Origin of the sequence: Trichocoleus sp. DQ-A1 (assembly GCF_039961955.1) — a bacterium.
In the GTDB taxonomy this organism is placed as follows: Bacteria; Cyanobacteriota; Cyanobacteriia; order Cyanobacteriales; family FACHB-T130; genus FACHB-T130.
The window spans coordinates 1-41,297 of the sequence record NZ_JAMPKE010000043.1 but is presented as its reverse complement, the minus strand read 5'-3'; the positions used below and the strand labels follow the sequence as shown (position 1 = coordinate 41,297).

The 41,297-nt window shown below is 46.1% G+C and carries 32 protein-coding genes and 1 pseudogene; 16 read left to right on the top strand and 17 right to left on the bottom strand.

The annotated features are described in order from the left end of the window. Positions 1 to 183: 183 nt before the first annotated feature. Entirely contained in the window at positions 184 to 828 is a 645-nt protein-coding gene (gene hisB / locus NDI33_RS24915; protein ID WP_190532581.1) for an imidazoleglycerol-phosphate dehydratase HisB, read from the bottom strand. 153 nt (positions 829 to 981) lie between these two features. Next, the gene (gene fabI / locus NDI33_RS24910) at positions 982 to 1,758 is read right to left on the bottom strand and encodes an enoyl-ACP reductase FabI (RefSeq protein ID WP_190675719.1); all 777 of its coding nucleotides are present in this window, start codon (positions 1,756 to 1,758) and stop codon (positions 982 to 984) included. Between the two features lie 379 nt (positions 1,759 to 2,137). Between fabI and ntcA the strand changes: the two genes are divergently transcribed. From ntcA to NDI33_RS24895, 3 genes are all read left to right on the top strand, one after another. Further along, a complete protein-coding gene (ntcA, locus tag NDI33_RS24905; protein WP_190409995.1) occupies positions 2,138 to 2,809 on the top strand; it encodes a global nitrogen regulator NtcA in 672 nt (223 codons plus the stop codon). Positions 2,810 to 3,054: 245 nt separating this feature from the next. Then, positions 3,055 to 4,656: a DUF3084 domain-containing protein gene (locus NDI33_RS24900; RefSeq protein ID WP_190430359.1), complete on the top strand. Its 1,602-nt coding sequence runs from the start codon at positions 3,055 to 3,057 to the stop codon at positions 4,654 to 4,656. Positions 4,657 to 4,730: 74 nt separating this feature from the next. Next, positions 4,731 to 5,135, top strand: a complete 405-nt coding sequence (locus NDI33_RS24895; protein WP_190532573.1) for a pre-16S rRNA-processing nuclease YqgF — start codon at positions 4,731 to 4,733, stop codon at positions 5,133 to 5,135. A 56-nt stretch (positions 5,136 to 5,191) separates the two neighbouring features. On the opposite strand, the gene NDI33_RS24890 is transcribed toward NDI33_RS24895, so the two are convergent. Further along, positions 5,192 to 5,455 (bottom strand): DUF3146 family protein, encoded by a 264-nt coding sequence (locus NDI33_RS24890; RefSeq protein WP_190409998.1) that lies wholly within the window; start codon positions 5,453 to 5,455, stop codon positions 5,192 to 5,194. Between the two features lie 275 nt (positions 5,456 to 5,730). On the opposite strand from NDI33_RS24890, the gene NDI33_RS24885 reads away from it, so the two are divergent. Next, the gene (locus NDI33_RS24885; RefSeq protein WP_242030416.1) at positions 5,731 to 7,137 is read left to right on the top strand and encodes a GTP-binding protein; all 1,407 of its coding nucleotides are present in this window, start codon (positions 5,731 to 5,733) and stop codon (positions 7,135 to 7,137) included. Between the two features lie 326 nt (positions 7,138 to 7,463). Beyond that, positions 7,464 to 8,096 carry an ankyrin repeat domain-containing protein gene (locus NDI33_RS24880; RefSeq protein ID WP_190410000.1) on the top strand — a complete coding sequence of 211 codons (633 nt, stop codon included), beginning with the start codon at positions 7,464 to 7,466 and terminating at the stop codon, positions 8,094 to 8,096. Between the two features lie 75 nt (positions 8,097 to 8,171). Here the strand turns inward: NDI33_RS24880 and NDI33_RS24875 are convergent, their stop codons facing one another. Beyond that, a complete protein-coding gene (locus tag NDI33_RS24875) occupies positions 8,172 to 9,932 on the bottom strand; it encodes a mechanosensitive ion channel (RefSeq protein ID WP_190675717.1) in 1,761 nt (586 codons plus the stop codon). Positions 9,933 to 10,207: 275 nt separating this feature from the next. Between NDI33_RS24875 and NDI33_RS24870 the strand changes: the two genes are divergently transcribed. Further along, on the top strand, positions 10,208 to 10,666 hold the full coding sequence (locus NDI33_RS24870) for an SRPBCC family protein (RefSeq protein ID WP_190429347.1): 459 nt from the start codon (positions 10,208 to 10,210) through the stop codon (positions 10,664 to 10,666). A gap of 11 nt (positions 10,667 to 10,677) precedes the next feature. Here the strand turns inward: NDI33_RS24870 and NDI33_RS24865 are convergent, their stop codons facing one another. Together NDI33_RS24865 and NDI33_RS24860 are read right to left on the bottom strand one after the other, a co-directional pair. After that, positions 10,678 to 11,505 (bottom strand): SirB1 family protein, encoded by an 828-nt coding sequence (locus tag NDI33_RS24865; protein WP_190410003.1) that lies wholly within the window; start codon positions 11,503 to 11,505, stop codon positions 10,678 to 10,680. Positions 11,506 to 11,612: 107 nt separating this feature from the next. Next, on the bottom strand, positions 11,613 to 12,923 hold the full coding sequence (locus NDI33_RS24860) for an HlyD family efflux transporter periplasmic adaptor subunit (RefSeq protein ID WP_190675715.1): 1,311 nt from the start codon (positions 12,921 to 12,923) through the stop codon (positions 11,613 to 11,615). Between the two features lie 308 nt (positions 12,924 to 13,231). Here NDI33_RS24860 and NDI33_RS24855 point away from each other — a divergent pair, with 308 nt between their 5' ends. Next, positions 13,232 to 13,504 (top strand): hypothetical protein, encoded by a 273-nt coding sequence (locus tag NDI33_RS24855; RefSeq protein ID WP_190429349.1) that lies wholly within the window; start codon positions 13,232 to 13,234, stop codon positions 13,502 to 13,504. Positions 13,505 to 13,982: 478 nt separating this feature from the next. Here the strand turns inward: NDI33_RS24855 and NDI33_RS24850 are convergent, their stop codons facing one another. After that, the gene (locus tag NDI33_RS24850; RefSeq protein WP_190410007.1) at positions 13,983 to 14,276 is read right to left on the bottom strand and encodes a hypothetical protein; all 294 of its coding nucleotides are present in this window, start codon (positions 14,274 to 14,276) and stop codon (positions 13,983 to 13,985) included. Between the two features lie 178 nt (positions 14,277 to 14,454). Further along, complete coding sequence (locus tag NDI33_RS24845) at positions 14,455 to 15,714, bottom strand: damage-control phosphatase ARMT1 family protein (protein WP_348245680.1); 1,260 nt, start codon at positions 15,712 to 15,714, stop codon at positions 14,455 to 14,457. Between the two features lie 145 nt (positions 15,715 to 15,859). On the opposite strand from NDI33_RS24845, the gene NDI33_RS24840 reads away from it, so the two are divergent. The 4 genes from NDI33_RS24840 (at position 15,860) to NDI33_RS24825 (ending at position 21,949) form a co-directional block, all read left to right on the top strand. Further along, positions 15,860 to 17,419 carry an FAD-binding oxidoreductase gene (locus NDI33_RS24840; RefSeq protein WP_190675723.1) on the top strand — a complete coding sequence of 520 codons (1,560 nt, stop codon included), beginning with the start codon at positions 15,860 to 15,862 and terminating at the stop codon, positions 17,417 to 17,419. Between the two features lie 39 nt (positions 17,420 to 17,458). Then, on the top strand, positions 17,459 to 19,171 hold the full coding sequence (locus NDI33_RS24835; RefSeq protein WP_242033133.1) for an adenylate/guanylate cyclase domain-containing protein: 1,713 nt from the start codon (positions 17,459 to 17,461) through the stop codon (positions 19,169 to 19,171). Positions 19,172 to 19,500: 329 nt separating this feature from the next. Continuing rightward, the gene (locus NDI33_RS24830) at positions 19,501 to 20,205 is read left to right on the top strand and encodes an actin-binding WH2 domain-containing protein (RefSeq protein WP_190675711.1); all 705 of its coding nucleotides are present in this window, start codon (positions 19,501 to 19,503) and stop codon (positions 20,203 to 20,205) included. A gap of 1,012 nt (positions 20,206 to 21,217) precedes the next feature. Further along, positions 21,218 to 21,949, top strand: coding sequence for a hypothetical protein (locus NDI33_RS24825; RefSeq protein WP_190410011.1), 732 nt, complete (start codon positions 21,218 to 21,220; stop codon positions 21,947 to 21,949). 10 nt (positions 21,950 to 21,959) lie between these two features. Here NDI33_RS24825 and NDI33_RS24820 read toward each other — a convergent pair whose 3' ends face one another. Then, positions 21,960 to 24,104, bottom strand: a complete 2,145-nt coding sequence (locus NDI33_RS24820; RefSeq protein WP_190410012.1) for a peptidase domain-containing ABC transporter — start codon at positions 24,102 to 24,104, stop codon at positions 21,960 to 21,962. Between the two features lie 1,021 nt (positions 24,105 to 25,125). On the opposite strand from NDI33_RS24820, the gene NDI33_RS24815 reads away from it, so the two are divergent. From NDI33_RS24815 to NDI33_RS24805, 3 genes are all read left to right on the top strand, one after another. Then, positions 25,126 to 26,103, top strand: a complete 978-nt coding sequence (locus tag NDI33_RS24815) for a substrate-binding domain-containing protein (protein ID WP_190440527.1) — start codon at positions 25,126 to 25,128, stop codon at positions 26,101 to 26,103. A gap of 88 nt (positions 26,104 to 26,191) precedes the next feature. After that, complete coding sequence (locus NDI33_RS24810) at positions 26,192 to 27,736, top strand: sugar ABC transporter ATP-binding protein (RefSeq protein ID WP_190527183.1); 1,545 nt, start codon at positions 26,192 to 26,194, stop codon at positions 27,734 to 27,736. Beyond that, positions 27,733 to 28,737 carry a ribose ABC transporter permease gene (locus tag NDI33_RS24805; RefSeq protein ID WP_190440522.1) on the top strand — a complete coding sequence of 335 codons (1,005 nt, stop codon included), beginning with the start codon at positions 27,733 to 27,735 and terminating at the stop codon, positions 28,735 to 28,737. The genes NDI33_RS24810 and NDI33_RS24805 overlap by 4 nt, the downstream gene beginning before the upstream one ends. A 118-nt stretch (positions 28,738 to 28,855) precedes the next feature. On the opposite strand, the gene NDI33_RS24800 is transcribed toward NDI33_RS24805, so the two are convergent. From NDI33_RS24800 to cysS, 3 genes are all read right to left on the bottom strand, one after another. Further along, positions 28,856 to 29,950 (bottom strand): tetratricopeptide repeat protein, encoded by a 1,095-nt coding sequence (locus tag NDI33_RS24800; RefSeq protein WP_190675709.1) that lies wholly within the window; start codon positions 29,948 to 29,950, stop codon positions 28,856 to 28,858. A 552-nt stretch (positions 29,951 to 30,502) separates the two neighbouring features. After that, complete coding sequence (locus NDI33_RS24795; RefSeq protein WP_348245679.1) at positions 30,503 to 32,041, bottom strand: ATP-binding protein; 1,539 nt, start codon at positions 32,039 to 32,041, stop codon at positions 30,503 to 30,505. Positions 32,042 to 32,486: 445 nt separating this feature from the next. Then, positions 32,487 to 34,004, bottom strand: coding sequence for a cysteine--tRNA ligase (gene cysS / locus NDI33_RS24790; protein ID WP_190675707.1), 1,518 nt, complete (start codon positions 34,002 to 34,004; stop codon positions 32,487 to 32,489). 547 nt (positions 34,005 to 34,551) lie between these two features. Between cysS and NDI33_RS24785 the strand changes: the two genes are divergently transcribed. Together NDI33_RS24785 and dtd are read left to right on the top strand one after the other, a co-directional pair. Beyond that, positions 34,552 to 35,691 (top strand): GTP-binding protein, encoded by a 1,140-nt coding sequence (locus tag NDI33_RS24785; protein ID WP_190675705.1) that lies wholly within the window; start codon positions 34,552 to 34,554, stop codon positions 35,689 to 35,691. 126 nt (positions 35,692 to 35,817) lie between these two features. Next, positions 35,818 to 36,273, top strand: coding sequence for a D-aminoacyl-tRNA deacylase (gene dtd, locus NDI33_RS24780; RefSeq protein WP_190675703.1), 456 nt, complete (start codon positions 35,818 to 35,820; stop codon positions 36,271 to 36,273). Positions 36,274 to 36,349: 76 nt separating this feature from the next. Here the strand turns inward: dtd and NDI33_RS24775 are convergent, their stop codons facing one another. The 5 genes and pseudogenes from NDI33_RS24775 to NDI33_RS24755 form a co-directional block, all read right to left on the bottom strand. Beyond that, a complete protein-coding gene (locus NDI33_RS24775; RefSeq protein ID WP_190675701.1) occupies positions 36,350 to 37,708 on the bottom strand; it encodes a DUF2330 domain-containing protein in 1,359 nt (452 codons plus the stop codon). Positions 37,709 to 37,737: 29 nt separating this feature from the next. Then, positions 37,738 to 38,664: an RnfABCDGE type electron transport complex subunit D gene (locus tag NDI33_RS24770; RefSeq protein ID WP_190410021.1), complete on the bottom strand. Its 927-nt coding sequence runs from the start codon at positions 38,662 to 38,664 to the stop codon at positions 37,738 to 37,740. 486 nt (positions 38,665 to 39,150) lie between these two features. Continuing rightward, on the bottom strand, positions 39,151 to 39,882 hold the full coding sequence (gene radC / locus NDI33_RS24765; RefSeq protein ID WP_190410022.1) for a DNA repair protein RadC: 732 nt from the start codon (positions 39,880 to 39,882) through the stop codon (positions 39,151 to 39,153). Positions 39,883 to 40,010: 128 nt separating this feature from the next. Then, positions 40,011 to 40,961, bottom strand: a complete 951-nt coding sequence (locus tag NDI33_RS24760; protein ID WP_190533911.1) for a phosphoribulokinase — start codon at positions 40,959 to 40,961, stop codon at positions 40,011 to 40,013. 236 nt (positions 40,962 to 41,197) lie between these two features. Next, positions 41,198 to 41,297: pseudogene (locus tag NDI33_RS24755) on the bottom strand (IS982 family transposase); the annotation flags it as partial.

Below are 41,297 nucleotides of genomic sequence, written 5' to 3'. Positions count from 1 at the left end.
TAGCTCCGTATACGGCATACCAACTCCCAGTGTCTTGATGCTGATCTACTCCCTTATTGTGCAATCTCGATTATGAACTGGCACACTACTTGACCATTCATGCAGGAGGTCTAATGAAACGAGAGCTGGGTGAAGATTTCCCCAACTCTCATTGCCTTGATCGGGGTGTATCTGCAAAGAAACCTATAACACACCTTTAGAACTGGGGATCGTACCGCCACGACGGGGATCGACTTCGATTGCCATGCGGAGCGATCGCGCAAACGCTTTGAACGTCGCTTCAATAATGTGGTGCGAATTAATTCCATCGAGTTGGCGAATGTGCAGCGTCATCTGGCTGTGATTGACCAACGCCACAAAAAATTCCCGCACTAGCTGAGTGTCATAAGTCCCGACTCGCTGAGTCGGAATCTCCAAGCCATAGCTGAGGTGGGGGCGTCCGGAAAAATCTAACGCTACCTGAACCAACGCTTCATCGAGAGGGGCGAGGAAATTCCCAAATCGGACAATTCCTTTGCGATCGCCCAGTGCTTGATGCAACGCCATTCCTAGGGTAATTCCCACATCTTCATTGGTATGGTGGTCATCAATTTCCAAGTCTCCCGTCGCGGCTACATCCAAATCAATCAGGCTGTGAGAGGCGATTTGATGCAGCATATGGTCTAAAAACGGAATGCCAGTTTTTGCATTGCAAGTGCCATTCCCGTCTAATTTGACGGTGACGATAACATCCGTTTCGCCCGTCTTGCGGGGAACCCTTGCCATGCGAGGAGACAAAAGCTGTTCAATGCTTGGAGAAGGTGTAAATTGGCGATCGCGTGCCTGCATCGCAGATGCTCACTCAAGAAAATAAAGTTAAGTTTATTATCCTACGTTACTGAGCATTTGGGAGACGCGAAAGCCTTAAAAATGCAAAATTAAAAATTAAAAATTAGCAGAATCTTTGCTTTTTAATTTTTAATTTTTAATGTTTGATTCTTTTTACATCCCCATAATCTCGTATCCCGCATCGACATACAGCACCTGACCTGTAATGCCACTTGCCAAATCGCTACACAAGAAAGCAGCCGCATTTCCCACTTCTTTCTGAGTTACAGTGCGTCGCAGCGGTGCCACTTCCTCAACGTGATGGATCATATCCAGAATGCCACCTACCGCCGACGATGCCAAAGTACGGATGGGACCCGCCGAAATTGCATTCACGCGAATATTCTGCGGTCCTAATTCAGATGCCAGGTAACGGACACTCATTTCCAGTCCAGACTTGGCAATTCCCATCACGTTGTAGTTGGGGATCACCTTAACGCCGCCTAGATAAGTCAGCGTGACAATGCTGCCACCTTCTGTCATCAGTGGTTTTGCTGACCCAGCAAGTTGTACCAGCGAATAGGTACTAATTTCTAGAGCTTGGGTGAAGCCAGCACGAGTAGTGGTACTAAAATCACCTGATAAATCTTCCTTGTTCGCAAAAGCAAGACAATGGATCACGATGTCTAGCTTGCCCCACTTATCGCGGATGGCGTCAAATGTAGACTGAATTTGGGTCTCATTCTGGACATCGCAGGGTAAAAATAAGCTGGGGTTGAGGGGTTCTACCAACTCTGCCACTTTTTTTTCAAAGCGGCCTCGGTCGTCTGGCAGGTAAGTTACTCCTAGATTCGCACCCGCTTGGTGCAGTTGCTGAGCAATCCCCCAGGCGATCGATCGATTGTTGGCAATGCCGGTGACAAGGGCGTTTTTTCCGGTTAAATCTAGCATAAATGTCGATTTTGAAGGCAATATTAGAGGATATCCGATTTAGGGGAGTATTCAAGATCGCGATCGCCCGGAGCAAGGCTGTCTAGTACGGGTAAGGAGCGTGCCTCCTTACTCACCATGCATCCCACCCGATAGCGCAGATACTGTCAAGATATCAACATTTTCCGTCATAATCTTACTTGCCTTGAGCAGGGAGAGAACTAAAGAAGGTAGCCGGGGAAACTACTTTAAAATTTTGTATCAAATAGCACAAAAACCGCTTGGAAGTCAGTTTATCTGTGTCTAATGTCAGAAAACTCTCATAGTTGTTTTGCTATGGTTAAAGTTCCTCCGACAGAAAGTTGCAGAAGTCTGTAGGGCAGCATTTAGGAAAAAGGAAGTGGCAGTGACGCAAGATAGACCGCTAGCAGCTGTGTTCCGTCAACTGGGAGGTGGGGCGTTTCCACCCGTGGTGGAAACTTTTGAGCGGGGCAAGACGATCTTTTTCCCAGGAGACCCGGCTGAACGGGTATACTTTTTGCTCAAAGGTGCAGTAAAGCTGTCTCGCGTGTATGAAGCTGGGGAAGAAATTACCGTGGCGCTGCTGCGAGAAAACAGCGTTTTTGGAGTACTGTCCTTAATTACAGGGCATCGTTCGGATCGGTTTTATCACGCTGTAGCATTTACGCCAGTGGAGCTGCTTTCGGCACCGATCGATCAGGTAGAGCAATCGCTCAAGGATAATCCAGAGCTATCGATGTTGATGCTGCGGGGGCTTTCTTCGCGCATTTTGCAAACAGAAATGATGATTGAGACATTAGCTCACCGAGATATGGGATCGCGCTTGGTGAGTTTTCTGTTGATTCTGTGCCGTGATTTTGGCGTTCCTACCGCCAATGGAATTACGATCGATCTGAAGCTTTCTCACCAAGCGATCGCTGAAGCAATTGGCTCCACTAGGGTAACAGTCACCCGCTTACTGGGAGATTTGCGGGAGGAAAAAATGATTTCTATCCACAAGAAAAAAATTACGGTACACAACCCAGTTACACTGAGTCAGCAGTTTACTTGAAAACAGCTAGAGGCTCTGGTCAGGTTGTCGGTTAGGTTGTCGGTTAAAACGGTATGGTAGCTCAGCAGGTTATCAAGTTTTAACATTTAGTCGGGGTTGAGTTAAAAGGTCTCAGGTTTTAAGCGGATAGTTTTCAACCTTCCAACCTTTAACCTTTCCGATTTCACCTTCGATCTTTAATTCCTGTTAACCCTTTCTCTAGCCTGCAATGCGATAGGCTGTAACTGGAATGACTGTAGCAGACAATGACCGACAGTGCGCTCTTCCTAATTTTGTCTATTTTAGTGTTGGGAAGCGTCATCGCAACGGTAGGCGATCGCATTGGCACGCGCGTGGGAAAAGCACGCCTGTCGTTGTTCAATCTGCGTCCCCGCAAAACAGCTGTTTTGGTAACGATTCTGACGGGGCTAACGATTTCTGCCTCAACACTAACAATCATCTTCGCGACCAGCGAACAATTGCGGATTGGAGTTTTTAGACTTCAAGAAGTGCAGAAAAAACTCAAGACAGCAAGTAAGGATATTGCTAAAGCGAACGAGCAGAAACGGAAAACCGAAAGCGAACTTGCTAAAACCGCCGCCCAAAAAGAGCAAGTCGAAAAGGAACTCGCTCAAGCTCGCACCCAGCAATCTGTCGCTCAGCAGCGCTTAGATGCGATTAATCGATCTTTGGCAGCTGCGCTGGCTAAACAAGGCCAGACGGAGGCGCAACTAAATCAAACTCAAAGCGAACTGAGTCGGGTCGCCAGCAGCTTTCAGCAAACCCAAAAACAGCTGACCTCTGTCTCTGGGCAAGCGAAGACGCTACGTTCGGAAATCCAACAACTTCAAGCAGAACGCCAAGAATTGCTCCAGCAGCGAAATCAAGTCAGAGCTGAAATTACTGAATTCAAAGCGAAAGTGACTCAGCGCGACCAAAAAATTGCCCAGCAAGACCGAGCAATTAGCCAACGCGATGAGCAAATTCTCAAGCGGGATCAAGCCCTTGTCGAACTTGATGAGAAACTTGCTGCCTTTCGGAAGAGCCTGAGCGATCGCGATGAGCAAATTGCCCAGCGAGACAAAGCCTTATCTCTACTTGACAACAAAATTTCTCAACGAGATGAGGTGATTGCCCAGCGAGAAAATCGCCTTAAAGAACTCGAAAAACAACAAGCTTCCCTAGAGCAGGAAGTGGCAACCTTAGAACAGTATTACCAGTCTTATCAAACTTTGCGTCAGGGTAGTCTGGCACTGCTGCGCGGTCAGGTTCTGGCGGCTGGCGTTTTTCGTATTGTCGAGCCAGCCGCAGCCCGACAGGTCATTGAGCAGCTGTTACGGGAAGCGAATCGGACAGCGATTAAAGCGACCCAACCCGGTCTCAACAAGGTGGCGAACGAACGGGTCGTGCAAATTACAGAGGCACAAGTAGAGCAACTGATCAACCAGATTCAGGATGGTCGAAACTATGTAGTCCGAGTTTTTTCGGCTGGTAACTATGTCCAGGGAGAAAAGCAGGTACAAGTCTTTGCAGACGCCGCACCCAATCAAGTTGTATTCCGCACTGGTGAAGTCGTAGCAACGACATCTGCCGATCCTTCAAACATGACCGACCAACAAATTCGGCAGCGGATTGACCTGCTGCTTGGAGCATCCCAGTTCCGAGCTACTCGCGCGGGGATTTTGGGCGATACAGTTCAGGTTGGCGATAATCGAATTGTTAGCTTGATTCGGTTTATCGAGCAGTTGAAAAAGCACAATAAGCCGATTTCTCTGAAAGCGGTCGTGGCTGAGGACGCCTATATTGCCGGACCCATGAAATTAAATTTGGAGGCGGTTGAAGACGGAGAAGTTGTGGTCAGGATGTAATTTATTAGTCATTAGTGATGAGATGATGACTAATGGCAATTAACCATTTGTAAATTAGCGATTAGCCAATTCAGATGATTTTAGGGTTCGATCCAGGGCGCGATAAGTGTGGTTTAGCCGTAGTGGGGAAAGACAATTCTCTGCATTACCACCAGGTTGTACCAGCAGAAGCAGCGATCGCAACGATCCTTGACTTATGTGAAGAGTACCCAATTGATACTCTGGTGATGGGCGATCAAACCACTTCCAAAAGTTGGAAAAAGAAACTTCAGCAATTTCCAACGTCGGTGCCAATTGTCCTGGTAGATGAGCGCTACAGTACATTGGAAGCACGCGATCGCTATTGGCAAATGTACCCTCCCCAAGGTTTAGGACGCCTGATTCCCCAAGGGATGCGGAGTCTACCCCGACCAATCGATGACATTGTTGCCATCCTCCTCATCGAAAGATACATGAAGCAACGAGAGACGAGGAACTAGGAAACTCTGTCATTCTTAACTTTCTTAATTTAAACTGAACTCAAAACTCAAAACTTTTAAAGTTCCGCCCGGATCGTAAACGCATAGTCCCCTCCAGGCTCTAGCTGGTAATCTTTCTGTTCTAAAAATCGACCCAGAGGTTCCTGAATTAAAGCGCGTCCCAAAGAAGGTGTCACCGACAATTGACCCTGTCGGAAACACCACTGGAACTGCCATTCATATTCTGCCGCCGTGACTTCCCCTGCTAGAAAGCCCCGTTGCCAGGAAAGATGGGTAATTCGGACGTGGGCAGTAGTTTGAGGTAAACGCTTAGAACTCACAATCGCTGTGCCGATCAAATACCTTCATTCAGCAACAATACTAAACTTATTGCGATCGCCTTCGAGATAACATCATTCTCACAGCTGATACTGAGCTGGCACGAACCGAGTAAAAATATCCCTCTGGATATGGAAAGTGCCAGACTAGATCGGTATTGACTAGGATGAAAGAAGAGTAACATCTGAGCAAAAAAGGTGCAATTTTGAGTCGTTTATCGTCTGACCGAACCCCAAATGCCAGCCAGTTCCCTTCACAAACCCCGGACGCGACAGATTTGGATCGGGAACTAGATAACGCCATTTTGAGCTTTGATGACATCCAAGCAGAACTGAATTACAAAAAGGCGCAAAATGCTCTGCGAGACTTGGTAGATAACCTGGATCTCACTCCTCAAGAGCGGACGGGACTGGAATCCGAGATTAATGATTTGGCAACGATGCTGGAGAAGCTAGATCGCTCAGTCGTCCAGATTGCCGCCTTTGGGATGGTGGGACGGGGTAAATCTTCAGTACTGAACGCCTTATTAGGTCAGAACGTGTTTGAAACGGGACCGCTTCATGGCGTCACCCGCACCCATCAAGGTGCCAGCTGGCAACTGACTCAGGAGAATGAGACGGGAAGCGTCAGCGATATCCTACGAGTCACGCTGCCGAGTGCGGGCAATTCCCAAATCGAGCTAATTGACACCCCTGGAATTGACGAAGTAGACGGAGAAACCCGCGAAACCTTAGCCAGACAAGTTGCCAGACAAGCAGACTTGCTGCTGTTTGTCATTTCGGGCGACATGAACAAGGTGGAATACGAGGCGCTCTCGCAATTGCGGGAAGTCGGTAAACCGATGTTGCTGGTATTTAACAAAATTGACCAGTATCCGGATGCCGACCGGATGGCGATTTATCGCAAAATTCGGGATGAACGGGTGCGGGAATTGCTCTCACCGGATGAAATTGTAATGGTTGCTGCCTCTCCCCTGGTGGCGCAGGCGGTTCGCCGTCCTGACGGAACGAGGGCAGTGCAGCGACGACCGGGAACGCCCCAAGTTCTGGATTTGAAGCTGAAAATTCTGGAAATTTTGCACCGAGAAGGCAAGGCTTTGGTAGCGCTCAACACCATGCTGTATGCCGATGATGTGAACGAACAGATGATTGCTAGGAAGATGCAGATTCGCGATGAAAGTGCGAATCAGATCATCTGGAAAGGGGTGATGACGAAGGCAGTTGCGATCGCCCTCAACCCGGTCACGGTTGTCGATCTTCTCAGCGGTGCCGTCATCGACGTGGCAATGATTCTCACCTTATCTAAACTCTACGGCATCCCCATGACCCAGCCGGGAGCGGTGGGACTGCTACAAAAAATTGCCATCAGTATGGGCGGAATTAGTGCTAGCGAACTTTTGGCAACTTTGGGACTGAGTTCCCTGAAAAGTCTCTTAGGACTCTCCGCACCCGCAACGGGTGGGGTGTCTTTAGGTCCCTATCTATCAGTTGCCGTGACTCAGGCAGGTGTTTCAGGGGTTTCTTCTTACGGGATTGGACAAGTCACTAAGACTTACTTGGCGAACGGCGCTTCCTGGGGTCCCGATGGCCCAAAAGCCGTGGTAAGTCGCATTCTGACTTCACTGGATGAAGCCTCAATTTTGAATCGGATTAAGAATGAGTTGAGTGCAAAGTTAGTGAATTAAAACAAGCGATCGCTCTTTTTAAAAACAAGCGATCGCTTGTTTTTTATTACTTGAAATTCATCTAATTCGATTTATAAACACATCGATCAGTGCAACTGATCGATGTGTTTTATTTAGCTCGAATATACTTATAATAAAATGCTTGTTTTGTGCATGTTAAAGTCATAATATAGTAATTGTATTTGTCTGACTAGACGTTGTAGTTGGAGCGCGGAGGACAATGTCCTCTGCGCGAGTTCCAGAAAAGGTACTAAAAAGCAAATCAAAATATAGATATTATAAATAAATTGTAAACTCTCTTTTTTCCAACCTCTATAGCAAAAAGAATGGAAGATAAGTCTTTATTAGATGATATTAACCAAGCTTTCTCAGCCTTCAAAAAGCCTTTGATCATCCCTATTCTTCCAAAAAAGGGAGTTATTGAGGGTGAATATTTAGCGATTCAGCGAGATTTTGGTGAAGTTTTAAAAGATGAAATGAGCGACGAGCAATGCTCAATGATGATCTGTGATTACTCGCTCATTTCGGATGAAGCTTTGTGTTACTTTCTCCCCAGGCTAGCCAGAAGTGTTTTGCAAGAGAGAGGTTTTTCAGACTTATTTTGCAGCCGAATTGAAAAAATCAATGAGATTTTCCTAAATCGAGAGCAAAAAGCTATACTGAATCGCCTTATTATTACCCTTAAAGATATTGAAAAAGAATTAGAACTAGAGGAAAAGCATGAACTAGAACAGTCTTGGGCAGACTGGGAAGAGTCTTTAGGACAAAGTCAGAATGAAAATGACAAACTCTTATTGGCTATAGCTAGAAACAATATTGATGAGGTTAAAAGCTTAATTAACCAAGGGGCTAATGTAACAGAACAAGACAAGAATGGAAACTCACCCTTAGATATTGCCAAGTATAAAGGACACACCAAAATACTTGAGTTGCTCAAGCAAGCAGGTACTAAGGAATGATGGTGCGTGAGGAACATTTGAAAAGGGTGGACACGGATGCCCACCCTACGTTTAACTGACCAAGAAAATTTGTGATTAGCGAGGCGTTTTATCTTCTTTAAAGGATGCCAGCCATTCGCGGACTTGCCCAGCCGCAACATCACGGCTACCCAACCCGAAAGCCAAGGCGATCGCTACTGCAATTGCTCCCAAAAGCAGTCCAAAAGCTAAGTTAACGATATCGCTAGCAATTCCCATCTGTTGCAGCGCCATTGCTGAAACCAGGGCGATAATCGCAATCCGAGCAGTTTGTCCGAGTATCCGCGCTTGGCGAGTACCGGAACTGGTAATCAAGTTAAAGGCGAGGTTCGCGAGATACAGACCAATCGCAAACACCACCAAACCGGCGAGAATGCGACCTAATATCACCACAATGCCGCTGACCAACAGAGTCAGCGCCGGAATTTGCAGAATATTGGTTGCTGCTACTGTCGCAAACAGCATAATGCCAACCAATACCACAATCCCGGCGAGTTCTGACGGGGTGCGGGTGGGAGGCGTCGGTTCCTGAAGGATAGTTTCTTGTCCGGTAGGCGGTACCTGTGCCTCTGGAGCCGGAGGTAGAATTGGCGTGGCGCGGGTGTAAGGCTTAGATTGGAGTCCCAGCCAGTAGAAAATATTGTTGAATCCGATGCTGGTGAGGATGTTGGTGACTAACTCGGAAACAAAGTGTCCAACCACATAAGCGATGCCAAGAATCAACGCTGCGGTAAAGATTAGCGGAATCGCGTTGAGAATCTGGGTCAACATGGCGATCGCTGGAACCGAAATTGCTGCAATTCCCAAAGCATTGAGAGCAGCGATCGCGGTGGGGATTAAAATCAGAACAAAAACAATTGTCCCGATCAGCCAAGAAAGCGTTTGTCCGCCGGTTGCCCGTGAAATTCCAAATCTCGCACCCAACCGATCCGTTCCGGTTGCTGTCAGCAGATTCGTAACAATCCGCCGCACCACCTGCGCCAGCAACCAACCTGCTGCACCGATGACGATAGCCGTCAAAATATTCGGTACTGCTGCCAAAATTTGATTTAGCAGGTTATTAACCGGACCCAGTGCCTGCTGTAGCTGTAGGGCATCTAAGATCAGCGGTAAAAATAGCAAAAAGATGAACCAGTACAGAGCGTTGCCTAAGGTATCGCTCAGAGAATACTGGTTTGTCCTTGGCGTCGTACCCCCCGGCGTCGTATCCCCCGGTGCCGTACCTCCCGTTTGCTCGCCCAAACGTTCGTCTAACCGCAGCGCCCGCAGTCCCCGCGTTACCACTAGCTTTGTCAAGGTTGCCAGTACCCAGGCAATTCCTAACAGAATCGCTGCACTAACGAGTTTGGGGATGAACTGAGTAACTTGCTCTAACAGAGTGTTAAGAGGGCCAGCAACCGCTGTTAGTTTTAACGTCTGTAAACTAGCAACGATGGCAAAGAGCATAATCAGCCAGAACACCACGCTGGAGATCCATTTCTCCACAGGTGGCCCTTCTTCAGCCCCTTGGCGACCCGTAATCCAAGCTGCTAAACGATTATCGATGTTTGTGCGATTCAGCAGTCCTCGCACCGCCGCCGCCGCCAGTGAAGCCACGATCAAGCCAACGACTAACGCTAGGATCGCCTTAATCAGATCCACTAGCGAATTGCCTAGGTTGAGACCCAGCCCTGAGATAATACTGTCAACCGAAAAATTATTGGTTGCGGGAGCGGTTTCAGCCGCCGGTACGGGTGTACTCTGCGCTAACAACCCGTTCAACCTGAGTGGCACCTCTCGAAAGAGAGTGAGTGTAATTCCTTGCCAAGTTCCATTCATGGTGTTCTGAGTTAACGTCGGATGGGCAAATATACAAAAGTTACGCTGCTAAGCAGGAATCGCCAAGACTTATCCTACACGCCGATCAATTCTCTAGCTGCTGATTGGAAAATAAAAAACTGACTAAAACAGGATGAGATAGATATAGACCAACGTTCTCAGTTTTTAATCTATCTTTATAGATAAATAAGGCGAAAAAATCGCAAATATCCGACTTTTAGCGGTGCTTCCCGATTTGCGTTTCTGTAGCGTTCGCTTCCAGTAAGCTGTATAGTATGTCTCCTACTGAAGTTTTCGAGCAATCTATCCAAATCAATGCTAGTGCAACGGTGGTTGAGCGCTGCATTACCGATCGTGTCTTAATGCATCGATGGCTGAATCCGGCGTTGCGGTGCGAACCAGTCGGAGAGTGGCGAACAGATGTGGGGAGTCAAAGTCGGTTTATTATTCAAATTCCCTTATTGCAACCCACGCTCGAAACGGTGGTTGTGGAGCGAGAACCAGGGCTAATTGTCTGGGGATTTGAAGGATTTTTCAAAGGACGCGATCGCTGGGAATGTCAGCCAGAGGCAACGGGAAAGGGCACACGCCTGCTGAATCGCTTTGAGTTTGAAATTCCCAGTCCTTTCGTGCGTTGGGGTTTTAATACCTTCGCCGCTGCCTTGACGAAAGCCGATATGCAAGCTCAATTGCGACGTCTCAAACGAATCGCAGAAGAGATGGATCGCGAATAAGTAGCGAATAACTAATAGATATCTTGTTCGATTTGTGTCAGTAATTGGCGAATCACGCCAGCATCCTCCGCATTGGGAAGTATCGCTAGATAAATGTTTAAATCTTGGGATGCTTCTGACCAGCGTCCCATTTGGAAGTAGAGAAGACCGCGATCGCGCAATTCCATCGGTGCATCTGGGAACAACAGCAAAATCCGTTCCACTGTGGCAAGTGCTTTTTGTAACTCCTGGCGGTTCAGGTAAATCATTTTCAGATTTGTCAGCATCCGCGTCAAAAAGCGCCGAGAACTCACGGGTTCTACGAAAGTCGCTTGCAGTTGCACTGACTGTTGGTAAATCTTCGCAAGTCTATCTCTGCAATCTTGCTCAAACAGAATCTCGCCGCGATGGAAGGCATCCACGAAGATTCCTACATCCTCAAACTGTGGGCGAATCAGGAAATGCCCCGGCATCCCCACCCCAACCATCGGAAAATCAATGCGTCGTGCAATCTCTAAATAAACTAGCGCTAGGGCGATCGGGATGCCAGTGCGCCGATCGATTACATCATTTAAAAAGCTATTGCGGGGATCGTAATAGTTCTCGTTATTTCCAGTAAAACCTAAGTCGTCGTAAAGATACTGATTGATAGTTTGAATCACCCGCAGGGGATATCGTTGGGCAGGTAGGCGTTCTTGTATCTCCGCTGCCATTGTATCGAGGGCATTGAGGTATTCATCCGGGTCGAGGTCTGGATATTCTTCCTGAGCAATGTCCAGAGCAGCTTTTGCCAGATTAATTTGCTCATCTGGCTGATTAATTTCCTGATAAAAGGATAGGCGACCCAGTGGCAAGTTCATGGCAATTCAATTGTTTAGCGAAACTCTTCCTCTGATTGTAGAAAACAACGTGCTATCTCGCTTGTAACTAAAGGATAATTAGTAACTTAGCTGTGCTAGCCATCTAACTACAAATCGGTGAGCAGCCTTGCCTTTCTAAGAATAAATGTTAGTACGGTTTCTTCCCTAGAAATAATCTCTGCGGCAATTTCCATTCCTGGTTGAATCGGATAGGGGCGATCGCCTTTGATCAGATTTATTTTTTCTGGCTGGATGGTTACTTCGTAGGAGGGCGGAACCGCAGGAGCGTTGGCGTTATTATTTTCAGGCGCGATCGCATCGGGTGCGATCGCGCTCACTTTTCCGGAGAGAGTTCCATAATCGGGATAGGGATAGGCAGAAACCCGCATTTGTACCTTTTGCCCAACCGCCACTTTCCCGATATCCTGAGCCGCTACCCGCGCTTTCACGATGAGTGGCGTGTTGCTGGGAGCAATTTGAGCAATTGGTTCGGCTGCACGCACCACCTGAGAGGCATTTCGCAGTTCTAGTTTGAGGATGGTGCCAGATGCTGGAGCACGAATCACGCTTTTTTGCAGTTCCATCCCGATTTGTTTGAGTTCGCGGGTGTCGCTGTTGAGTTGATTTTGAATTTCAATTTGACGCTGAATCAGGGTTTTTCGTTCTTTGTTCAATGTTGCTAAGGTAGATTCACCCGTTGCTCTTTCTTGAGCGATTCGCTCGTTAGCAATTACTACGGGTGCCGCACTGGGATTAAGCATGGCTTTTGCCCGTTGTAGTCTCGCTTGCGCGGCTTTGAAAGCTTCTTCTTTTTCCTTGATTTGCAGTTGAGCGATCGCGCCCGTATTTGCTAGCTGTTGATATTGATTCATCTGCACCCTTGCTAAATCCACAGATGCCTGTGCTTCTTGCACTTCTGCCTTCGTTGTAATTTGCTTTTCTTGATAGTCTCGTTGATTGCGACCCAGATCCGCTTGCGCTGAGGCAATGTTGCGATTCATCAAGTTCCACTCTGCCTTTTGCTGGCTGTCAAGGGCACTGATTTGAGCTGCGATTTGACTCAGTTGCTGTTGGTTATTCTGGATATTGCCTTGCAGTTGGCTTTTTTTCGTCTGGAGTTGGGAATTATCCAAGATAGCGATCGCATCCCCTTGTTTCACGACCTGATTTTCTTTCACAGAGATGCTTTTAATCGTTCCTTCTGTTGCAGCTTGCACGATTCGCAGCTCACCTATAGGACGCACAACGGCAGCAGCTTTAACAGTAATGTTGTACTGCGTATAAGCGGCAAGCATCACAGCTACCCCAAAAGTACCGACTAAAAACAATCCCCCTAGCGTTGTCCATCGGCTGATGGGAGGAAGAAATTCGTCGCTAGAGACTGGGCGGAGAAAGTCGGGGTTGCTGTCACTAAGCATGATTGTCCCATTCAGTGAATGAGTGTTTTCTACTATGATTGCATTTACTTTAAATAAAATTTAATTTCTTTGCCATCGTTTAAAATTTGAGCAGTTAATCGCTTTTTCCTAGCGCAGCCTGTTGTCTGAAATTTACACAATACTTTTTGTTGATTTTTTAAAATTATTAAATTAATTAGGAGTCGCGTTGGTTGAAAGCGTGTTTGTTTTGATGTAAAACCCTACCTCAGAGGGGTACGGTCATTTAAGCTACCGAGTAAAACTCTAATTAGTTAACAACAATACACTTGAAAATTTAGGAGGATTTTATGCCCCATCCCTTTGATCTAGCGCTTTCCGAACTGGGAACGGTGGAGTTCAATCTTCTAGAAGAACTCACGGATGAGGAAGCTGCCACCATTACAGGCGGTTTTCACACACCCACGACACCTGGCAGCATACCGATTGGAGGGAATGTTGTCACTCCACTGGAAGTTAACGATGAGGGGGGGTATTTTATCACCCTGTGGCTTGGTGAAGAAGGTGGTTATGTAACGATCCCAGCGACACTCCCTGAAGACGGAGGCAACGGACTGCAATAACCTTATTGAAAGTAATGTCCGATTAACTTTTTTTCCTGAAATCATTGATTATTAAGGCAAAATTGAGCTGGTTCTTCAGGTAGAATCAATGGAATTGGGGCACTTTTTAAAGAAAAGCTGCAATTCTATATTCTTTTGTAAGTAGTCTCTAGAGCAGTTTTGCTCTATCGCATCTTTTTTATTTTGCCTAAAGGACGGAACTGGAATCTGCAAGGCATCAAAAACGTGTTTTGGAAGAAATTTTCTGTGATAAGAATCCTTCATTAAAGGATTCTTACCAGCAATAGATTTTCAAAGGAATGCGATGAGTACCTTGCGATCGCTCTTTTCAAAAATGCTGCGTTTATTACTTGATGGCAAAGAAAAACTCGTGGCTTGAGCCTGGGTTTGGTCAACCATGAAAAAACCCACCCTAATTTTAAAATAGGGGGGTTGCCATGTGGTTTGACTGAATAGTTGCAGCGAATAAATTGACGATTTAACTGCTAGTAACTGTTAAATTTCCTCCAGTTCCAGTCAAAGTTCCATCCACGATTGATATTGTTGCTGGTTCTGTTAGTTGAGCTGTATAGCTGGTATCGTCAATCGTGAAACTGATGTTAAATGGACTGAGATTGAGAGTGCCATTGGGAATCTCAGCCTTCAAATCGTCAAAGTCAAAACTGAATAAATCTAAACCTCCAGCCACTGCCTCTTGTTCCTGTTCGGATAGTTCTGCAAACAGGGATTGGTCTTGAGGTTGCATTGGTTGGTTGTTTGCACCTACAGTCATGATGTTGCCCTCAAAATAAACTTTGAAGCGTTGGAAACTTGTGCCGTGCTTAAAACTTACGTAAATAAAAACAGCTTTTCCTCCCACTTTTGGGAGATTAGCATTTGATACCGTTGGTTGTAATAATGCAGTCGGCTTTGTGTGCGTAGTCGGTATGGGCAACTTTTCGCGATCGCTTCTAACCGGCGAAGTCAACGAACTGGATGACGCCTCGCTGTCCATTGGTTAACCATTGAGGATCTTCAGCAGAAAGTGTTTTTATCTGAGTTGGCTGTAAACCTGCCACCAGTTCCGATTTGAGCGTGCGGAGTGCTACTAAGGGCGCAGGGAAGTAGCACGCAATGTCTTGAAAAGGGGTGGTAAAGTCCCACTGGCGATTGCCTAAACAGCGGCGGTAGTTAGCATCTCCTTTAATAAAAATTAGGCTGGCGGGTGCTAACTCTTGTCGCAAAGCTTCGGGCATTTCCCAGAAAGGCAAGGGCATTGTCCAAAATAAATCGTCATAGCATCGCAAACGACCGGAAGCGATCGCGTCTTGCAAGCGCAGAGAAAGCGATCGCACTTCCCCATCAACGTCAGCAGCCAAAACCTCTAAAGTGTGGTGCAGATCCTGAATGGTCGCATCAGAAACGAAGATAGGATACCGCTTCAGGTGCAGGGAAATCTCAGCCGCCTGAGTGGTTAGCAGAAAATCTGCCAAGCACAAATCGCAGACGAGTTCAAAACCAGCATTATCGACGATGAAGTCAATTCTTCCCCCATCAAGGCTGGCAATCCTGTCCGCAATGATGGGTGTATCATCGACCAAAATATGAGCCTCTTCGTGCTGAATTTCCTGACGGCTGCGATCGCTTTCTCCAGCCTCAATAGGCCAAAGGCTGAGATCGGCGCGGTTGCCCCACAGTGAAAAATAGAGCAGTGGGATTAAACGAGTATGGCGATCGCTTGTATGATGCCCAATCCTAGCGGCGATTGCCCGGATTGAATCCATTGCCGTTTCTAAACCCAAGCGTTTTTGCAATCCGTAGGGATCGACGCCTTGGCTCGATCCTGGCAGAAAGTAATCGGTTGCTTCCACGATACGCCGGAAAAAGTATAACTCGGCAAACAACCAGGGAATGTCTATCCAGCGCTTCCCTAGAAAAGGTGCTAAATATCTCGTCCACGCAGCTAAATCTGGGCCATTGTCATCTTTGAGCGATCGCACGATTCCATGCGGTAAGTCCCGGATCAAGGTTTCCAGATTGTCTACAATCGATGCCGGAAAATCGTTTTCAGCAATCACGCGCTGCGCGATCGCAGGCATTCGCGTCAGAAGCGTCATGTTCGCAAAGGAACCTTCCTCCGACATCATCAGCGGTGGAGGAAGCGGTAATCGAGGCTTTAAAATCTGCTGTACCATCACGCGATAGAGAAGCGCTGACCTGTCGGTTCGCACTTCTTGTCAGGTGTTCACAGTAATTGTACTGAAACAGCAACAATTGACTCTAAAATCTGGTCGCATCAAGCTCAGTAAGCCAAAAGCTGCAACCTTGAGAACTCTGCCGATTAGGATGGATTGGGAGTATTTTTTGCAAATATCCATGACCCTAACCGAACAGATTCTATCTCAGGTACCGGGAAATCCTCTCTTTGGACTGCGTAAAGCTGATAGCCTCTGGCAAGCCATCAAGGAAGACACTACACCAATTCCGATAGTAGTAAAAGAAAGCCAAGAGCTTCTGGGAAGCGTAGACTGGGACGTGGTGATCGGCGGCGGCACTTTGGGAATTTTCATCGGTGCTGCTTTAGCTCAGTTGGGGTGGCGAGTTGCCTTAATTGAAAGAGGGATATTACGCGGTAGAGATCAAGAGTGGAATATCTCCCGTCAAGAGTTGGAGGTATTTTTAGAACTGAATCTGCTGACTGAAGCCGAATTAGAACAAGCGATCGCAACCGAGTATAATCCCGCCCGCGTCAGCTTTTTAGGAGGTGCTGACGTTTGGGTGCGCGATGTCCTGAATATCGGCGTCGATCCCGTTTTTCTGCTAGACACGCTCAAATCAAAATTTCTCGCTGCTGGCGGACAGTTGTTTGAGAATACCCCCTTTGAAGGGGCAGTTATACACCCAGATGGCGTCAGCGTGGAAGCATTAAGCAGCTTGAAAACACGGTTGTTCATAGATGCGATGGGAAGTTTCTCGCCGATTGTTCAACAAGCGCGACAGGGAGAAAAACCAGAAGGCGTTTGCTTAGTCGTGGGTAGTTGCGCCAAAGGCTTTCCCCGCAATGAAACCGGGGATCTGATTGCAACTTTCACCTCGATTCAAAATCAATGCCAATACTTTTGGGAAGCTTTCCCTGCACGAGATGGCAGAGCAACTTATCTATTTACTTACCTGGATGCTGACAAAAGTCGTCCCAGTTTGGAATTTTTCTTTGAAGAATACCTGCGCCTGCTTCCCGAATATCAAGGCGTGGAAGTGTCCCAACTGCAATTTCAACGGGTGCTGTTTGGCTTCTTTCCCTCTTACCGCAACTCATTAAAGATGCCTTGGAGTCGCATTCTGCCGGTAGGAGATAGCAGTGGCAACCAATCTCCCGTCAGCTTTGGTGGGTTTGGAGCAATGGTGCGGCACCTGAAACGGTTAACAGAAGGCATTCACGAGGCTTTACAAATAGATGCGCTCAATAAGAATGCTTTGGCACTTTTGCAACCTTATCAGCCGAATATTGCCGTAACCTGGCTGTTTCAAAGAACAATGGGAGTGGGAATCGAGCAAAAAGTTGACTCAAATCAAATCAACCAGTTGCTTTCTAGCGTATTTCAAGCAATGGCACAGCTGGGAGACGAGGTATTACGCCCATTTTTACAAGATGTTGTCCAGTTTCCCGCTTTATCAAAAACCCTGTTAAAAACAGCCGTCACTTACCCCGGATTAGTGGCTCGAATTATTCCCTTAGTGGGAATCCCGATGCTGCTAGATTGGATGGTTCACTACCTAAACTTGGGAATTTACACGGCTTTATATCCTCTAGCAACCGCCCTGCAACCGTGGACGAAGACGTTGCCACCCCTGCCTCGATACTACTGCGATCGCTTCCTCCAAGCTTGGAAATATGGCTCCGGAGGCGATTATAGAAGCCTGAAGAATCTAGGGTGAAGCCCTTCGGTAAGGGTAAAAGAAACCATAGAGGCAAGCATGATGAAGCCTAAAAGAGGAAATTTTACACTTGATACTTCACGCTTGAGACTTCATCCTTTATCCTTAGGTAAACTCTGGCATCGCTTGAGCATTACCAGCAAGTTTACTTGGGCAGTTGTGGCGCTGCTGCTGCTGATTACACAAGTCGCGATGACGAGCTGGCTGTCGCTGAATGCAGTGGTGCGAGAGACAGAAGCGGCGATTCTCACCAGCATTGAGGTGCAGGCAAAAGTATTTCAGATGGATGCCGCCTTACAGGACGCCCGCCAACTGGAAAAAGACTTTTTTTTGAGCTGGCCTTCTATGGGATTTTCCAGCGCTAGCCAGGATTATGTCCAGGCGCATCGGGAGCAAATTGACAAAGCCCTGGATATCAGCAGCCAGTTGCAAGAGTTACTCAATGGTGGGAAGGTTAGCGATGCTTTGCGTCGGAGCAATCCGGAATTGGTGGCTTATGTAGAGCTTGTCGAGCGCTATGCTAGCAGCTTTAAAGAAGCTGTGGCGTTGGTGGGGACGCTGGGAATCGATGATGTGGGGGTACTGGCGCGGTTAGAGCAAAATTCGCGGCTATTGCACGACACGCTGCAACTCTCTGCCAGTTCGGAGTTGATGATTTTATATCGGGAAATGCAGTCGGTGGAGAAAGAATATCTCTCCAACCGTCAGGAGGACAAAATCCAGGCGGTGTATGAGGCGGTGGAACGTTTGCGCCAGGGAATTCAACAAGCACCCCAACTCAATGCCACTCAGAAGGCGGCGGCGTGGGAGTATCTGAATGCTTACGAGTTAGCGATCCGAGAAATTATCAACCTCGACGCTCAAATTAGAAGCAAAATCAGCACTTTTGACGAGCAAGCGGCAAGTGTTTCCACTAAAGTAATTGGGTTGGCAAATGCTGACGTACAGCGATCGCGCCTTGAAATCGCCCGAACCAGCACGCTAGCTACGGTACTGCAAGCGATGACAGTATTGACGGCGGTGTTGCTATCTGGAGTGATTGCGAATATCTTCGCCACTGCTTTAAAAAATTTGCAAGCAGAACAGGAAAAATCTGAGCGTCTGCTGCTAAATATCTTTCCAGAAGCGATCGCCCATCGATTAAAACAGGAACAGCGCACGATTGCGGAAAACTTTGCCGATGTGACGGTATTGTTTGCTGACATTGTTGGTTTTACTGAGCTTTCGGCTCGGATTTCCCCAACTGATGTGGTTGAGTTGCTCAATCAGATTTTCTCAGCCTTCGATCGACTGGCAGATCGCCACGGTTTGGAGAAAATTAAGACAATTGGAGATGCTTATATGGTGGTAGGAGGACTGCCAATGCCTTCAGAAGATCACGCGGAAGCGATCGCGGAAATGGCACTGGATATGCTGGAGGAAATGACTTGCTTAAGTACCAAGATTGGTGAAGCGTTGTCTACCTCTCGCCCTCAACACTACACCATCCGAATTGGGATTAATACGGGTCCCGTCGTTGCAGGTGTTATTGGCACGAAAAAGTTTATCTATGACTTGTGGGGCGATACGGTAAATATTGCTAGCCGTATGGAATCCCAAGGCATTGCGGGTTGCATTCAAGTGACAGGAGCAACTTATGAACGCTTACGGCATAAGTACCAGTTTCAGGAACGGGGAACTATTCAGGTAAAAGGTAAAGGGGAGATGAAAAGCTTTCTCCTCAAAGGCAGACATCAAGACGATTCACGATAGATGAATGGTACTGATATATAAGAGCCTTGAAATAAATCTCTCACCTTAAAGCTAAAGCTTAAAACAGGTTGAAAGCCTTTGTTTCCCCATGATTCGGGCCAATTTCAACTGAATTTCGCTCTTATCCCTAACTTTAGTTCAGGGCTGAAGTTAGCGCGATTCCACTATAGATTTTTGTAGAAGACTTGCGATTCTCACGTTTTTCAGGACTGCGAACAAGGCAATCTCTAAATATTTCCGGCTCAACTCGAAAAAGCGAGGTTAAGGAATGTAGATCATCCCCAGTTTATTATTAAACCTCTCTTGGCTCTGAGTCAAAAGATCGCACCATGATTAAACAAGAATTTCAAACCACTCACTACTTTACCGTCTTAATGGGGCTGCTACGCGATCGCCAAGGATTTATGGAAGAAATTCGTCAAGGCGTGAGACTTCCCAGTAAAATCACCTCTCTACTCGTTTGTAGTTCCCTCTTTTTTGCCGCCTATGGCGCAATTATCGGTTCATCTCATAGCCTTTTACAAGCATTGTCCTCTGCTGTTAAACTTCCCTGCTTCTACTTAATCACGCTGATTCTTTGCTTGCCAACTTTATATTTTTTCAGCATCCTTTTTGGCTCAAGCAAAAGTATTGGACAGTATTTCGCCATGCTTCTGACCTCTGTCGCCGTGATTAGCGTTCTAGAATTTAGCTTGGCACCCGTAGCGCTAGTTTTTCTGTTGACCGCCCACAACTACCAATTTTTTGTATTGTTAAATGTGGGTATTTTTGCTCTCACCGGATTGACTGGCGTCACTTTCCTCTATCAGGGAATACAGTTTATGTCCGTACAAGATAGCGAATCAGCACAAGAAACTCGTACCAGAGTTCTGAAATTTTGGTTAATTCTTTATGCTTTAGTTGGCTGTCAATTAGGTTGGACACTCAGACCCTTTTTTGGAACTCCTGGACAATTTGTATTGTTTCGACCGATGGAAGGGAATTTTTATCTGAGTATTTTCAAAGCAATTGGACACCTTCTAGGTTTTAATTAAAGCTGCACTCAAATAGCACTTGTCTACGTTCAGGATTGTCCATCCTACTTAGCTCGGTCTTAGCTAAAATATCGGAATTCTTGTTTGGAGGCAGTACATAACCCCACCCCTGCTTCTCTTCTCTTTCAGAGAAGGGGTTAGGGGTGAGGTTACGAGTAGATATCGAAACAAAGTGAGAACTGCTATATATATCGATAGATAGTTGATAGTTGTAACTTCTGTAGTAAATCGTTACTGTTTTTAAGGAAAAAACTTCGGCTAGATAATATTAACAAGTGATTCTGGCTCACGATTAATATCAGAAAATGATGCGATCGCTTGCAGGATCGCGCTTAATTCACAGAAACTTCATTTAAAGCCCCTAAATTATAAATTTAGAGTAAAGGATTATTTCATCGGTGATAATACGGATAGCAATATCCTCAGATCAGCGGTGAAATCTACTCATTTCAGTGGCGAAGCTACAGTTCGTTGAATTTGGATGTTTGAGTGTAGGGTAGGGAACACGGACATTTTGCACCTTACTCTGGGAACTGGGAAGGCAACAATCCATCCACCCCTCGTTTCTAAGCGTCAGCCTAGAGAACGAGAGGAATCAAGGCAGAGCTTTGATTTGGTAGGTGCAAGATGTAAAGTATCTGGAATCAGGATTGATTAGGAATTCGAGAGTTCCTAGTGTCATACATCGGCTTTATGAGATGTATGAGAGCGATCGCTTCCAGTTATGAAGTTTTTAGAAGCTTTGTCTCGCCCCTGTAAGGTGTTGCAGGTTTGTTAAGCGATGAACGTTTTTGGAAGTGGTAGGTAGGAGAAACAGGTAGCAATGACAATTAAAAATCCCGCAACTACTAATTTTTTCTGTCTTCTGTCTTAAGTACCATCCAAAATCTCCTGAGCCAATTTTGGCGTTAAAGCTCAAAGACAACCTGCATTCTCATGCTAGTCCAACCCGCAAAAAAATTATAAACATCGGCTTTTTACTTACGAGATGGTCATCAAAGGAAACAAACTCATGAAAAAAACTCTAGCCGCCCTTACTGTTGGCTTTACCTTAGCGATGGGAGCCACTTCTGCTAACGCCGTTCCTCTTTACGACGGCGTATCACAGCCAAATCAAACGCCCGCTCAACAAGGATGGGAATATAAAGAAAATGCTTTTAAGTCTCCTGTACCGACTGCAACGCCTTCCACTGAAGGCACTATTTTGAATACGGGTAATACCAGTAATCAAGCAGGCTACTTCAAAGTATCGCCAGTGCTGCTTGACCGCAGTACCGGATATAGCATCAGTTTCAGCGTCAAGGTGAGTTCAGAAACTCACCTCAACAACAATCGTGCAGGCTTCAGTCTGATTGTGATGAGCAATGGCGTCTCTGGTGAAACGCAACCTTATGGGCTGGAATTAGGTTTCTGGCAAAATAGCATCTGGGCGCAAAACGTTGGTTTTACTCAAGGCGAGAAAGTAACTTTCAACGTCCAGAAAACGATGAATAACTATGTATTGTATGTAAAAGACAACCAGTATCAACTGTTTATGAACGGTTCTACCTTTCCTGTTTTGCAAGGCAATCTGCGTCAATATACCGGATTTACACCGCCTCCCGGATATCTCAACCCTTACACAACTTCCAACCTGATTTTCTTAGGCGACAACACGACATCCGCCACGGCGAACGTTACCATAAAAAGCCTCTCCGCATCCTCTGCCAGCAATGTTAACCTCACCAATGCCTCTGTAAAATAATCATTTCACTTTAGGGAATCAAAAAGTCCAAATGAGCGCCAGTTTGGGCTTGTAGCTCCTCCAGAGAACCTTGCAATTTCAAGCGACCTTGCTCCAGAAAAACAATCCAATCAGCTCGATTAATTACTCTGGGGCGGTGGCTAATTAAAATGGTGGTTCTGCCTTGGCGGTGAGACAGCAACTGCTCTAAAACTTGCGCTTCGCTCACCGGATCGAGTCCCCCCGTGGATTCATCTAAAATCAGAACTGGCGGCTCGTTTACAATCGCTCTGGCAATTGCTAATCGTTGCCGCTGTCCGCCAGAAATATTTGCCCCGAATTCACCCAAAACGGTTTGATATTTGTCGGGTAGCTTGCTGATAAATTCATCTGCACCCGCAATCTGGCAAGCTCTCACAATGTGTTCAAATGCAACGTGAGGGGAACCTAAGCGGAAGTTTTCCACAATTGAGCGACTCCAAAAGTGAGGCTCTTGAGGAACGAGAATCACCTGTTGTCGCAAGCAATCAAGTGATAAATCTTGCAAATTATACATGCCAATGCGGAGATTTCCAGAATGTGGTGAATATAATCCAGCGATTAACTTCGCCAGGGTGCTTTTACCGCAGCCAGATTTACCAATGAGTGCAATAACTTTTCCTCCAGGAATTGTTAGCGAAAAATCTTCTAAAAGGTCAGTTCTGCCAGCGTGGTGGAAGTTGAGATTTGTGGAAATAATATCTGCATCTCCCGGAATTTTAGCAAAGGGTCTTTTGTCATCAACCGGATTTTCTGGTGTAGAGTCAATTACTTCCGTAAGACGTTGGGTGGCGGTTTGAACGCGAGTGAGTTCATCGACAAATCCCACGACTGCCCCAATAAACGCTAGAAAGTTTCCATTCATGCCGTTAAAAGCTAACAGTTGCCCAATAGTTAATTCTTTACTAATCACCAAGCTACTGCCAAACCAAAGTAAAATGACGCTACCAATACTAGAAACTAATCCAGAAAAGGTACTGTTGATAATGACAATCTGAATTGTCCGGAAGGTGATATTAGCAAGGCGACCGAAGCGACTCTGAAATTCTTCCCAAAATTGCGGTGCAGATGTAGTCGTTTTGAGCGTCAGTGCCCCTTTAAAAGTCTCAACTAAAATGCCTTGATTTTCTGCTTCTAAGACTAATAAGCTCCGAGTTTTTTGTTGCAGTGTCGGTAGGAAAATAATTGTGGAAATTGTCATAACAACAGCAATGCACACAGCAACACTTGTTAGTTTGATGCTGTAGAACAACATCAAACTAAAAGAAACGATGGCAATAAATAGCTGACTCGGCAAGCTGACAACGACTTGAGAAACTAACTGATTAATTTCTTGAATATCTCGCAAGCGGCTGACAATTTCGCCACTGCGACGAGCTTCATAATAGGAAAGCGGCAAACGCAAAATTGCTCTGCCAAATTCTAAAACTAAGCCTAATTGGAGCCGTTGAGAAAAATGGGCGATTAGGTTAGATTGCACCAGTCTGAGGCTACTGGATACAACGTTCATCACCATAACAGCAGTCACGACACCCGTTAGTAGCTGGGTATCCCCCCGAACCAGCACATCATCGGTGAGGATTTGGATGAGGAAGGGGGATGTCAGGGAAAGCAACCCCAAGACAAGGTTAATGATAAATGCCTCAGCCAGAATCCCTCGGTAAGCCCAGACGGGTTTAAAGAAACGCCCAAAACCGCCAACTTTATCATCAACTTGGGCAAAAAAGCGGGCGGAGTCTGGCTCTAGTAACAGCATGATGCCATTTGTCCAGCCTGCCGCTAGCTCGTTTTTAGTGAGGTAACGGATGCCGACAGCGGGATCGGCGATCGCATATTTTTTCCGGTGTTGCCCGTATAAAACAACCCAGTGGTAGCCTTTCCAGTGAATGACGGCTGGTAGCGGTGCTTGCTTCAATTTGTCAAGAATCTGTGGTGAAGCTTTCACTGCTCTAGCATTAAAACCGAGTGCTTCTGCACCCCGCCGGAGTCCTAGCAATGTGGTTCCTAGCTGTCCAGTGCCTACGGCTTCACGGATGCGGTTGAGCGTAAAAGTCCGCCCGTGGTGTTTCGCGATCGCAGCAAGACACGCCGCTCCGCAGTCTTCTTCACTGTGTTGTAAGACATGCTCGTACTTCATGCTTAACTCATGCCATAGTGTCAGGATTTATGCGGTTCGGTAACTAACACACTATAGGCGCACTATAGACAAAATCTAATGGTCAACTTGAACGGTTGATAGAGTTAGGAGGCGCTCAAAAGCAGTCACTACAAGAAGATCGTGGCTGCTTCCCTTTGACATTCGTGACCGCCTCAGTCAGTTTTAGCAACCAGCATCAATCACAAAGCAGTAGATGCATACTTGGGTTTTCATCAACCCAGCTCAACGATGGGAGCGATCGCGCCAAAACGAAAATCTCAATCAACACGCAAGTAACCACATTTACATAACTTGTCATGAATGTTTGATAAAACCCTTGGTCAAACATTTCTGCAATTATGACGTTTGCATCTAATATGAGGCGTTTGAACAATCCCAGCCTCTTGACAAGAGTCCTACCTCTTTACATTAAATCAAATACATTAAAACAAAAAATTATTAATTATTAACAAGCCGTATTACTTAGCTATAACTACTTTAGCCTACCTCTTAAGCATTGAATGAATAATCCCAACAATCTTTATAAGAACTCATACACAAAACTCAATAAAATTTGCTTGTTTTAAATGTCTTTCCTCTATCTTGAGATTGATGCTAACTCAGTATTTAAGTCGCAAAATATACGATATCGCGAGTCAAATAGAAGAAGACTCTGCAAGCCTTTAAACAAAACCTTTAGTGGCTTTTGCTAAAAAGTTTTCTCTAGTTTTGAAACTCTAAAACGCTTACACAATTTTAATAAATTTTAGGAAAAAATAACTTTTCTTAGGAGGAAGCAAGAAGGGATTTCCTGAACATTTTTCTTTAAATAAGCGTTCCAGCAATTGAATTGAGAAAATTTTACTAGCAAGAAAGAAAAAGGAATTGTATAACCCTATATTTGGAATTTTATTACCTAAAACTTAAGGTATTAAAGCTTCAATCTGAAAGGATTACTTTTTGGTTTGCGGGCTAAGATTCGCGCGACTCTTTCCAAATGATTATTCATTGGAGTTTAAAGGTGAAACGAGTAGCGATCGCATTGAGTCTTTTTAGTCTAGCTAGTAGCGCTCTTGTGAGTTGCACGTCAGCTCCCCAGAACACTCAAAACAGCCAACAAAACAGTTCAGAACTTTCATCCGTTGCTGTCACAGTGCGCGATCTCGGCAACCCCTTCTTTGTACAAGTTGGTAAGGGTGCAGAGGCGGCAGCTAAGAGAATTGGCGGTGCGGACGTTAGCACAACCCTCGTCTCCAGCGGGGACGATTTAAATCAGCAATTTAATCAAATTGAAAATTTCATTGCCTCAGATGTCAGCATGATTATACTTAATGCTGCTGACAGTAAGGGGATTTTTGCAGCGGTTGAAAAAGCTAAACAAGCAGGAATTCCAATCATTGCAGTTGATACTGCCGCTGAAGGAGGTGTTGATGCCACTGTTACCTCCAATAACGTGCAAGCAGGTGAAGTAAGTTGTCAATACATTGCCGATCGATTGAAGGGTCAAGGCAATGTTGTAATTATCAACGGACCTCCTGTTGCTTCAGTTGTTGAGCGAGTCCAAGGATGTCTGAGCGTATTTTCCAAATATCCCAATATCAAGATCCTTTCAAAAGATCAGAATGCAGAAGGTAGCCGTGATGGTGGGTTGAGAGTCATGAGCGATTTGCTCACATCCTTCCCAAAAATTGATGCCGTTTTTGCAATTAATGACCCTTGTGGTATTGGTGCGGAGCTAGCTGCTACACAAGCGCAACGCAAAGAGTTCTTTATTGTTGGCGTCGATGGCGCACCCGAAGCTCTAGATGCGCTCAAGCAGGAAAATAGCTTATTTGTTGCGACTGCGGCTCAAGATCCCTTTCGCATGGCAGCCAAGGCAGTAGAGGTCGGGAATGACATTATCAAAGGGAACAAGCCTGCCAATCCAGACATTCTCATTCCAGTCACGTTGGTTACTCGTGAAAACGTGAATCAGCATAAAGGCTGGACAAGTGAATAACCAAGTTTTTGTCGTTAATTGCACCAATTTATGACTTGATAATCCATCAATTTGAATCGTATTTTCACAAACATTACAGGGATTTCTGATGGCAAGTAGCACTCAACCCTCAATAAAAACTAAACCCGTACTCGAAATGCAAGGAATTACAAAAACCTTTAATGGTTTCACCGCCTTGCATGATGTAAATCTCACTATTTATCCTGGGGAAGTTCATGCCCTTATGGGTGAAAATGGTGCAGGCAAGAGTACGCTGATGAAAATCCTGGCTGGAGCCTATATAGCCGATGCAGGGGAAATCAGAATTGACGGTCAAGCTGTTAAGATGACAGACCCAGGTCAAGCCAGAGATTTGGGTATAGCCATTATTTATCAAGAGCTTAATCTCGCCCCAAATCTGACCGTGGCTGAAAACATTTTTATGGGGAGTGAGCTTAAGAAAGGAGGCACCTTCATTGACCGAGACGGAATGCGGCATCAAGCATCTGAGGTATTGAGAAACCTCGACGCGAGTTTTGATGCGGGCGACCTGGTTTCAACCCTTTCCATTGCAGAACAGCAGCAAGTTGAAATTGCTAGGGCGCTCAAACACAAGAGCCGCATTCTAGTAATGGATGAGCCGACAGCAGCGCTTTCAGACCGAGAGACAGAGAAACTTTTTGAGGTTGTTCGCCGCTTGCGGAATGAAGGGATTGCGATTATTTACATTAGCCATCGGATGGAAGAGATTTATGCGCTTGCTGACCGCGTTAGCGTGATTCGAGATGGCGGGTATATAGGCTCTCTGGAGAGGAGTGAAATTTCCGCCCCTCGCTTAGTAGAAATGATGGTGGGTCGTTCTTTACAGGATTTATACGAACATAAGCGTCAAACCCATCCTGGCTCAGTAGTCCTTGAGGTAAAGAATTTAAGTGATGGGCGCAAGGTAAAATCTGCGAGTTTTAAACTGCATGCTGGGGAAATTGTTGGTTTAGCAGGCTTGGTTGGCGCAGGCAGAACTGAAATTGCTCGTCTTATTTTTGGTGCTGACCGAAAGGCTAGCGGTGAAATAAAACTGGAAGGTCGTTCTCTCAATATCTCGACACCCGATGATGCAATTAAAGCGGGAATTGCCTATGTCCCAGAAGATCGTAAGGATCTCGGTCTATTTCTGGAGATAAGTTCTGGTGAAAATATCACTATGAATGTCCTTGGACGAGAGGCAACCTCTGGCATCATCAACTCAAAATCTCTTTTTAAAATTGTGGCTGATGCCGTTAGCAACTTAGGGATTCGTCTTGCCAGCCCAAGCATCAGGGCAATGGATTTATCTGGGGGAAATCAGCAGAAGTTATTGCTAGCCCGTTGGTTGGCAATTAATCCCAAGGTACTTTTGCTCGATGAACCTACGCGCGGTGTTGACATCGGCGCGAAAAGCGAAATTTATCGAATTATTAGCGATCTGGCAGCAAAAGGTGTAGCCATTTTGATGATTTCCAGCGAACTGCCGGAAATCGTGGGAATGAGCGATCGCGTCTTGGTGATGCGTGCGGGAAGCCTGGTTGGTGAAGTAGGCGGCTCGACTGGGGAAGCAATTACACAAGAGAACATCATGGGTTATGCCACAGGGGCAAGAGAGGTAGCAAAATCATGAGTCAAACAGAAGTAAGAACCACCAGAAATGGAACGAGCGATCGCTCTAAAGCGAGTAATCGTCAAGCTTGGAAAAATTTCATTCAGGTTGCTGGTATCCTACCAATTTTGGTTGCAATCTGTATAATTTTTTCAATTGTTACGCCGAGCTTTCTTTCGCCCGGAAATCTGATTAATGTCATTCGGCAAGCATCGATCAATATCGTACTAGCGACCGGGATGACATTTGTCATTTTGACCGGAGGAATTGACCTTTCTGTGGGGTCAATTTTGGGCGTGACAGCAGTTGTCGGGGTGCTTGTCTCGTTGATCCCAGGTCTTGGTTTACTTGCCATACCAGCCGCCCTATTAGCGGGATTAGGGTTAGGCTTACTAAATGGGTCGTTGATTGCCTATTTAGGTTTGCCACCTTTTATCGTCACGCTTGGTTCTTATACGGCTTTGCGGGGTGTTGCTTACTTAGTTGCTAATGGCACGACCGTTCTAAATCGAAATCTAAATTTTGCTTGGATAGGCAACAATTATCTTGGTCCCATTCCCTGGCTAGTTGTGATTGCTTTGCTTGCCGTTGTAGCGAGTTGGTTTGTCTTAAGACGGACAGTATTGGGAAGGCATATTTACGCCGTAGGCGGTAACATACGGGCAGCACGACTAACAGGAATTAAGGTGAGTCGGGTGCTGTTATTTGTTTATGGTGTGAGTGGGTTGCTTTCCGGTTTAGGCGGAGTGATGAGCGCCTCGCGCCTCTACAGTGCGACGGGTATGTTAGGGCAAGGCTACGAACTCGATGCGATCGCTGCCGTCATTTTAGGAGGAACCAGCTTCACGGGTGGCATTGGCACCATCTGGGGGACTTTACTGGGTGCTTTAATTATTGCCCTCCTCAACAATGGGTTAACCCTGATGAACGTGTCATTTTTCTGGCAGTTAGTTGTTAAAGGTCTTGTGATCATTATTGCCGTGACGATTGACAAACTTCGCACCCGCACTAGCGCTGCGTAAGTGTTGAGCTTCCGATGACAGACTGGTAGGAAGCGATCGCGCGTCAGGCAGAATTAGTCTAAAAAACAGGGAGTCGCGATCGCGACTCCCTGTTTGCCGATCCTCACCGAAGATTTAACTAACGACTGCGTTGAAGATAGCTTTCTACATTGCTAATCGCTCGTGTCGCATACGAATCCCCAGGACGTAAATTAAGCGCCCTTCTAAAGTTAATCAAAGCAGTTTGGTAATCCCTTTGTTGGGTTGCAGCGTACCCAAGTCTCATGTACTGAGTATAATTCCCCTGCCGACCACTCCGTTGCGTAGCCCCTGGAGTATTACCTGCGGGATTCTGCTGAGTAGTGCCCGTTCCGGCTGGATTTTGTTGCCCAGTCCCAGTTCCGGCTGGATTCTGCTGAGTAGTGCCCGTTCCTGCTGGATTTTGTTGCCCAGCGCCAGTTCCGGCTGGATTTTGTTGAGTTGTACCCGCACCTGCTGGAGTTTGTTGCCCAGTACCTGTACCTGTACCTGCCGGATTCTGCTGAGTTGTACCAGTTCCCGCACCTGCTGGAGTTTGTTGTCCAGTACCTGTACCGGCTGGATTTTGCTGAATTGTACCAGTTCCCGCACCTGCTGGAGTTTGTTGCCCAGTACCAGTACCTGTACCTGTGGGATTCTGCTGAGTTGTACCCGCGCCTGCTGGAGTTTGTTGCCCAGCGCCAGTTCCGGCTGGATTTTGTTGAGTTGTACCAGTTCCCGTGCCTGCTGGAGTTTGCTGGGTAGTGCCCGCACCTGCCGGATTCTGTTGCCCAGTGCCAGTTCCGGCTGGAGTTTGCTGAGTTGTACCAGTGCCAGTTCCGGCTGGAGTTTGCTGGGTAGTGCCCGCACCTGCCGGATTCTGTTGCACAACTCCTGGGCTAATTACCTCATAGTTAGGTTGCCCAGTACGAGTACCAGCGGGAGTTTGTTGGTTAGTACCCGTACCCGTACCAGCGGGAGTTTGTTGGTTAGTACCCGTACCCGTACCAGCGGGAGTTTGTTGGTTAGCACCAGCGCCAGATGGATTTGTTTGTGCCCCACCTGGAGTACTCTGAGCTAATAATTGTTGGCTTCTCGTACTAGAGTTGGAATTGATGAGGGCTAATGCTGGAAAACTGAGGAAAACACTAGCGCCAGCAACGCTCATCAAGCTAACAAGCTTTTTAACCGAATGTTTCTGATTTTGCGTACTCATGGGAATATCCTGAACTTAGGCTAAAAAATACTGACTTTGGCAGCTTTCTTGCCAAAAGCGAACAAATGTTGGTTGTAAAAAAATTGACCTTCAATCAGTTACGTCAGTTAGCAGCCTAAAGACATATTTCTTGAAACTCTTTGTTAAAACCCTACCTCTATTATTTTCTTGGCTCGTCTATCTAAAGAGTTGTACTAATGTTAAATTAATCTGTCTAATTAGGTAGTAATATCCAATCCGATTGATTACTCGCAATTTCCCAAAATCCAAAGCAAGTCTAAGTCTCTGGCTCTATCTCTCCTCCCTGAAATGTGGGTAGATAGAGGAAGCGGTTTTCTCTTGCGGGAAATCTACCAAATTTGAAATGAGGCAGCTAACAGAAATCCACTGTACCTATACTTTGATATCGCAACCCTCAATGATTCGTGAAGGCGAGATCCCCGACTTCGAGAAAGAAGTCGGGGATCTGAACTACTAGCATCCACACTCAAATAGGATTGCCATAACAATTGAGTTAAAAAGGTTTAGAAAAAGACAAGCAGCAATTTTGGCTCAGGCGCACTGAGACAGAGTAGCGGATGAATTGTACTGCTGAATCGGAATCGCGATCGCAAACTCTGTTCCTTTGCCCGTTTCGGAAATATAGGTCAATTGACCGCTGTGTTTTTCTACCACGATTTGATAACTAATTGACAACCCTAAGCCAGTTCCTTTGCCAATAGGTTTAGTCGTAAAGAAAGGATCGAATAATCGTTGCTGTACCTCCGAGGTCATCCCAATGCCGTTGTCTGCAATCCGAATTACAACTTGATTGTTATCTCCGACTTCCGTGCGAATCCGAATTATCGGTGATGGGTAATGGGTATTTCCTTGTCTGTGACTAATTTCCTTTTCTAGTGCCTCAATTGCATTGCAGAAGATATTCATGAATGCTTGGTTGAGTTGCCCAGCATTGCATTCTACAAAAGGAAGGTCGCCATAGTCTTTTTGAACCACAATATCAGGGCGTATACCTCTGCCTTTGAGCCGATTTTGTAGAAACAGGAGCGTGTTGTCGATGCCTTCGTGAATATTGACACACTTCACTTCTGCTTCGTCGAGCCGAGAGAAGTTCCGCAGGGAAAGAACAATCTCAGAGATCCGTTCTGCACCTACCTGCATTGAAGATAGAAGTTTCGGCAAATCTGACCTCAGAAAATCCAGGTCAATGTCTTCCATTTCTGCTTGTATCTCTGGCACTGGCTGAGGATAGTGCTGGATAAACAGGTGCAGCAAGTGCAGCAAGTCGTAGGCATACTCGCTGGCATGGGTGAGATTGCCATAAATAAAGCTGACAGAGTTATTAATTTCGTGGGCGATACCGGCAACGATTTGTCCCAACCCAGACATTTTTTCGGTCTGAATCAGTTGAGCTTGAGTACGCTGGAGTTCATGCAGGGTTTGCTCTAACTGGGTTGTTTTCTCTCTGGATTGAGCTTCTGATTGCCGCAGTGCTTCTGCTGCCTGTTGATGAATCTGCGATTGAGCAATCAGTAACTGATGTACGTCTAAGAGTCTGCAAATTCCCGATTGCAGTTGCACGACGATCGGTTCGTAAATGAGTTCGGGCGATCGCTTTAAGGACTGCTGTACAGTTTCGACAATGGAACTGTTGCGATCGCATACTAAAATCTCACATCGGGCAATGCTGTAGAGTGCCTTCAGAGAGGGCGGGGAAGATAACTCTAAGCTGTAGAGACGGCGCATAGATTCAAAGAAGCGCCGTCGCGAAATCATTCCGACGAAATTACCTTGTTCGGTAATAATCATGCCAGGAAGCAATGGGTTCGCTTCAAAAATCTGGATTGCTTCCTCTACGGCACGTTCCGACTCGATGCTAGCGTCGTAGAGCGTTAATTCTTCTAGCGTCGAATCTAAATGTAGGGGTGACGGTTGGGAAGTCGCCTCTTTTTGGCTTTGTTCAAAATCCTCAGTCCGGGTTACTGATGCTTGCTCAATCCATGCCCAGGGCGTTACTTGTTGTTGAGTCCTGCTTAGCATTTCTTGTGAGTAGTCCGTCCAGTGAGAAGTGTCTTCTGGAATTTTGTGCATCAGTCCCATCGCACCTCTGTTAATGCCCTGATTCAGTATGGCTACTATCAAGCTTTTGAAAAAGCTGCGTAGTGCTACCGATCTCTACACGTTTGCGATCGCTTAATCCGGAAACAGCGATCGCGATCGCTTACGTAAATTTACGTGTTGTTCGATACACCATACGGAAACTTTAAAAGCAAAGCCTCTACCACGGGTGTGAATTAGCACTCTTCTTTTGTGTAGATGCCATTTTGTAGGCTTTTAGCCACTCTCCTAATCAAGCAATCAGCCAAGGTAGCCAAATTGCTAAACTCAAAAGCGTTATAAACAGCGCTGGCAAAGTCAGGATGAGACTCAGATGACGAGAGTGAGGGTGAGAAAGAAGAAAGCGATCGCTCCTGCTGAAAATCTCGTCAAGGCGATCGCTATTGGTGCAACATAGGCAGTTGCCGCTATGCTCATCTTAGTTACGATGCCATCGTGTACCATCCGGGCTATCAATTAGAGTAATGCCCTTGGCTTGTAGCTCGTTGCGAATGCGATCGCTTTCAGCAAAATTTTTCGCAATCCTGGCTTCCTGGCGCTGCTGAATCATCGCCTCAATGTCTGCATCGCTGAAACCATGCTTTACTACAGCCTGTAAGCTAGTTTTTGAGTTGTCTATTTGGATGGTTGCACTTAGGGCAATTGGCTTGGGAACTTCTAACCCTAAGACTTGCGCTAAGTGGACGAGCGTGCGCCACTGCCGCTGTAACACTTGTGAAGGAGTATCTATTTGCTCTACATGGGAGAGGAGATTTCTCTCACGACGTAGATTCTTAGCCAATTCAAACAGAACTGCTAGACCACCTGGAAAATTCAAGTCATCATCAACTGCTGTCTGGAATCGCTCTACAGCATCGGAGTCTAACATTGCCAAGTTGCTGGAATCTGAGTTTATGTCAGTTACCCAATTAAGTAATCGATGCGATCCCCACATATAGCCAAACAACAGACCTTCTTTCAGCGTATTCCAACCGTTTGTCGCGGCTTGTATTGCTTCATCGGTAAAATCAATCGGCTTGCGGTATTGGGCTGTAAGAACAAATAGCCGTACCGCCATCGGATCGACTCCTCGATCTAATAACTCGCGGATGGTGATAAAGTTGCCCAGAGACTTAGACATCTTCTCCCCATTTACCGTCACCATCCCGTTATGCAGCCAGTAGTTCGCTAACGGCTTGCCAGTTACCGCTTCCGATTGGGCAATTTCGTTCTCGTGGTGGGGGAAAATTAAGTCAGCACCGCCAGCGTGGATGTCGATTGTATCGCCCAAGCGATCGCGCACCATTGCCGAACATTCAATGTGCCACCCCGGACGACCCGCACCCCAAGACGATTCCCAGGCGGGTTCCCCCGGTTTTGCCGCCTTCCACAGCGCAAAATCAAACGGATCTCTTTTCTTGGACGCTTCCAGGTCTTCCACCTCCACCCGGTTACTCGCGCCCGCTTGCATATCTTCTAACTTGCGTCCCGACAGCTTACCGTACTCCGGAAATTGACGCACCGCATAGTAAACATCACCCGCAGCGGGATAGGCAAAATTTTTCTGTTCCAACTCGTGAATCAGCCGCTGAATCCCATTGATCGTGTGTGTAGCACGCGGATATTCATCCGCTTCTTTGATATTCAGCCGCGCCATATCCTCAAAATAAGCTTGGATGTAGCGTTCGGCGACTTCTTCCATTGACGAACCTTCTTGCCGTGCCCGGTTGAGGATTTTGTCATCAATATCGGTAAAATTCTGCACATAGCGCACGTCATAGCCGACAAATTGCAGATAACGGCGCGTCACATCCCAGACGATGCAAGCTCTTGCATGACCCAAGTGGCAATAGTCATACACCGTCACGCCGCAGTAGTACATCCCGGCTTTACCGGGTTCAACGGGTTCAAAGGCTTCCTTGCGACGAGTGAGGGTGTTGTAGAGTGTTAGGGCCATTCCTAGAACTTAAGAAATAAAGTGCATCTGTATCAGTATTTTAAATTCCCTGGTCAGCAAGCCATCCACTCATCCGAATTAAAATTTTACTTTGTCGCTAATTAAGTCTCAAAAAGTAGGTGCTTAAGAGAGTAACTAGGGAGCAATGCGGCTTCAACACAACATCATGCGCTTCAACATCGACTTAACGCGATAGCGTTAGCGAAGCGAGGCGTTAGCCTAGCGCTGACTTGTCAGTTCGCATCCGCTAACACTAACGCTAACAACATTGCTTTACTGAGCGAAATTCGCTTCAAGATGAAAAATGCTTAGGCGATGCGAAAAGGATTGGAGAATGCCTTCTTCGGAGTTAGGTAAGCTGGAGGGAGAGAGCGATCGCTCTGTTAGCGCGTATGCGAAGCTGTTCGCTTGCTATAAAGTAAAAGGTTGGATCTCCATTTCAAGCCATCATCGGGATCTAAACCTACACTCTGCTTAGCGCTTAGCTCCTACAGTAATTTACGTATAGCTCTATCAACGTTTTTTGAGAAAATCTGAAAGTCGCACTATGCAACCAGCCACCACTCCCAGTCAATCTCCAGAGATAGATGCCCCCAAGCACGGCTTACCCGTGACGATCATTACAGGTTTCCTTGGCAGTGGCAAAACCACCCTCCTCAATCACATCTTGAGCAATCAGCAAGGCGTCAAAACCGCTGTTCTGGTTAATGAATTTGGTGAGATCGGCATTGATAATGAGCTGATTGTCACCACCGGCGAGGACATGGTGGAGTTAAGTAACGGTTGTATCTGCTGCACCATTAATAACGATCTCGTCGAAGCCGTCTACAAAGTTCTGGAACGCGAAGAAAAGGTCGATTATCTGGTAGTCGAGACAACCGGACTCGCAGATCCCCTGCCAGTGGCACTTACCTTTTTAGGTACCGAACTGCGAGACATGACTCGTCTAGATTCCATCATTACGGTGGTAGATTCGGAAAACTTCAGTCTCGATTTATTCAACAGCGAAGCCGCCGCCAGCCAGATCGCATACGGTGATATCATCCTGCTCAACAAGGCAGACTTGGTGGATGAAGCCGACTTAGACTCCTTAGAAGTCAGAATTCGGGATATGAAAGGCGGTGCCCGGATTATGCGAACCACCAAGGGACAGGTTCCGCTGCCGTTACTTCTTAGCGTCGGTTTATTTGAGACTGACAAATATTTCCAAAACGACGAGGCAGAAAAGGGTCACGACCATCACCACCACGACCACGGTCATGACCACGATCATCACGAGCATCACGACGATCATAGTAGTTGCGATCACGATCATGGCGTTTGCACTCACGACCATCACGACCACGATCATCATTCCCACCACTTGGAAAATGACGGGTTTACCTCGATTTCCTTTGAAAGCGACAAGCCTTTTGCGATCAAGAAATTTCAAAATTTCTTAGATAATCAGTTGCCCTCTACCGTCTTCCGTGCCAAAGGGATTCTTTGGTTTGATGAAAGTCCTCGGCGTCATATCTTCCACTTGTGCGGCAAACGCTTCTCCATCGATGATGAAGACTGGGCAGGAAAACCAAAAAACCAGCTGGTACTGATTGGTCAGGATTTAGATAAAGAAACTCTGCAACAACAAATCAAAAGTTGTGTTTGTCTGCCTTCTACTTCTCGCGGTAAAGGCTTTGGGAAATAGTTTTTAGGAATTAGCTAATTGCTAAATTCCTAATCGCTTTTCTCAGTTAGGTCAAATAGATTGCGGCTCTAATTTTTGGTCGGGACATGGCATTGTCATGTCCCGACAGATGTATCGAAGCTAATTATGCGCGTTGTCATTCAGCGAGTTAAATCCTCACAAGTTGAGGTATCAGATCGAGTAGTCGGTAAAATTGGGCGCGGACTTAATTTACTCGTAGGCATTGCCGAAACAGATACCGAAGCCGAACTGGAGTGGATGGCTCGTAAATGTCTGGAATTACGCTTATTTCCAGATGAACAGAATGGTAGCGGGCGTTGGGAGAAATCCATCCTAGAAATTGAGGGTGAACTGCTGGTAGTCAGCCAATTCACCCTCTATGGAGATTGTCGCAAAGGACGCCGCCCCTCTTTTGATAAATCTGCTGCGCCTGCGATCGCTCAAAATCTTTACGAACAGTTTATCGCTAAGTTGCGCCAGAGCGGTTTGCGCGTAGAAACAGGCGAATTTGGGGCGATGATGCAGGTAGCAATTGAAAATGATGGCCCTGTTACTTTGCTGCTAGAACGAGAAGCGACTTAACTTGAATAACATTGACTCCAAAGCTGTAAATGCCCCCTTCCTTTGCAGGAAAGAGGGTTAAAATGTTAGGTCATTATTAAGGCCAGATGTTTTGCCACCAAGGTCTAGAACTGCTTTGTGCAACAGGCCTTTTCTTCCGAATATCCTGAATATTCCACCCAGTCAGCTTGGCGAGAGTCTGCGCCTCTTGTTCAAATCGTCTAGTCAAAGACTGTTTATACTGTTGACCCGCTTGACACTTCACATCTCCTGTAAAGGGATGACGAAGGACATAACGACCTTGAAAACTTTGTTCATTTGATGTTTCTTGAAACACCAAATCTTCCGGGAATTTATCGCGGGTGTACCGGACGTGGAGACGGGTGATAAAAACATTATTAGAGGGAACAACGGCTCTACGGAAAGGTGCTGACTCGCGGGCATCCGAAGGATAATTCTCTAGCCAAAAAACACCGGCTTTTCGCAGTTCTTCTGGATTTAAAGGTTCGGCAGAACAGGGATCGCAGTTTCCCATGTTCCAGGCATATTCCAAAAAGGCAACCTTTTTGTCTTCACGAGTGTATGAAGTTTGAAACATCGATTTGTAGAAATCACCAAATTCATTTTTGACGAATACTGGAATTTCAGCATCCGAGGGGATTTTTACAGTTCGGTAATTGGTAACTTCAGCTTGTCCTTTAGGCGATAAAACGTAAACAATCAAATCTTGTTCGCTAGTAGAGTTAATCATCCCTAGACGAATCGGCAACATAAATTTAGGAGATTCGTAAGCCATCTGTAGAGGTCGCAGAAATTGAGAGCCGGAATTTTGAAATTCTTTAAGATTGACTTTTGCAACAAAGAATTTCATATTTTGCCGGATATAAGGTTGCAGCAGTTGTTTTGCACCCCGTGGAATCTTATATCCGTTACGATTTAGCCACGTTTCTAGACCGTTTGATTCCTTTGCACTGAGAATAACAATGTCATACTCTCCCACATTGAAACGAGCTTCTACAGTGACACCCAAGCTATTGTCTTCATCCCTGCTAGCTCTTGCACCGCCTGACGTTGGTGCGGATGCTGGTGCAGGGAGCCTCTCGTACATGACCGAATTACAAGGATCTTCGTCAAAATATTCCACCAGTCGCGGCGCACTAAAAGCATCCAATCGCTCGATAATTTTAGGGTCGCCAACGTGAACCTGTTCTTTCTGAAGCACTGTCGGAACGGGGACAACCAGGGCAAAGTCTTTGACATCCCCTTGATAGTCATTCGCCATCGTTAAAATAGTGCGAGCGCGATCGCGAGCAATTACTACTTGCGACGCTTTATTGTAAAGCTTTGTATCCGCTTTCGCTACATAGAATCCACAAAATCCCCAGGCTGTCGGAGCAAAGCAAATAACAGCCAGAAGCGTTATCACTAAAGTTTTACAGATCCGAAATAACTTCATTGTTACCTCTGCTAGTAATTAATAAAAACTTACACTTGTAGATACGTCTCAGATTCAGTTTCCTCAGGTTTGTCGATGACTGAAGTACTGAAGGTCTGTGAGGAAGTCTCCGCCCAAGAAAATCGGGGTGCTGACCAGAGAAAATCTAACAGAACGGTCATAGGTGCAAGGGCGAATAAAGCCCAGAAAACAGCAGTAGAAATAAAAAATTGATTTCGCAAGAAAAAAGTTAAGCAGCCAATAGAAACTGCCCATACTAAACGCCCACTCCTAGCGTTAGGAATAGAACGAGGATCTGTAATCATAAATAGAGCGAATAACAACAAAGAACCGCTCATCAATCGATGTAAAAATACATCCCATGTCCAGCCAAGCCAAATATTGCGAGTAGCTTCCAACAAAGCGTAAGAACCTAAAAAAGCAGCAGTTGTATCCCAACGACCAACTCGTTTTAAAATCGTGCCCCCGGTGCCTGCAAATAACAGCGCATACCACCATTCATCTCCCCATTGTCCGGGCGAAACCCAGGCATCTTTTGTCAAGATAAGCGCGGCAATAATACCAAAATTAGCAGGATTAAAAAAATGCTTATTCCGAAAATTAAAAATAAATTTACTGAGAATTGCGAAAGAACCAGCCAAAATCATTGTGCTGTAACTATCGGCTCTTAGGAGCAAACTCAGACCTAAAGCCGTAATAAAAGCACTCCGTAATGAAAGATTGATAGGAACATTTGTTAAAACAGAATCAATTTCATTGGGACAATTATCTTGTACCGGAAGCAAATTGAATAAATTTTGTTTAATCGATACTGCTAGCCACTGAGTCCCCAGACAAGTTACCATGACCACTAGAATTAGATCCGGTCTTAGCGTCCAGTCTCTTGTCCAAATACCTAAGAACAGGAACAAGGATAGAAACAGAATTTGATAGTCTCGGACATCTTTTAGCAGCATTGCCGATTAATAGTAAGATTAGCCGTATCTTTCTCCTGAATCTAGACGCAATAAGATGCGAACAGGGGTTCTGTTACAGAAATTGTTACAAAGATGCCGGTTAGTTAAGACGGTTTTTACCAGCGATTCAACTCCCAGACTTCTTGGAGAAGCGAGGGATCTTGCCAATGCTTTTCATGAATTTTAGAAAGCTTTTCAAAAGTAGTCTATATAGAAATCTTATTTGAGTTATGAGCCAGCGATTTAGATCCCCGACTGCTTCATGAATCAGCAACTCTCACTTGTGAAATTGAGAAGCCCCTAAGATTAATGGCTATGCTTTACCCATAAGTCCAAAAACCCTGTAGGGATTTTCGCATTTGAGCGATAACTTGAGGACAAAAACGGGCAACTCGCTATCCAAAGGCTTCGCCCTTTCCCGTAGCGTGACAGGGTGTTCAACAGATGTGGGTAAAGCATAGAGGTTATGGGGACGTTGTCACGACTTCAATCCCCCTGCGGATACTCCTCCCATAAGGTTGTTGTTTGCCGCAGACTCAGATAGTCACCATTGCCTAAAATCAAATGATCTAGCAGCGGAATACTTAAATATTGCGCTCCCATCAACAACTGACGGGTCAAATCCATATCTTCTTGACTGGGTTCAATGCTCCCTGACGGATGATTGTGTGCAATAATCAGCCGCGTCGCACCCTGGCGAAGGACTTCTCGGAAAATCTCGCGGGGAGGAGCCAACGTTTCAGTCGCAGTGCCAATGGTAATCACTTGAGTACCCACCAAGCGATTCTTCACATCCAACAGCACCACGGCAAATCGTTCTTGCATCTGCCACATCAACTCATGACTGAGCGCAGCAGCAGCGGCAGCAGGACTATCAATCATGGTGCTAACTCCGGGGCGAGATAGAAACGCCCGTTTTCCTAACTCAACGGCTGCTAGAATTGTGGTTGCTTTTGCTGGCCCTACACCAGGAATTTTTGTCAACTCTTGAACGCTGATATCTCGTAACATATCCAGCGGATCGCGTTGATGTTGACTTAATTCCTGTAATATGTATTGCCCAAGACCGACAGCGGAAAGTTTCCCGGCCCCTTGACCCGTGCCCAGCAGAATCGCAATTAGCTCAGCGGTTGCAAGATTTTTGGCTCCCTGAGCCATTAATCGTTCGCGAGGACGTTCGCTAAGGGGTATATCTGCAATTCTGAGGCAATAGGTCATAAATGCACCGGGAAAGACTATATCTAGTTTTCCCGATAGTCCCCCAAGAGTTGCGATCGCGCCAAGAAGAAAACAATTAAGAATTAAAAATTGAGAAATTCAACTTTTAATTTTGCATTTTTAATTTTTTAATTCTTTACTGTGTGGATATTTGCAGCTTTGAGCATATGATAGGCAACCAGTAGCTGAGTCAGTGCCAGAGGGTAACTTTGGAGCGTTTCCCCAGTTGTCCCGACGAGAGTACCCAGATTGGGGGTGCCGTCCAAGCTACAGAAAGGCAGTAAATCGGGGATGTCGTTACACAGCATCCGCTCTAAGTCTTTGACTTGTTCGCTCGTGGCTTGACCATCAATTTCTAGCACATCAACCGGCTTACCCATATCCCGCTCAAGTTCCAGGCGAATTGCCGGTTTGTAATTAGGACTGCTTGGGTTCAAAATTTGGGTCAAGCTTGGATGTGGAATTGTTGGTCTGAGTACCAATTGCACATTCAGGTGTGAACTGTTCTCCTCTGGCGTGTCTGTAGGTGGGTAGAAACTTACCACGATATCTGCCCATTGGCGCTGGGGACGGATGTATGCTTCTGAGTCTGGTTCGCGCTTTCTCAATTGTTCGCGAACCTGTTCTTCGTTATAGCCCCGTTTCATCGTATCTCGCTTGATCTTCCACTCAGCGCGTAGAGCTTCAGGCGGTGCTAGATAAACTTTTACATCGTGATAGTCACGGGTTTTCATGGTTGAATAACCGAGAAGCCCTTCAACAATCACAAACTTGCTCGGCTTGATATACTCAGGCGGATCGAACATCCCGGTGTCGTGGTTGTAAATCGGCTTCAGGATGGGCTGTCCATTTTGAAGCAGGGACAGGTGTTGCTCCATGATATCCAAGTAGTTGCAGTCGGGATGCAGTGCTGAAATTCCCTTCTCTGCACGCTGAATTCGGTCGTACTTGTGATAATCGTCGGTACAGATAATGGTGACATTTTCTTCACCTAATATCTGAGCAATTCCTCGTGTTAGTGTTGTTTTCCCAGCGGCACTGTCACCAACAATGCCTAGAATAATCGGACGATGGCTCATTTTCCCTCTCGCGCAAAAGCAAGTCCTGCTGGACATTCTGAATTGTTCAATTGTAGAGGGAATAGGGATCAACTCGATCGCAAGAATGCCTGCTGTTCGGGCGTTGGTTCTCAGTGCAGGTTGCTCCCAGTGCGTTCTTTATATCGGCACCCGCCAAGTAAATTAATGTAAATTAATCGCAATGCCAGATTGCGATCGCAATCTTCAGCAGTCTCTAAAATTAACGTGAGTTCGGGTTAAGCAGGCAAGGCAGCATCGTTGATCAGGGAGGGCTTCTTGGGCTGGTGGCAGTAGGCAATTAAGCCGGCTATCAAATTGACGGCAAAGTTGACAGGA

Coding starts and splice junctions, on each gene's coding strand:
- hisB (WP_190532581.1), bottom strand. CDS start 828: ATGCAGGCACGCGATCGCCAATTTACACCTTCTCCAAGCATTGAACAG.
- fabI (WP_190675719.1), bottom strand. CDS start 1,758: ATGCTAGATTTAACCGGAAAAAACGCCCTTGTCACCGGCATTGCCAAC.
- NDI33_RS24900 (WP_190430359.1), top strand. CDS start 3,055: ATGACCGACAGTGCGCTCTTCCTAATTTTGTCTATTTTAGTGTTGGGA.
- NDI33_RS24895 (WP_190532573.1), top strand. CDS start 4,731: ATGATTTTAGGGTTCGATCCAGGGCGCGATAAGTGTGGTTTAGCCGTA.
- NDI33_RS24880 (WP_190410000.1), top strand. CDS start 7,464: ATGGAAGATAAGTCTTTATTAGATGATATTAACCAAGCTTTCTCAGCC.
- NDI33_RS24875 (WP_190675717.1), bottom strand. CDS start 9,932: ATGAATGGAACTTGGCAAGGAATTACACTCACTCTCTTTCGAGAGGTG.
- NDI33_RS24870 (WP_190429347.1), top strand. CDS start 10,208: ATGTCTCCTACTGAAGTTTTCGAGCAATCTATCCAAATCAATGCTAGT.
- NDI33_RS24865 (WP_190410003.1), bottom strand. CDS start 11,505: ATGAACTTGCCACTGGGTCGCCTATCCTTTTATCAGGAAATTAATCAG.
- NDI33_RS24860 (WP_190675715.1), bottom strand. CDS start 12,923: ATGCTTAGTGACAGCAACCCCGACTTTCTCCGCCCAGTCTCTAGCGAC.
- NDI33_RS24855 (WP_190429349.1), top strand. CDS start 13,232: ATGCCCCATCCCTTTGATCTAGCGCTTTCCGAACTGGGAACGGTGGAG.
- NDI33_RS24850 (WP_190410007.1), bottom strand. CDS start 14,276: ATGACTGTAGGTGCAAACAACCAACCAATGCAACCTCAAGACCAATCC.
- NDI33_RS24840 (WP_190675723.1), top strand. CDS start 15,860: ATGACCCTAACCGAACAGATTCTATCTCAGGTACCGGGAAATCCTCTC.
- NDI33_RS24835 (WP_242033133.1), top strand. CDS start 17,459: ATGATGAAGCCTAAAAGAGGAAATTTTACACTTGATACTTCACGCTTG.
- NDI33_RS24830 (WP_190675711.1), top strand. CDS start 19,501: ATGATTAAACAAGAATTTCAAACCACTCACTACTTTACCGTCTTAATG.
- NDI33_RS24825 (WP_190410011.1), top strand. CDS start 21,218: ATGAAAAAAACTCTAGCCGCCCTTACTGTTGGCTTTACCTTAGCGATG.
- NDI33_RS24820 (WP_190410012.1), bottom strand. CDS start 24,104: ATGAAGTACGAGCATGTCTTACAACACAGTGAAGAAGACTGCGGAGCG.
- NDI33_RS24810 (WP_190527183.1), top strand. CDS start 26,192: ATGGCAAGTAGCACTCAACCCTCAATAAAAACTAAACCCGTACTCGAA.
- NDI33_RS24805 (WP_190440522.1), top strand. CDS start 27,733: ATGAGTCAAACAGAAGTAAGAACCACCAGAAATGGAACGAGCGATCGC.
- NDI33_RS24800 (WP_190675709.1), bottom strand. CDS start 29,950: ATGAGTACGCAAAATCAGAAACATTCGGTTAAAAAGCTTGTTAGCTTG.
- NDI33_RS24795 (WP_348245679.1), bottom strand. CDS start 32,041: ATGCACAAAATTCCAGAAGACACTTCTCACTGGACGGACTACTCACAA.
- cysS (WP_190675707.1), bottom strand. CDS start 34,004: ATGGCCCTAACACTCTACAACACCCTCACTCGTCGCAAGGAAGCCTTT.
- NDI33_RS24785 (WP_190675705.1), top strand. CDS start 34,552: ATGCAACCAGCCACCACTCCCAGTCAATCTCCAGAGATAGATGCCCCC.
- dtd (WP_190675703.1), top strand. CDS start 35,818: ATGCGCGTTGTCATTCAGCGAGTTAAATCCTCACAAGTTGAGGTATCA.
- NDI33_RS24775 (WP_190675701.1), bottom strand. CDS start 37,708: ATGAAGTTATTTCGGATCTGTAAAACTTTAGTGATAACGCTTCTGGCT.
- NDI33_RS24770 (WP_190410021.1), bottom strand. CDS start 38,664: ATGCTGCTAAAAGATGTCCGAGACTATCAAATTCTGTTTCTATCCTTG.
- radC (WP_190410022.1), bottom strand. CDS start 39,882: ATGACCTATTGCCTCAGAATTGCAGATATACCCCTTAGCGAACGTCCT.
- NDI33_RS24760 (WP_190533911.1), bottom strand. CDS start 40,961: ATGAGCCATCGTCCGATTATTCTAGGCATTGTTGGTGACAGTGCCGCT.